The 57,671-nt window shown below is 34.9% G+C and carries 51 protein-coding genes and 1 tRNA gene; 27 read left to right on the top strand and 25 right to left on the bottom strand.

Annotated features, from left to right (window positions below; translation table 11 throughout):
• Nucleotides 1–208 precede the first annotated feature (208 nt).
• From ACVFVN_RS10340 to leuS, 10 genes are all read right to left on the bottom strand, one after another.
• A tRNA-His gene (locus ACVFVN_RS10340) sits at nt 209–285 on the bottom strand.
• Nucleotides 286–324: 39 nt separating this feature from the next.
• On the bottom strand, nt 325–1,041 hold the full coding sequence (gene bshB1 / locus ACVFVN_RS10335; protein WP_165136422.1) for a bacillithiol biosynthesis deacetylase BshB1: 717 nt from the start codon (nt 1,039–1,041) through the stop codon (nt 325–327).
• Between the two features lie 78 nt (nt 1,042–1,119).
• Entirely contained in the window at nt 1,120–2,772 is a 1,653-nt protein-coding gene (locus tag ACVFVN_RS10330; RefSeq protein WP_456235187.1) for a tetratricopeptide repeat protein, read from the bottom strand.
• 95 nt (nt 2,773–2,867) lie between these two features.
• Nucleotides 2,868–3,740, bottom strand: a complete 873-nt coding sequence (locus ACVFVN_RS10325) for a PstS family phosphate ABC transporter substrate-binding protein (RefSeq protein ID WP_456235186.1) — start codon at nt 3,738–3,740, stop codon at nt 2,868–2,870.
• A complete protein-coding gene (locus ACVFVN_RS10320; protein ID WP_228455864.1) occupies nt 3,730–3,927 on the bottom strand; it encodes a C4-dicarboxylate ABC transporter in 198 nt (65 codons plus the stop codon). The genes ACVFVN_RS10325 and ACVFVN_RS10320 overlap by 11 nt, the downstream gene beginning before the upstream one ends.
• 62 nt (nt 3,928–3,989) lie before the next feature.
• Complete coding sequence (locus ACVFVN_RS10315) at nt 3,990–4,835, bottom strand: energy transducer TonB (protein ID WP_456235185.1); 846 nt, start codon at nt 4,833–4,835, stop codon at nt 3,990–3,992.
• Nucleotides 4,836–4,871: 36 nt separating this feature from the next.
• Nucleotides 4,872–5,417 (bottom strand): ExbD/TolR family protein, encoded by a 546-nt coding sequence (locus ACVFVN_RS10310; protein ID WP_165136410.1) that lies wholly within the window; start codon nt 5,415–5,417, stop codon nt 4,872–4,874.
• 9 nt (nt 5,418–5,426) lie between these two features.
• Nucleotides 5,427–6,026, bottom strand: a complete 600-nt coding sequence (locus ACVFVN_RS10305; protein WP_165136407.1) for an ExbD/TolR family protein — start codon at nt 6,024–6,026, stop codon at nt 5,427–5,429.
• 75 nt (nt 6,027–6,101) lie between these two features.
• Complete coding sequence (locus ACVFVN_RS10300; RefSeq protein ID WP_456235184.1) at nt 6,102–6,965, bottom strand: MotA/TolQ/ExbB proton channel family protein; 864 nt, start codon at nt 6,963–6,965, stop codon at nt 6,102–6,104.
• Nucleotides 6,966–7,241: 276 nt separating this feature from the next.
• Entirely contained in the window at nt 7,242–10,064 is a 2,823-nt protein-coding gene (gene leuS, locus ACVFVN_RS10295) for a leucine--tRNA ligase (protein ID WP_456235183.1), read from the bottom strand.
• A 348-nt stretch (nt 10,065–10,412) separates the two neighbouring features.
• Here leuS and ACVFVN_RS10290 point away from each other — a divergent pair, with 348 nt between their 5' ends.
• Genes ACVFVN_RS10290 through ACVFVN_RS10280 form a run of 3 tightly spaced genes read left to right on the top strand, consistent with a single transcriptional unit; the run spans nt 10,413 to nt 12,522 of the window.
• Nucleotides 10,413–10,706 (top strand): hypothetical protein, encoded by a 294-nt coding sequence (locus tag ACVFVN_RS10290; RefSeq protein ID WP_456235182.1) that lies wholly within the window; start codon nt 10,413–10,415, stop codon nt 10,704–10,706.
• 43 nt (nt 10,707–10,749) lie between these two features.
• Complete coding sequence (locus ACVFVN_RS10285; protein WP_456235181.1) at nt 10,750–11,715, top strand: TQO small subunit DoxD; 966 nt, start codon at nt 10,750–10,752, stop codon at nt 11,713–11,715.
• Nucleotides 11,716–11,769: 54 nt separating this feature from the next.
• Nucleotides 11,770–12,522: a glycosyltransferase family 2 protein gene (locus ACVFVN_RS10280; protein ID WP_165136392.1), complete on the top strand. Its 753-nt coding sequence runs from the start codon at nt 11,770–11,772 to the stop codon at nt 12,520–12,522.
• Here the strand turns inward: ACVFVN_RS10280 and ACVFVN_RS10275 are convergent.
• The gene (locus tag ACVFVN_RS10275; RefSeq protein ID WP_456235180.1) at nt 12,515–13,786 is read right to left on the bottom strand and encodes a 3-deoxy-D-manno-octulosonic acid transferase; all 1,272 of its coding nucleotides are present in this window, start codon (nt 13,784–13,786) and stop codon (nt 12,515–12,517) included. The genes ACVFVN_RS10280 and ACVFVN_RS10275 overlap by 8 nt on opposite strands.
• Before the next feature lie 182 nt (nt 13,787–13,968).
• On the opposite strand from ACVFVN_RS10275, the gene rpmH reads away from it, so the two are divergent.
• Both rpmH and ACVFVN_RS10265 read left to right on the top strand, forming a co-directional pair.
• Nucleotides 13,969–14,127 (top strand): 50S ribosomal protein L34, encoded by a 159-nt coding sequence (gene rpmH, locus ACVFVN_RS10270; protein ID WP_002976260.1) that lies wholly within the window; start codon nt 13,969–13,971, stop codon nt 14,125–14,127.
• A 159-nt stretch (nt 14,128–14,286) separates the two neighbouring features.
• Nucleotides 14,287–14,997: a cell division ATP-binding protein FtsE gene (locus ACVFVN_RS10265; protein WP_165136386.1), complete on the top strand. Its 711-nt coding sequence runs from the start codon at nt 14,287–14,289 to the stop codon at nt 14,995–14,997.
• Between the two features lie 50 nt (nt 14,998–15,047).
• Here the strand turns inward: ACVFVN_RS10265 and ACVFVN_RS10260 are convergent, their stop codons facing one another.
• Genes ACVFVN_RS10260 through ACVFVN_RS10250 form a run of 3 tightly spaced genes read right to left on the bottom strand, consistent with a single transcriptional unit; the run spans nt 15,048 to nt 17,799 of the window.
• Nucleotides 15,048–15,746, bottom strand: coding sequence for a tRNA1(Val) (adenine(37)-N6)-methyltransferase (locus ACVFVN_RS10260; RefSeq protein WP_456235179.1), 699 nt, complete (start codon nt 15,744–15,746; stop codon nt 15,048–15,050).
• A 12-nt stretch (nt 15,747–15,758) separates the two neighbouring features.
• Nucleotides 15,759–17,213, bottom strand: a complete 1,455-nt coding sequence (locus tag ACVFVN_RS10255; RefSeq protein WP_456235178.1) for a sensor histidine kinase — start codon at nt 17,211–17,213, stop codon at nt 15,759–15,761.
• Entirely contained in the window at nt 17,200–17,799 is a 600-nt protein-coding gene (locus ACVFVN_RS10250) for a riboflavin synthase (RefSeq protein ID WP_456235177.1), read from the bottom strand. The genes ACVFVN_RS10255 and ACVFVN_RS10250 overlap by 14 nt, the downstream gene beginning before the upstream one ends.
• 112 nt (nt 17,800–17,911) lie before the next feature.
• Here ACVFVN_RS10250 and pdxA point away from each other — a divergent pair, with 112 nt between their 5' ends.
• From pdxA to ACVFVN_RS10205, 9 genes are all read left to right on the top strand, one after another.
• The gene (gene pdxA / locus ACVFVN_RS10245; protein WP_456235176.1) at nt 17,912–19,003 is read left to right on the top strand and encodes a 4-hydroxythreonine-4-phosphate dehydrogenase PdxA; all 1,092 of its coding nucleotides are present in this window, start codon (nt 17,912–17,914) and stop codon (nt 19,001–19,003) included.
• Between the two features lie 82 nt (nt 19,004–19,085).
• Nucleotides 19,086–19,622: a YceD family protein gene (locus tag ACVFVN_RS10240; protein WP_165136371.1), complete on the top strand. Its 537-nt coding sequence runs from the start codon at nt 19,086–19,088 to the stop codon at nt 19,620–19,622.
• 44 nt (nt 19,623–19,666) lie between these two features.
• On the top strand, nt 19,667–19,870 hold the full coding sequence (rpmF, locus tag ACVFVN_RS10235; protein WP_165136368.1) for a 50S ribosomal protein L32: 204 nt from the start codon (nt 19,667–19,669) through the stop codon (nt 19,868–19,870).
• Between the two features lie 105 nt (nt 19,871–19,975).
• A complete protein-coding gene (gene accB, locus ACVFVN_RS10230) occupies nt 19,976–20,449 on the top strand; it encodes an acetyl-CoA carboxylase biotin carboxyl carrier protein (RefSeq protein WP_456235175.1) in 474 nt (157 codons plus the stop codon).
• Nucleotides 20,450–20,553: 104 nt separating this feature from the next.
• On the top strand, nt 20,554–21,912 hold the full coding sequence (gene accC / locus ACVFVN_RS10225; RefSeq protein ID WP_456235174.1) for an acetyl-CoA carboxylase biotin carboxylase subunit: 1,359 nt from the start codon (nt 20,554–20,556) through the stop codon (nt 21,910–21,912).
• 79 nt (nt 21,913–21,991) lie between these two features.
• Entirely contained in the window at nt 21,992–23,227 is a 1,236-nt protein-coding gene (gene rocD, locus ACVFVN_RS10220) for an ornithine--oxo-acid transaminase (protein WP_456235173.1), read from the top strand.
• A 10-nt stretch (nt 23,228–23,237) separates the two neighbouring features.
• Nucleotides 23,238–24,035, top strand: a complete 798-nt coding sequence (locus ACVFVN_RS10215) for a glycosyltransferase family 2 protein (RefSeq protein WP_456235172.1) — start codon at nt 23,238–23,240, stop codon at nt 24,033–24,035.
• A gap of 3 nt (nt 24,036–24,038) precedes the next feature.
• On the top strand, nt 24,039–24,824 hold the full coding sequence (locus ACVFVN_RS10210; protein WP_456235171.1) for a glycosyltransferase family 2 protein: 786 nt from the start codon (nt 24,039–24,041) through the stop codon (nt 24,822–24,824).
• Nucleotides 24,802–25,827, top strand: coding sequence for a hypothetical protein (locus ACVFVN_RS10205; RefSeq protein WP_456235170.1), 1,026 nt, complete (start codon nt 24,802–24,804; stop codon nt 25,825–25,827). Before ACVFVN_RS10210 ends, ACVFVN_RS10205 begins: the two co-directional genes overlap by 23 nt.
• On the opposite strand, the gene ACVFVN_RS10200 is transcribed toward ACVFVN_RS10205, so the two are convergent.
• The 3 genes from ACVFVN_RS10200 to ACVFVN_RS10190 are packed head-to-tail and all read right to left on the bottom strand — an operon-like array spanning nt 25,824 to nt 29,212.
• On the bottom strand, nt 25,824–27,896 hold the full coding sequence (locus tag ACVFVN_RS10200) for a glycosyltransferase (protein WP_456235169.1): 2,073 nt from the start codon (nt 27,894–27,896) through the stop codon (nt 25,824–25,826). The two genes, ACVFVN_RS10205 and ACVFVN_RS10200, sit on opposite strands and share 4 nt — an antisense overlap.
• A gap of 14 nt (nt 27,897–27,910) precedes the next feature.
• Nucleotides 27,911–28,252: a phosphomannose isomerase type II C-terminal cupin domain gene (locus ACVFVN_RS10195; RefSeq protein ID WP_456235252.1), complete on the bottom strand. Its 342-nt coding sequence runs from the start codon at nt 28,250–28,252 to the stop codon at nt 27,911–27,913.
• A 21-nt stretch (nt 28,253–28,273) separates the two neighbouring features.
• Nucleotides 28,274–29,212 (bottom strand): glycosyl transferase family 90, encoded by a 939-nt coding sequence (locus ACVFVN_RS10190; RefSeq protein WP_456235168.1) that lies wholly within the window; start codon nt 29,210–29,212, stop codon nt 28,274–28,276.
• A gap of 69 nt (nt 29,213–29,281) precedes the next feature.
• Here ACVFVN_RS10190 and gltX point away from each other — a divergent pair, with 69 nt between their 5' ends.
• Together gltX and ACVFVN_RS10180 are read left to right on the top strand one after the other, a co-directional pair.
• On the top strand, nt 29,282–30,793 hold the full coding sequence (gene gltX, locus ACVFVN_RS10185; protein WP_456235167.1) for a glutamate--tRNA ligase: 1,512 nt from the start codon (nt 29,282–29,284) through the stop codon (nt 30,791–30,793).
• A 71-nt stretch (nt 30,794–30,864) separates the two neighbouring features.
• Nucleotides 30,865–31,821, top strand: a complete 957-nt coding sequence (locus tag ACVFVN_RS10180) for an acetyl-CoA carboxylase carboxyltransferase subunit alpha (RefSeq protein WP_165136341.1) — start codon at nt 30,865–30,867, stop codon at nt 31,819–31,821.
• Nucleotides 31,822–31,894: 73 nt separating this feature from the next.
• Here the strand turns inward: ACVFVN_RS10180 and ACVFVN_RS10175 are convergent, their stop codons facing one another.
• Entirely contained in the window at nt 31,895–32,458 is a 564-nt protein-coding gene (locus tag ACVFVN_RS10175) for a DUF6759 domain-containing protein (RefSeq protein WP_456235166.1), read from the bottom strand.
• Nucleotides 32,459–32,590: 132 nt separating this feature from the next.
• Here ACVFVN_RS10175 and tsf point away from each other — a divergent pair, with 132 nt between their 5' ends.
• The gene (gene tsf, locus ACVFVN_RS10170; protein WP_456235165.1) at nt 32,591–33,412 is read left to right on the top strand and encodes a translation elongation factor Ts; all 822 of its coding nucleotides are present in this window, start codon (nt 32,591–32,593) and stop codon (nt 33,410–33,412) included.
• Between the two features lie 56 nt (nt 33,413–33,468).
• Here the strand turns inward: tsf and ACVFVN_RS10165 are convergent, their stop codons facing one another.
• Nucleotides 33,469–33,927, bottom strand: coding sequence for an Lrp/AsnC family transcriptional regulator (locus ACVFVN_RS10165; protein ID WP_165136332.1), 459 nt, complete (start codon nt 33,925–33,927; stop codon nt 33,469–33,471).
• Nucleotides 33,928–34,075: 148 nt separating this feature from the next.
• On the opposite strand from ACVFVN_RS10165, the gene ACVFVN_RS10160 reads away from it, so the two are divergent.
• From ACVFVN_RS10160 to ACVFVN_RS10135, 6 genes are all read left to right on the top strand, one after another.
• A complete protein-coding gene (locus tag ACVFVN_RS10160) occupies nt 34,076–35,281 on the top strand; it encodes an aminotransferase class I/II-fold pyridoxal phosphate-dependent enzyme (protein WP_456235164.1) in 1,206 nt (401 codons plus the stop codon).
• A gap of 152 nt (nt 35,282–35,433) precedes the next feature.
• On the top strand, nt 35,434–37,812 hold the full coding sequence (locus ACVFVN_RS10155) for a choice-of-anchor L domain-containing protein (protein WP_456235163.1): 2,379 nt from the start codon (nt 35,434–35,436) through the stop codon (nt 37,810–37,812).
• Nucleotides 37,813–38,182: 370 nt separating this feature from the next.
• Entirely contained in the window at nt 38,183–42,406 is a 4,224-nt protein-coding gene (locus tag ACVFVN_RS10150) for a T9SS type B sorting domain-containing protein (RefSeq protein ID WP_456235162.1), read from the top strand.
• Nucleotides 42,407–42,535: 129 nt separating this feature from the next.
• A complete protein-coding gene (locus ACVFVN_RS10145) occupies nt 42,536–43,327 on the top strand; it encodes a hypothetical protein (RefSeq protein ID WP_456235161.1) in 792 nt (263 codons plus the stop codon).
• 64 nt (nt 43,328–43,391) lie between these two features.
• On the top strand, nt 43,392–44,069 hold the full coding sequence (gene trmB, locus ACVFVN_RS10140; RefSeq protein ID WP_456235160.1) for a tRNA (guanosine(46)-N7)-methyltransferase TrmB: 678 nt from the start codon (nt 43,392–43,394) through the stop codon (nt 44,067–44,069).
• A gap of 3 nt (nt 44,070–44,072) precedes the next feature.
• On the top strand, nt 44,073–44,699 hold the full coding sequence (locus ACVFVN_RS10135; protein ID WP_456235159.1) for a DUF6759 domain-containing protein: 627 nt from the start codon (nt 44,073–44,075) through the stop codon (nt 44,697–44,699).
• Nucleotides 44,700–44,781: 82 nt separating this feature from the next.
• Here the strand turns inward: ACVFVN_RS10135 and rpsB are convergent, their stop codons facing one another.
• The 3 genes from rpsB to rplM all read right to left on the bottom strand — a co-directional run bounded on the left by rpsB (nt 44,782) and on the right by rplM (nt 46,567).
• Nucleotides 44,782–45,537, bottom strand: a complete 756-nt coding sequence (gene rpsB, locus ACVFVN_RS10130) for a 30S ribosomal protein S2 (protein ID WP_456235158.1) — start codon at nt 45,535–45,537, stop codon at nt 44,782–44,784.
• 186 nt (nt 45,538–45,723) lie between these two features.
• Nucleotides 45,724–46,110, bottom strand: a complete 387-nt coding sequence (gene rpsI, locus ACVFVN_RS10125) for a 30S ribosomal protein S9 (protein ID WP_165136308.1) — start codon at nt 46,108–46,110, stop codon at nt 45,724–45,726.
• A gap of 1 nt (nt 46,111) precedes the next feature.
• Nucleotides 46,112–46,567, bottom strand: coding sequence for a 50S ribosomal protein L13 (gene rplM, locus ACVFVN_RS10120; protein ID WP_165136305.1), 456 nt, complete (start codon nt 46,565–46,567; stop codon nt 46,112–46,114).
• 237 nt (nt 46,568–46,804) lie between these two features.
• Here rplM and ACVFVN_RS10115 point away from each other — a divergent pair, with 237 nt between their 5' ends.
• Nucleotides 46,805–47,728: a DUF3667 domain-containing protein gene (locus ACVFVN_RS10115; RefSeq protein WP_456235157.1), complete on the top strand. Its 924-nt coding sequence runs from the start codon at nt 46,805–46,807 to the stop codon at nt 47,726–47,728.
• Between the two features lie 86 nt (nt 47,729–47,814).
• Nucleotides 47,815–48,936 carry a DUF3667 domain-containing protein gene (locus tag ACVFVN_RS10110; RefSeq protein WP_456235156.1) on the top strand — a complete coding sequence of 374 codons (1,122 nt, stop codon included), beginning with the start codon at nt 47,815–47,817 and terminating at the stop codon, nt 48,934–48,936.
• A 62-nt stretch (nt 48,937–48,998) separates the two neighbouring features.
• Here ACVFVN_RS10110 and ACVFVN_RS10105 read toward each other — a convergent pair whose 3' ends face one another.
• Complete coding sequence (locus tag ACVFVN_RS10105; RefSeq protein WP_456235155.1) at nt 48,999–49,331, bottom strand: hypothetical protein; 333 nt, start codon at nt 49,329–49,331, stop codon at nt 48,999–49,001.
• Between the two features lie 10 nt (nt 49,332–49,341).
• Nucleotides 49,342–50,871: a hypothetical protein gene (locus tag ACVFVN_RS10100; protein ID WP_456235154.1), complete on the bottom strand. Its 1,530-nt coding sequence runs from the start codon at nt 50,869–50,871 to the stop codon at nt 49,342–49,344.
• Between the two features lie 143 nt (nt 50,872–51,014).
• Between ACVFVN_RS10100 and ACVFVN_RS10095 the strand changes: the two genes are divergently transcribed.
• Both ACVFVN_RS10095 and ACVFVN_RS10090 read left to right on the top strand, forming a co-directional pair.
• Nucleotides 51,015–54,362 carry a methylmalonyl-CoA mutase family protein gene (locus ACVFVN_RS10095; protein WP_456235153.1) on the top strand — a complete coding sequence of 1,116 codons (3,348 nt, stop codon included), beginning with the start codon at nt 51,015–51,017 and terminating at the stop codon, nt 54,360–54,362.
• Between the two features lie 114 nt (nt 54,363–54,476).
• Nucleotides 54,477–57,416 (top strand): T9SS type A sorting domain-containing protein, encoded by a 2,940-nt coding sequence (locus tag ACVFVN_RS10090; protein ID WP_456235152.1) that lies wholly within the window; start codon nt 54,477–54,479, stop codon nt 57,414–57,416.
• Nucleotides 57,417–57,474: 58 nt separating this feature from the next.
• Here ACVFVN_RS10090 and ACVFVN_RS10085 read toward each other — a convergent pair.
• Nucleotides 57,475–57,671 (bottom strand): hypothetical protein (locus ACVFVN_RS10085; protein ID WP_456233938.1); only part of this gene is annotated, 197 nt, incomplete at its 5' end.

Below are 57,671 nucleotides of genomic sequence, written 5' to 3'. Positions count from 1 at the left end.
AAAAATTTATTGCCTTTGCTTCGCACTACTGCTTTTCTAAGGCGTTGTAAATGTATAACATATTATTTAATAAAAAAAACTTTAATTCATTATTTTCAACAAATAAATTATCTTAAAAATTAATTTATTACAAATGAGATATTTACATTTCAAATTTAACATTTGTAACATAAAATAAAAAAGCATCCTAGATTTAGGATGCTTTTTTTGGGGTGAATGATGGGTCTCGAACCCACGACCTTCGGAACCACAATCCGACGCTCTAACCAACTGAGCTACAATCACCGTTTTGCGTGTGCAAATATAGAACAATATTTTTAACTATCAAATAAAATTATCAAAATTTTTAACGGCTATTAATTTTTCACACGTAAACCCCTCAGCATAAGCAACTCCCGATAATCTTCCTAAATCTTGGGCACGATAAGTTAGGCTCTCCAGAAAGTCTTTTGTGGCAATTGGCGTCATTGGCTCGTTAGAAGTAGGATCATAAAATTGTGTTTTATAAGCCATACACGCTTCTATTTTCGTATCGAGATAATCTGATATATCAACAACGAAGTCTGGCGTTACATTTTTCCATTGGATATAGTGCAAAACCAAGCGTGGTCGCCACACTTCTTGAGATTGGCCATCAATTTCTGTTTCTATCTTTCTTAACCCCGAAAGAAAACAGGCATCAGAAGCTAGTTTTGCAGCTTTGGCATGATCTGGATGGCGATCATCGATAGCATTAGCTAAGAGAATATCTGGTTGATATTTTCTTATCATTTTTACAATTCGCAGTTGATATTCTTTAGAATTATTAAGAAATCCATCTTCCATTTTAAGATTTTCTCTTGCAGAAACTTTCAAAATTTCCGCAGCATTAGCAGCTTCACCGGCTCTAGTTTCATTAGTCCCGCGCGTCCCCAATTCACCTTGTGTAAGATCTATTATGGCTACTTTCTTGCCTTCTGCAATCAGCTTAGCTAAAGTCCCTCCACAACCTAACTCTACATCGTCCGGGTGCGCACCAATAGCAAGAATATCGACTTTCATTTAATTATTTTTTTCAAATTTAAACATAAATAAAAAAATCCCGCAAGAATTGGTTGCGGGATTTTTATGTTAAGTAAATTAATTACTTAAATATTTCACTAAGTTAACAGCATCTTGATAAGTTGGGTTAAGTACCACAGCTCTATCTGCATATTCTTTTGCTTTTACCTTATCAGAATCTCTATTAAAATAAGCGATTGCAAAGTAAGCGTAAGAAAGTGATTCTTTGTTAGCCTCGATGTCTGCAGGATTTTTAGAAGTCAAATCAATATATTTTTGATAAGCGCCTAAAGCTAAATCGGTATTACCTCCTTGCTGATAAGCATAAGCTAATGAATTATAAGCGGGTGCCCAATCTGGAAGCAACGAAGTTAGCTTATGCCAAGTTAACACAGCACCATTCCAGTTTTTAGCTTCTTGGTATGCTTGTGCCAAATGCGCTAAAGATGTTGTATCATCTGGGGTTGCAGCTACTTTTTGTTTAAGTGCTTCAATCTGTGGATTTGTTGGACCTTGGTCAGCTGCTGCTGCGCTGAAACCTCCTTTTATTTTTGCTAATTCTTCATCCCACTTCATTGTGTCGTCTTTCGCAGCTTTAGCGATAACAATTTTTGATTGAACCATCGCTTCCAATTCTGCTTTTTTAGCTTCGTCTTTTTCGTCTTTTGCTATACCTGCAGCAATTAAACCATAAAGGCCTTGATCCGCTGGTAAAACTCTTGCCTTATCAACAGAACTAACAAATTTGTCTAAATTCTCCTTAGCTGCAGCATATTCTCCAGAACCATATTGTATATAAGCGCGAAGTTTATACTTAATAGGATCATCAACTTTATCAAATACTTTATCTAAAGTCGTTTTAGCATTAGCATAATCATCATTGATGAAATATAATTTTGCAATTTCTAACTGTGTAGAAGGGTCTTCATCTGCATACTGAGAATATTTAACCAAACTTTGAGTAGCTTCTGCATTTCTTTGATACTTCATGTTAAATCCTGCCATCGCTTTGTAAGCTGGTGCGTATGAAGGATCAATTGCAATCGCTTTATCCAAATTGTCTTTTGCTTTTTGCCATTGTTGAGCCGCCATCCACAATGTCGCAATTCTTGTATACACCGAAGCTTTGTTCTTAGCTACTGGCAATGCATTTTCGTAGGCAGAAAGTGCATTTCCTGCTAATTTAGGATCATTGGTTGATTTTAGTCTATACGCGTCACCTAGCGTATAATAATAGTTAGCTGGTACGCCTGTTTTTTGAGATCTTTCAATAGCTTTATTAAGGAACTCAATTGCTAAATCAGGATTATTTGTTTTTTCATAAATTGTTAAAGCTTCTGCTGCACGGTACAAAACTTCAGCATCTTTTTCTCTAGAATCTTTTACAATTTGACGAAGATCATTTTCACCAGACTTGTCACCTTTCCCTATTTTGATAGACGCCAAACCTACTCTGTTTAAATAACTTTTAGGATCTTTAGCTAAACCTAAATCGAAATATTCTTTGGCTTTATCAAAATTTGGCTCGAATTGAGTTAAGTAAGTATTTCCTAAATAAAAATAATTATTAGCAGAGGGATCTTTCGTAATTAGATCATTAAAGTTTTGTCTTGCTTTTGCATATTTATGACTGTCTACATACACCACACCTTCTTGTACTGATTGTGCAAACGCAAACTGCGAGAAAAATCCAACAGCAGCTGTCAAAACAATTTTCTTAGAATAATTCATTATAAATTTATTTTTAGTTTATTTAAATATTGAACATGGAGTGAAACACAAGTTTCAGACCAAAAATAATTTTGAAATTGTAAATTTTGTTAATATTAACGCATCTGAACTTCGCGGCGATAAATGTTATAAGGTTGCAAACCTTCTTTCTCAACAACAATCTGTCCCAACTGCGTACATGCAAATCTTATGAAACCATTACCCAAGCCATAATAACCTTCGTTTGTAATAAAGTATAAAACCCTAGTAAAAGGATATTGCATATTTTGTAAATTGTCAACAGTTGGTGTATAAGACACGCCTTTATCAACTATAGGCAAAATATTAATCTTTTCTCGGAGTTTAATAGCTTCTTCACCATAAGGTCTGGAAATTGTATTAAGACTAATTACCCCTATTTTATCTGGATATTTGTCTAATTCTTTAACAATATTTTCATTGCTTTTAATAACAGAATATTTCAAAGCTGATGCTTTAACATTAAATTCTTGAGCAATAAAATTAATATTACTAGAATTGGCACCGTCAAAAATTAAAGTTTTTTCATCAGATGAAATTCGTTGTTTTATATCATCAACAGAAAGCTCTTTTAGTGATGTATTATTTTTAGAAACCACAAAGACCAATGCATCAGCCGCGAATTTCGCTGGTTGCCAAGGTAAATCAATCTTCTTATCATAAGCTTCTTTTTCAGATTTAGTCAAATTACGAGACATTACAACAAGCCTTGTATTTCGATCTAATAAATCTAGAAAGCCTAAATCTTCTTTTTTATAAGTAACATTAATCTTTGTACTCGGATTCAGCGCCATGTAACGTTCTGTTAGTGCTTCAACAACACTTTTGAAAGACTCGTCTGCCTCCATGGTAATTGTACCTTGAGCGGGCGTATCCAAAGGTTCAGATTTTGATTTATTACAAGAAAAAATAATAATGAAAACAAAAACTACTAAAAAACTATTCTTCATAACGGCTTTCTCTAATTTTTTTAATAGCACGAAAAATACGAAAGATTCCATAAGCCACTAAAAGTGCACCCAAAGGATAAGCTAAATTGGGTTCTATTGGGACAACAAAAAATTTATAAATAATTACCACAACACCTAAAACGGCATAAAAGAATCCGGTAACCACTGATAACCAATTAAACATCATAAAAACAAAGATACAAAAAAAGAGAAGCCGAAGCCTCTCTTTCTTATGTTAATAAATGCTAATTATTGAAAATCCATCGTAAAAGGAATTCCGTAATATGATCTTACGGCTTCCCCATCTTTCTTACCAGGCTTCCACTTTTTTAATTTTTTAACATTTCTTATCGCTTCGTTATCAAAATCATTGTTACCAGATTTCTGTATTATTTTAACATCAGAAACAGTACCATCTCTTTCTACTACAAAACGAAGTTTAGCGGTCAATTTACCTTCACCTCCATCAAATAAGGAAGTGTCGAAATTATTTGATAAGAAACTCCTAAGTGCATTCATTCCTCCAGGATATTCTGCTGATTGGTCAACTGAATCATATACCTCGGTTGTGCTGACAGCTGGTTTTGCCTCTATCGTAACACCTTTACCAGTAGATGGTGGTGGCGGTGGCGGTGTGAAATCTGGCTTCTTAACCCCTTCCTGATTAATAAGACCTGTAGTTGTCTCCAGCTGTTTTGTAATTGGCGGTGGAGGCGTTTCTACTTTTGGTTCTCTCTTAGGCTCAGGAACAACATTCTGAATGATTTCAATCTTCTCAGGCTCCTCTTTTGGTGGAGGTGGTGGAGGTGGTTCCTCTTCTTTAGGTTGTTCTAAGACTGGTTGATCTGGCAAAATCTCAATAAGATTCGCATCAACTTCAGTGGCTTCTTTAGCGTTCATCTGTTGAATTTTCAGATAAACAAAAGGTGTAACAACAGCAAGGAAGAAGAAAACAGTTCCTAAAATGAATGACTTAGTCAATAATTTCGGATAGTCTGTTCTTAATTCATAAGCACCATACTCCTTATTTCTATTCTGAAATACAATCTCATCTAATGATAGATTATCTGGATTGTAATTTGAATTGTCTGACATTTTCTTAATATTTAAGAATTAATTTGTAGCTGAAGATTATTGTTCTCCTACTTTCTTTTTATAAATAGCAACTTCCCAAGGTTTGATATCGGTAACCCCATATCTTTCGTTTTTAGTAATTGCCATTTCGTCAAGAATATCTACAAAGTTTTTATATACTGCATCATCTGTTGGCTTAATGATCACTGTAAACATATTTTGATCTGCCGCACCAGCTTTTGCTTGCTCTATTATCTTAGTAATCCCTTCTCTATCATAAGTTGTCTCTTTCAAAGTCTCGTCGTTAAGACCTGCTTGATCTTGTTGATGATAGAAAACTCTATTATCTTTCCCAATAATAATTGAGATCGAATTGCTCAATTTAATCTCAGTATCCGGTGGTGTCTGGTTTTTATCTTTCGGTTTTGCCGGAAGACCAAGATCCATCACATTAGGCTTACTGAATGTTGTGGTAAACATGAAGAAGGTAATCAATAGAAACCCTAAGTCCACCATCGGCGTCATATCGACTCTGGTATTCTGCTTTTTGGAGCGTACCTTACCGCCTTTTCCGCCTTTTTCTTGTACTTGTACTTCTGCCATTTCTATTTATTATTTCCCTTCTTGAGATGTTATTAACCAAAACTTAAGAAAATCTATATCTCTCAAGCCTTCAAATAAGTCTTTAACTTTTGGATATTTTGTTGTTACGTCTCCTTTGATAGCTAACTTGTAACTAGGATTAACAGCCAAACTTTGTTCTACCCAATCGATAACTTGCTTATTAACGCTATCCAAAGGCACTCCTTTATCTGCTTTAAAAGTTTTCATTTGATCATCACTCAGTTTCAAATAACCTTTCAGCTGATTCATCGGAACACCGACTGTTTGCACTTTTGCAAATGCCACCTTTTCTTTATCGTCGAAAGTCATTCCGTATTTAGCACCCATTTTTTCTAATAACTGTACTCTTTCTGAGCCGTTATCTACTGGTGTAAAATAGAATTTACCTTCTGGTGTTACGTTGATGGTCATAAGACTTGCATCAGGTAACAATTTTTCTGATATTGAGGATGGCGGTTTGATTTGCTCCACATCAGGTTTTTTGAACTGAGTGGTCAAGATAAAGAATGTAAGCAGTAAGAAGGCAACATCACACATTGCTGTCATGTCGGTTACTACTCCATGTCTTTTTGGTTTAATTTTCGCCATTTTATTATTATTTCTTTAACTAACTTCTTGAACTACAAATTGCATGCTAGCAATTTTTATTTAACTGAGTTTTTCTTAGTTATACTCAGCGAAAGATTGTTGGATACTCATAGAGATTTCGTCAATCTTATAAGTTAAACCATCAATTTTAGAAGTAAAGAAGTTGTAGAAAATAATCGCGATAGCTGAAGTACCAATACCTAAAGCCGTATTAATAAGTGCTTCAGAAATACCGATTGATAACGCAGCAGCATCAGGTGTACCACCACCAGAACCTAAAGCGTGGAACGCCTTAATCATCCCGATTACCGTACCTAAAAGTGCAATAAGGGTTGCAACTGTACCTAATGTAGAAAGAATGTTCATGTTTTTTTCTAACATTGGCATTTCAAGAGTTGTAGCCTCCTCGATTGACTTGTTAAGAGCGATCATTTTTTGCTCTTTGTTAAGCGTGTTGTCTTTTGCTAAAGCTTTGTAAGTCGTAAGACCTTCTTTAACAACATTACCAACAGAACCTTTTTGTCTGTCACACTCATCCATAGCCTCATCAATCTTGTTTTGGTTAAGTAAGCTTCTAACTTTCATTACGAAGTTATCTAAGTTACCATTACCTGCAGCTTTCCCTAATACTAAGAAACGCTCGATCGAGAACACAACTACTGTAAGCATGAAAAGGATAAGAACGTGTACTACTGGACCACCCATGTAGATAATACCCATAAATCCTTCTGGGTGTAATTCTTTAGATTCTACCTCCGAAAAAGCTACTGATGCACCCGTTACTTTTGGGTTAGCAGCAAAGTTAGACGGATTACCTAGTACTAATAAATAAATAGCTAAAGCAACTAAGTAAAGAATTGGTAAAATTATAGCCGGATTAAGGCCTCCCTTTTTTTTAGCAATCACTTGCTCATCTGTGTTCGAAACATTCATTTCCATATTAAACTAAATTATAATTGTTATAAATTTTAATTGTGTAAAATAAAGTCAAATAAATTAAAAATGCAATACTTAAACAATAATTAACAACTAATTTACATAAGACATATGCACTTCCTAATTATTAAATTAATATTTTTTCTTTTTTTTTTTATTACATCTTCATCTATTTATTTTCCTCTATGATTTATATCGTAATATTTTAAATATATTTTTTTAAAATCGAAACACTTCAAATACTTAAACAGGTATTTAATTTGCATCAATATTCTATTTTTAAAGCACTATATTAATGATTTTTTTAGGAACAATAATCAATTTTTTAGGACTTTGCCCTCCCAAAATGTTAAGCACGCGCTCTTCTTTCATAATAATCGCTTCAATTTCTTGCGTATTTAAGTTTGCCGAAAGCGCTAATTTAAATTTCATTTTTCCATTAAAACTTACTGGATATTCGATTTCATCTTCCACCAAATAAGCTTCGTTCAATTTTGGAAACTTCACATATTCAATACTTTCATTATGTCCTAAGAGCTTCCACAATTCTTCACAGATATGTGGCGCATAAGGTGAAATAATCACCGCCAAAGGTTCTAGAATTGCACGTTTGTTACATTTCAGTTTCTGCAACTCGTTAACTGCAATCATAAAAGATGACACCGACGTGTTAAATGAAAAATTCTCAATATCGTAAACAACTTTTTTTATCAAAGTATGCAAGACTTTATACTCGGCCTTGGTTGGCTCTTCATCTGTTACTTCGAAATCATCGCCTGCAAAATAAAGATTCCAGAATTTTTTCAAAAATCCATAAACACCACTTAAACCTTGTGTGTTCCATGGTTTTGATTGCTCCAACGGGCCTAAAAACATTTCATAAAGACGAAGACAATCGGCTCCATATTCTTCGGAAATATCATCGGGGTTCACCACATTAAACTTCGATTTGGACATCTTTTCCACTTCGCGCTCGGTGATATATTTGCCATCTTCTAAGATGAATTCAGCATCAGCAAATTCTGGTCGCCAAGTCTTAAACGCCTCTGTATCCAGCTCATCCGACGTTCCTTTTAACAATGCAACATCAACGTGGATTTTTTGAGTTTGATGCTCTTTTGCTAAACTTTTAGAAACAAACGTATTAGTTCCATCAATTCTAAACACATAAGCACTCATTCCCAAAATCATCCCTTGATTAATCAACTTTTGGAAAGGTTCATTTTGTTCAATATAACCTCTGTCTTTTAAGAACATATTCCAGAAACGAGAATACAACAAATGTCCTGTTGCGTGCTCGCTTCCACCGATATACAAATCGACTTGCCCCCAATAATCTGATAATTCTTTTTTGCAGAACACCTCATCATCATGCGGATCCATATATCTTAAAAAATACCAAGAACTGCCCGCCCAACCTGGCATTGTTGACAATTCGATTGGGAAAACTTTTTCGTTGTCAATCAAGTCCACAGAAACAACTTTTTGATTGGCTTCGTCCCAAGCAAAATCTTTTGCATTTCCTAATGGCGGATCGCCATCTTCTGTTGGCAAATACTTTTCAACCTCTGGAAGCTCCAACGGAAGTGCAGATTCTGGCAATGTATATGGCAAATCGTTTTTAAAATAAATAGGAACTGGCTCGCCCCAATAACGTTGACGAGAAAAAATCGCGTCACGCTGACGATAATTAATCGTTCCTTCACCTATGCCTTTCTCCTGAATAACTTCAATGATTTTTGTTTTAGCTTCATCAAAGTTTAATCCATTTAAGAAATCGGAATTAATACATTTTCCGTCTTTTCCAACGAAGGCGTCTTGCTGGATATTTTCACCACCTTCAACCACTTCAATAATTTCTAAACCGAATTTCTTTGCAAAACGGTGATCGCGCTCATCATGCGCCGGAACCGCCATTACAGCACCTGTACCATAACCCATCAACACATAATCCGAGATATAAATCGGCATTTTCTTCCCCGAAAAAGGATTAAAAACATAAGCTCCCGTAAACGCTCCCGAAACAGATTTAACATCTGTCATACGGTCACGCTCCGTTTTCTTAGAAGTTTCAGTAATATAATTTTCTACTTCTGCCTTTTGAGCTTCCGTTGTAATTGTTTCCAACAAAGGATTTTCTGGTGCCAACACCATAAATGTCGAACCAAAAATTGTATCAGGACGCGTTGTGAAAACCTCGATGTAGTTGTTGTCAGCATCTTGGTTTTCAATTTCAAATTTAACTCTTGCACCTTGAGATTTCCCAATCCAATATTCCTGAGAATCTTTCAAAGGTTGTGGCCAATCCAAAGTTGAAAGACCTTGCAATAATCGTTCAGAATAAGCTGAAATACGCATGCTCCATTGCATCATTTTTTTTTGATACACTGGAAATCCGCCACGCTCTGACTTACCACCAATAACCTCATCATTCGCTAAAACTGTTCCCAATGCAGGACACCAGTTAACGGTTGTTTCCGCACGAAACGCCAAACGATAATTTAATAATATATCTTGTTTATCTTCTTCCGAAGCTGCACTCCATTCTTCAGCTGTAAAATCTAAAACTTCGTTTTGATTAGCATTAAGCCCCGAAGTTCCATTCTTTTCAAAATGTTGAATTAATGTGGAAATAGGCTCTGCTTTATCGGTTGATTTATTATACCATGAATGAAACAACTGAATAAAAATCCACTGCGTCCATTTATAATAAGACGAATCAGACGTCCGAATCTCGCGACTCCAGTCAAACGAAAAACCTATTTTTTTAAGTTGCTGCTCATATCTATTGATATTCTGCTCCGTTGTTAAAGCTGGATGTTGCCCCGTCTGTATCGCGTACTGCTCAGCTGGCAATCCAAAACTATCGTAACCAGCAGGGTGCAACACGTTAAAACCTTGATGCCTTTTGAATCTCGCATAAATATCTGACGCGATATACCCGAGTGGATGCCCCACGTGAAGCCCCGCTCCCGACGGATACGGAAACATATCTAGTACATAAAATTTAGGCTTTGAAGTTGCGTCTGATGTTTTGAAAGTTTGGTCTACTTCCCAAAACTTTTGCCACTTCTGCTCAATCTGCTGATGATCGTAAAACACTGTTAAAATAATATTTGGTAGTTAATAATTCTATCAATCCTGACTTTACCAAACATTAACATCTTTAAAAACCACTTTGCAAAGATATAAATTTTTAAACAAATCGGTTTTAAAAAATATTTTTTCTGATAAAATCCAAAATTTCAGATAATATTTAGAATCACATTTGATTTATGAAATTCTAAAAAGACCTCCAAAGATAACCAATTTGCTGCATATTTAACTAATTTTATAATATTAAGAAAGCATGAAAACTTTATAACAGCGTTATAAAAGCCTACTTTTGCACGGATGAGAAATTTCTTGCGTATTTTATTTTTAATTGGAATTTTGTTTTCGCCTTGTAATATGAAAGCAAGCATATTGCATTTTGCAACACAGCAAGATTTCAATTTTGATAAAACATCGCCGAATAAATCTCAAGTTTTTGAATATTCTAATTGTGACAAAACCGAAAATGAGCAAATTGTTAAAAGCTTAAAAACCTTATCAAAATTCACTCAGCCAGATTTTCCGACGGTCAACAATTTTGTAAAACACATACACTCCAAAGAAAATACGAAATTTTTCAGCGAAACTCAAAAACTCGCAAAACCACGTCTTTTCTTACTTTATTCCCAACTCAAAATCGCCATGTTTTAATTTAATTATTCTGAAAAAAAATCATTTAATTAAATAAAACATTATGAACAAAACTCTTACAAATGCTTTTCCCAATGCAGGACTAGCACTTCGTCTGGTAATTGGCTGGACTTATTTTTCCGCATTTTGGCGCCGCCTAATTTTAGAAAACAAACTCGACCCTGAAGTTCCTGGATATATTGGCGAAAAATTCAATCACTTTCTACCAAATGCCCTTTTTATAAAACCTTTAATAGAATACCTTGTCAGCAATCCTGAAATTCTTCTTACAAAAATGTGGATTTTCACCATTGTGGAAGGCATCGTAGGATTATTATTAATGCTCGGCTACAAAACCCGACTCAACAGCCTTGTTGTAATGTCTTTAGCTCTGGGCATTTTACTCGGTTCTGGATGGATTGGGACAACTTGCTTAGACGAATGGCAAATTGGCGTTTTAGGAATCGCTGGAGGATTTACCTTATTTCAATTGGGTGGTGGCAAATTTTCGATTGATGGACTTTCCAAAAATTTTATTCTAAACGAAGAAACATGGAATGAAAAATTAAATCTAAAATTCTACACAGCATTTTTAGCCATCAGTTTTTTAATATTCGGACTAACACTTTACACAAACCAAGTTTTCCATGGTGGTGTTTACGGAAAACTTCACAACAAATCTGTAAAGCCAAAATTGGAAATCACGAATTTAAAACAAATTGGAAACAAAGTCAGTTTTGAAGTTATGAGAATTGAAGGCGCGGATGTTTACGGATCTTTTTTAATAAAAATCGATTTTGTAGATCGATTGGGAAACACCGTTAAATCCTTAAACATGGAAGATCTCAGCAATCTAAAAAAGGAACAAATACACAATTATTATGTTGCGAAAATAAAACCACACCAACACAGTTTGCTATTTCCACTTGGCGCAAAAGCGAATATAAACTTTGAAATCAACCAACCTGTTCATCAAATTATATTAACCGACATCAGCGGCATCACATGGAAAGCTGAGATTTCAAAATAAACTCAAGAGCCGAAAGGCTCTTTTCTTTTTTATTAAATTTGCAAAAAACACAGAATGCCCGAAGTTTCGATTATCACACCGAGTTACAATTCTGAAAAATACATCACAGAAACGATACAATCCGTTCTATCTCAAACCTTAACGGATTGGGAATGGATAATTACCGATGACAAATCGTCGGATAAAACCGTGGAAATCATCGAACAATACAAGGATCCAAGAATTATCCTGATAAAATCCAAAGAAAATGCTGGCGCTGGACATGCCCGAAATCTTTCTCTAGAAAAAGCCACTGGACGATTCATCACCTTTTTGGATGCTGATGACTTTTGGGAACCAAGTTTCCTTGAAGAAATGACCAGCTTTATGAAACAAGAAAAAGCAGAACTTGCGTATTCCAATTATGCGCGCTGTAACGAAAATATGATTCCGCAGATTGATGATTTTAAAGCGGATATTGTTGTTACTTTTGAGAATTTGTTGAAAACGTGCCGCCTTTCTTTACTCTCCTCAATGTACGATTCGTCAAGAGTTGGTAAAGAATATTTCCCAAAAGGAAGCAAACGCGAAGATCATGTCATGTGGCTTAATCTTCTCAAAAAAATTAAAAAAGGCCAACCACTTCCTAAAACGATGGCAAAATACAGAATGCATCCCACCAGCGTTTCTAGAAATAAAAAAAACATCATCAAAGACCAATATTTGGTTTACAAAGAACACATGAATTTTTCGACGATTAAATCTTTGTATTACACCGCAAACTGGGCTATGAACGGCTTTATGAAATATTCCAAACTATTTAATTAGTTGACTTTTCTGGAAAGTAAGAAAGAATTTTTGACATTATTTTTTTGGTAGCATCTGGCTGCGATTCTACAAAGAATCTAGCATTTTCTGCCATTTCGTGCAATGTTGAGATTTCTCCTATTAGCGTTCTATTGTCACTTTTAATTAATTCTTCAACAAAACCCGCTAAAGCAAATTCATCGGAAAAACTTTTTCCGCCATTCGTTTTTATTAAAGCATCCGCCTCTGGATTTTTTTTGTATTGATCACCAAAAAACACCGGAATCCCAAATGCCGCCGCTTCCAAAATATTATGAAGACCTGCATTATGAAAACCTCCTCCAACAACTGCAACATCTGCATAAGAATAGAGTTTTGATAACAAGCCAATACTATCAATAATCAAAACATTAGCATCTAATTTTGTTTGCTTGGTAATATTGCTGTACAACAAAGCTTCTGGAAATATTGTTTTGAGATGATGAACGCGTTTCAAATCGTGGGGCGCAATAATCAACTTTGTCTTGGGTAATTTTTTATGCAAAACCTGCGCAATCTTTTCTTCGGCTTCCCAAGAACTCCCTACAACAACACATCTACGATCAAAAATATACTCCGATATCAGCGGAATATGATTATCTCTTTTTTCGAGTTGCTTCACCCTATCAAATCGTGTATCGCCCGTAACCGAAGATTGATCCAAACCTACACTTTTTGCTAGCGCGGAACTGGCAACTGTTTGATGAAAAATCCAAGCAACACAAGCCTTAAGCTGTCGCACGAACCAATTACCATACATTTTAAAAAAAACCTGACCTTCATAAAACAAAGCCGACACAACAAATATTTTGGTGTTTTTTGATTTTAAAACCCTTAGCAAATGATACCAATAATCATATTTAACCGTGAAGAATATTTCAACATCCATTTGATCCACCAATCGCTTCATCGTCATTCGTCTATCGAAAGGCAAATAGATCAGCAAGTCTGCTGGGTTATCTTTTTTAATCACATTTTCATAACCTGATGGCGAAAAAAAGCTTACAAGAATTTTAGAATCAGGAAACTCTGTTTTAAGTTGCTGCAAAACAGGCAAACCCTGCTCGTATTCTCCAAGACTAGCGGCATGCATCCAAATAACTGATTGATTTTTTAAATTACATTCTACCAATCCCAAAGCAGCGCGACGCCCTAACAAGCCCTTTCTAGCTTTTGCGTTGAACAGTGCAAGCAACTTAAAAACAAGTATAAATAATTCAATAAAGACAGAATATAGTACAGCCATTTTTTTTTAAATATATGAGTTTTCAAAATTACACATTTTACGAAAAGCCTTTTGAAATAGACTTTATAAAAAGTATTAATATTTTTTGAAATAATTTTTAAAAATGATTTGCGCTAATAAATAAAAGTCCTATATTTGCAATCTGAAAATCAAAAGATAATTACGAACTAAATATATTAGTGATGAGTAAAAGAACATTCCAACCATCGGAGAGAAAGAGAAGAAACAAACACGGTTTCAGAGAAAGAATGTCTACACCTAACGGTAGAAGAGTATTAGCTGCTAGAAGAGCGAAAGGCAGAAAGAGATTAACTGTAAGTGCGGCACGCGCTAAGAGATAATTTTCTTTAATTATCATATACAAAAACATGCTTGAAAGCAAATCTTTCAAGCATTTTTTGTTGTTAAAAAGTTATAAAAGTTAAACTTAGGCCAAAAGTTTTCCTTATTTTTGGGATATTATTCGATTTTATCGAAGTTTAATACACAAGATTTTAACTATGCCACATAGAAACGAAAGCGGAGAAAACATTATCAATCTTAATAATGCCAAAATTGTACAGAAGAATTTTACAGTTCTTAACAATGTCAACCTCCATATCCAGAAAGGAAAATTCTGTTACCTTATCGGAAAAACAGGTGCCGGAAAAAGTTCTTTACTAAAGGTTCTTTACGGACATCTTCCGTTGCAAGGCGGCAATGGTGAAGTTGCTGGTTTCAACCTTGCCAAACTTCGCCAATCAGACATCCCAAATCTAAGAAGAAAACTAGGAATTGTGTTCCAAGATTTTCAACTTTTAACAGACCGAAATATTGAAAAAAACCTTCTATTTGTTCTACAAGCAACAGGTTGGACTGATAAAATTAAAATGGAAGATCGCATTAACGAGGTGCTTTCCAGCGTTGGGATGAAAACCAAAAAACACAAAATGCCACACCAACTTTCTGGTGGCGAACAACAACGTGTGGCAATTGCAAGAGCTTTATTAAACCATCCTCAGCTTATTCTCGCTGATGAACCAACCGGAAACCTTGATCCTGAAACATCTAACGACATTATGACGTTGCTTAAAAATGTCGCAACAGAAAACAACTGTGCCGTAGTCATGGCAACACACGATTACCACATGATACAAAATTTCCCTGGCGAAGCTATCCGTTGCGAAAATGGACAAGTTAGCGTCCTAGACACATCGGAATTATTCGAATAAAATTTGAGAGATTAAAAAAAATAAAAAAGCACCTAAAATTGGTGCTTTTTTTATGATTTGAAAAGATGAAAATCTTTAGTCAATTCTAAATATTGATCCGAATATTGACGGGGTGATTTTTCAATGACAAATTCTTCTTTTATAATACGATCTGCTTTCAATTTTGAAAATTCTAAAACAGAACGTCGTACTTCTCCTCCAACAATTCCTCTTATCGAAACATTTCGTTGTAAAAACAAATTTTCCTTTTCACACAAGGAAATAAAGACTTCTTCATCTTGTCTAGGAATGATAACAATTAAGCTTCCAAAATCATTCAATAATTTAGAAGATGATTGAATTAATGTTTTAAAATCTAGTTCAATTTTTTGACGAGCAACAACATCTTTGGAAGAAGAGTTAACTTGAAAGTAAGGCGGATTGGAAAATATGGCATCAAATTTCATTTCAGAATCAAAAGTTTTAATATCCTTTAATTCTGCTGTTAAACGATTTGCAAATGGTGAGGCTTTAAAATTTGAAGAAGCTAATTCTACAGCTATCCGATTAACATCAACACCTAAAATATTAGTTTGAGGAAAACGCTGCGCCAACATCATCGCAATAACACCCGTCCCCGTACCAATTTCTAAAACGTTTTTTGCATGTTCTAAATCCGCCAAAACACCTAACAATACAGCATCTGTACCGACACGAAAAACCTCAGAATCTTGTTTTATATCAAATTGCTGAAAACGAAAAACATTCATTTCTTATATTATTTACATATTCGTTGGCAACATAATCGTAAATTTCGATCCTTTGCCAAGTTCGGATTTCACAGTAATTTCGCCGCCATAATCTTCAACCATCTTTCGGACCATCGTAAGTCCAAGTCCCATCCCGGAGCTTTTTGTTGTAAAATTAGGCTCAAAAATTTTCACTAATTTTTCCTCAGGAATCCCTACTCCATTATCTTCAACATTGATTTTTAATTTTTTATGAATATTTTCTATGTCAACATTTACAATCATTTTACGATTTGAATCTTGAGCCTGAATGGAGTTTGATATTAGATTCGTTAAAATCCTTGTCAAATAAATCTTATCCATCGAAACCATGATACTTTCTTTGTTAGAATGAACATAAATACGATTGGAAGAAAACACATTTGTCACATTTTTAATTTCGCTAACCACATCAAACTCCACATCGTTACGTTGTGGAAGTTTTGCAAACTCGGAAAACGCTGATGCCACCTCGGAAATAAGGTCAATCTGCTCAACGATAACTTTCGACATTCGCTTCACTTTAGTTTCTACTTCAGGATCTTCTGCGTCAAATTTGCGCTCGAAATTCTGAATCGTCAACTTCATCGGTGTCAGCGGATTTTTCACCTCATGCGCCACTTGTTTTGCCATCTCGCGCCACGCTTCTTCTGAGGCTTTGTACTGAAGTTTTTCTCGTTGATCCTGGATTTCCGCAATTAATTTATTGTAAGCCTTCACAAGACCATTGAGTTCATCATTTCGGTAATAACGGATTGGACGAATATTGTCATCAAAAAGATTTACAGAGTTTATAATATTCGAGAAACGCGTTATTTTTTTTGTTAAATTATTAGAAGTCACCCAACTGATCCATGCGCCGACCAAAATGATAATAACATTAATCAAAATAATGAATCCTAAATAGCGGTTGAATACTTGCAAATAAACATCTTCATTATGATACAATGGAAAATATACATAACCAATGCTTTCCAACATATTGTTTTTGAGAACCATATAAGAAGAGGTCACATCAGCTTTTAACTTCTTATCATACTCCGTTTTATCATATTGAAGGCCGTCTTTTTTAAGCTTTGCAAGAATATCATTGGGAATCTTTTTTTGTGGAATAAGCTGAGCATCTTTATTGGAAAGCAAATAGTCACCATTAAGGTCATAAACAATAATATCATGTTTGTTAATATCTGCAATTTCAAAAATTTTGTTACCTAAAACTTTTGGCAAATCATTCGCTTTAACCTCGGTATGACTCAGTGCATAATCCAAAGATGCCATAAGAGCCTCGGACTTACTTTGCTTATCGATTTTACTTTGTGTCATCGCATTATCACGCAATACCATGTACGACAAAAATGCTGAGCCAACTGTACTCAACAGACAGACAATTAAAAATCCGATAAAAATCCTATTCCGGAGACTATAGCCTTTATAATTACTTAATGACATTCTGTTTTTGCATCAATTTCGAAATATATTTTCCAATGATATCAAATTCTAGATTAACAACATCACCAACTTTAATATGTTTCATATTTGTAAACTCCCATGTATATGGAATTATCGCAACCGAAAACTGATTCGGCTGACTATCTGCCACTGTCAAACTTATACCATTAACAGTAATAGAACCTTGCGGAACTGTTGTATAGTTAACCTCTTCCTCATAAGAAATTGTCACAAAATAACTTCCATCCAAGTCTTCAATCTTAGCAACTTTTCCTGTTTTATCAACATGACCTTGCACAAGATGACCATCCAGACGACCTTCAAACTTCAAACAACGTTCGAGATTGACTTCTGTACCTACAGTCCATTTTCCGAGATTCGTTTTCTCTAAAGTTTCGTCGATGGCTGTTACTTTATATTGAGGCGCAGCAATTTCTACCACTGTCAAACAACAGCCGTTATGCGCAAGACTTTGGTCAATTTTCAACTCATTTGCAAAATCACATTCTAACGTGAAATCAACATTTGTTCCATTTTTTTCCACTTTCTGCACCTTTCCAGTTGCCTCTACAATTCCTGTAAACATTTTATTTTTTCAATCTAAATTAAACTTAAACTAATTCTTTATTCGATAACAACAGCGCTTAATTCTAAAAAATGTAAATTTGCTGTTCAAAATAATATTCAAAGATAATAAAATGAGTGCTAAGCATCATAAAGTAAGAGTGGGCATTTCGATAGGTGATTTCAATGGGATTGGTCCAGAAATCATTATGAAATCTTTAAAAGACAAGGCGATTACCGATTTTTTCACCCCTATCATTTTTGGTTCTGGTAAATTGTTTACTTATCAAAAAAATATTTTCAAATTACAGCATCTTAATTTTAATTACATCCAAAATGTAAAAGAAGCCGTTAATGGCAAAATCAATATGCTTAATCTTACTAAAGATAATTCTAATATTGAGTTTGGCGTTCCTACAGAAGAATCAACCAAATTTGCCATTCAGTCATTAGAAGCTGCAACCGAAGCTTTGCTAAATCGTGAAATTGATGTTTTGGTAACCGCGCCTATCAACAAAGACGAAATGTTGAAATATGGTTTCCAACACGCAGGGCATACTGGATATTTTGAAGAAAAGGCTGGCCGAAAAGGTGTTATGTTTTTAATAACCAACGATCTAAAAGTTGCCGTATCAACGCATCATATACCTTTGAAAGATGTTGCAGAAAATATTTCTAAAGAGAAAATTGTAAAGCAAGTACAACAACTTAATAAAACTTTAATTGAAGATTTCCAGATTGAAAAGCCAAAAATTGCAGTTTTGGGACTCAATCCTCACGCGGGTGATGGTGGCGTAATCGGGAAAGAAGAAATCGAAATTATCCAACCAGCCATCGAAGAACTTTTCAACAGAGGAACTTTGGCCTTTGGGCCTTATCCTGCTGACAGCTTTTTCCAACCAGAAAAATATAAAAAATTCGACGCTGTTTTAGCAATGTATCACGACCAAGGTTTAGCACCATTCAAAACCATTGCTTACGAAGAAGGCGTTAATTACACTGCTGGATTACCGATAATAAGAACATCGCCAGATCATGGTGTTGCCTATGATATTGCAGGGAAAAATCTTGCAGACGAACAGAGTTTTACAGAAGCTATATTTGCCGCAATCGAGATCTATAGAAACAGAATGGATTATATTGAGCTTCAGAAAGGCAAGTTGAAGCCAAGAGCTGTGAATGCGAAAGACAACTTTGATGAAGACCTTCCCTTTGAAGAAAACTAATCAATAAACTGAAACAGAAAAACTTTGATCCAATTTATTTTGTTATTTAAAAAAATTAAATTATTTTTGCAAACCGAATTTTATGGACAAATTCAAAAACTATAATATTGCATTCACTGGTTTAAAGACTGGAAAGCATGAGTTTAAATTTGAAGTAAATCAGGCGTTCTTTGATTTATTCGGGACTGAACAGGAGTTTACAAATCCTAAAATTGTAGTCGATGTTTTGCTAGACAAACACACAACATTTTTAGAATTCTGGTTTGATATACATGGTACAATAGAACTTACTTGCGACATTAGCAATGACGAGTTTGACTACCCTATCGAACACAAAATGAAAATTCTTGTTAAACAAGGGGAAGAGTATGATGACAGTAATGAAGAGGTCATTACAATTCCGCAAGGAGACAGCGATTTTAATATTGCGCAGTTGGTTTACGAAGGCGTTATCCTAAGTGTACCTATGAAAAAACTTTCTCCCAATCTAAAAGACGAAGATGATTATCATAAGCTTTTAGAAAAATACAGTCTCAAAGAAGAACCAGAAGAAGAAGAGTCACCAAATGATATAGATCCACGTTGGGAAGCTCTTAGAAAATTAAAAGATAATAATTAAGTATAACAATAATTCATAATAGAATTTAAAAAAAATCACTAGTAATGGCACATCCTAAGAGAAGACAATCGTCTACAAGAAGAGATAAAAGAAGAACACATTACAAAGCTGTTGCTCCACAATTAGCTAAAGACGCTACAACTGGAGAATTACACCTTTTCCACAGAGCACACTGGCATGAAGGAAAACTATACTACAGAGGAAAAGTAGTATTAGAAAAAACAGTAGAAGTTACTGAAGAAAACTAAGATATTTTTTATAAAAAATCTTATTCAACACATAAAAAACCACTCAATTTACTCAAAATAGAGTGGTTTTTTATTATCTTTGACTCTTAAATCAATTTACCGTATATGGATATTAAAGACATTCAAAATCTAATTAGATTTGTTGCAAAAGCAGGCGTATCTGAAGTAAAATATAAAAATAAAGACTTCGAAATCCTAATCAAGACTCCTCTAGGAGGCGAGCCAGTTAGTTATGTATCGCAGCCACTAGCTTACCAAGCACCTGTTGCTCAAGCGGCTCCTGCTGTTGCTCAAGCTGCCTCTACAGCAGAAGCAGCTCCAGCAGCAGATGACAGCAACCTTATCACAATAAAATCTCCCATGATTGGAACATTTTACAGAAAGCCATCTCCAGACAAAGACGTTTTTGTTAATGTTGGAGACTCTATAACTTCTGATAAAGTAGTTTGTGTCATCGAGGCGATGAAATTATTCAACCAGATCGAAGCGGAAGTTAGCGGAAAAATTGTTAAAATTTTAGTTGACGATGCAACACCAGTAGAATATGACCAACCCTTATTCTTGGTAGATCCATCATAAATTTAGTTAGAAGTTAGAAGTTAGAAGTTAGAAGTTAGATTACTAGCTTTTATGTTTCCTACTCATTATCTAATTAACTAATCATCTAATTAACTAATTAAATTATGTTCAAAAAAATATTAATTGCAAACCGTGGTGAAATCGCAATGAGAATTTTGCGTACAGCCAAAGAAATGGGCATAAAAACGGTTGCAGTATACAGTACCGCTGATAAAGATAGTTTACATGTAAGATTTGCTGACGAGGCTGTTTGTATCGGCCCAGCAATGAGCAAAGATTCTTATCTTAAAATCCCAAATATTATCTCAGCTGCAGAAATTACTAATGCTGATGCGATACATCCAGGTTATGGATTCTTATCAGAAAATGCTAATTTCTCAAGAATCTGTGCTAACAATAATATCAAATTTATTGGAGCAACACCTGAGCAAATCGAAAAAATGGGCGACAAAGCTACGGCTAAAGCAACTATGAAAGAAGCAGGAATCCCATGTGTACCTGGTTCTGACGGGTTGATTGATTCTTATGAAGATGCCCTACGAATTGCTAAAGAAACTGGCTATCCAGTAATGATAAAAGCTACAGCAGGTGGTGGTGGTAAAGGTATGCGTGCGGTGTGGAAAGAAGAAGACCTAAAAGAACATTGGGAATCTGCAATCCAAGAAGCAGTCGCAGCCTTCGGAAATGGCGGTATGTACATGGAAAAGCTTATTGAAGAACCTCGTCATATCGAAATTCAAATCGCAGGTGACCAATACGGAAAAGCTTGCCATCTTTCAGAAAGAGATTGCTCTATCCAAAGAAGAAATCAAAAACTGATTGAAGAAACACCATCTCCTTTTATGACGGATGAACTTCGTGAAAAAATGGGCGCAGCCGCTGTAAAAGCTGCCGAATATATTGGTTATGAAGGGGTCGGAACTATCGAATTCTTGGTTGACAAACACCGTAATTTCTATTTCATGGAAATGAACACACGTATCCAGGTAGAACACCCAATTACAGAACAAGTTATCGACTATGATTTGATTCGTGAACAGATTTTATTAGCAGCAGGAACACCAATTTCCGGTATTAATTATTATCCAAAATTACACGCTATAGAATGTCGTATCAATGCGGAAGACCCTTATGCAGACTTCCGTCCGTCTCCTGGAAAAATCACTGGATTAAATATTCCTGGTGGACATGGTGTAAGAGTTGACACGCACGTATATTCGGGTTATACAATTCCACCTAACTACGATTCTATGATTGCTAAATTGATTACAACAGCGCAAACAAGAGAAGAAGCGATTGCAAAAATGAAACGTGCTTTGGAAGAATTTTATATTGAGGGTGTAAAAACCACAATCCCTTTCCACAGACAATTACTAGACGACGAAGACTTCTTATCTGGAAATTATACAACTAAGTTTATGGAATCTTTCGTAATGGACAGAAAATACGAATACAATATTTAAAATTTCATAAATTATTAAATAAATTGCCCAGCTTAGGTTGGGCATTTTTTTTTAACTTGCAAAACCAAATATTATTAATATGAAACAAGATACCAATTATTATATTGAATTAGAAAACAAATATGGCGCTCACAATTACCACCCACTTCCAGTAGTTTTGGAAAAAGGGGAAGGTGTTTATGTTTGGGATGTTGAAGGTAAAAAATACTATGACTTCTTATCTGCTTATTCCGCTGTTAACCAAGGACATTCGCATCCTAAAATTGTAAAAGCTTTAACAGACCAAGCACAAACTTTGGCTTTAACTTCTCGTGCATTTTACAATAACAAATTAGGAGAATACGAGAAAAAAATTACTTCACTCTTCAAGTTTGATAAAGTTCTTCCTATGAATTCTGGTGCTGAAGCAGTGGAAACAGCTGTAAAATTAGCCAGAAAATGGAGTTATGAAGTAAAAGGAATTACAGAAAACGCTGCGAAAATCATCGTTTGCGAAAACAACTTTCATGGAAGAACAACTACTATTGTTTCGTTCTCAAATGATCCTGATGCCAACCAAAATTATGGTCCGTTTACACCTGGATTTATCAAAATTCCTTATAATGATTTAGCGGCTTTAGAAGAAGTTTTAAAATCTGAAGCTCAAAATATCGCAGGATTTTTAGTAGAACCTATTCAAGGGGAAGCTGGCGTTTATGTTCCTGACGCAGGTTTCTTAAAAGGAGCATCTGAGCTTTGTAAAAAATACAATGTTCTTTTTATTGCAGACGAAGTTCAAACGGGTATCGCAAGAACAGGTAAGCTTATTGCGTGTTACCACGAAGAGGTTCAACCTGATATTTTAATTTTAGGAAAGGCACTTTCTGGAGGAATGTATCCAGTTTCAGCGGTTTTAGCAAATGATACTATCATGAATGTTATTAAACCTGGACAACACGGTTCTACTTTCGGTGGAAATCCTATTGCGTGTGCGGTTGCCGTTGCAGCTTTAGATGTGGTTGAAGAAGAAAAATTATCTGAACGTTCACAAGAATTGGGTGAACTTTTCCGTTCTGAAATTGAAAAGCTTATTCAAAAGACAGATTTAATAACCCATGTTCGTGGTAAAGGTTTGCTAAATGCAATTTTAATTAACGATACTCCCGTAAGTTCCACAGCTTGGAATCTTTGTGTTGCCTTGAAAGAAAATGGCTTATTAGCAAAGCCAACCCATGGAAATATCATCCGTCTTGCACCTCCATTGGTAATTACCAAGGAGCAACTTTTGGACTGCGTAAGTATTATTGAAAAAACAATTGTAGATTTTAAGAAATAAGTATTTAAATTTGAAAACTTCATTAATAATTTCTACCTATAATTGGCCTGAAGCATTAGATATATGCTTAAAAAGTATTTTTGAACAGAAGGAATTTCCTGATGAAATTCTCATTGCAGATGACGGCTCCACAGATAGCACAAAATTTGTTGTTGAAAAATATAAGAAATTAAATAAAATACCCATCAAACATATTTGGCATGAAGACAATGGTTTTGAACTGGCAAAAATCAGGAATAAAGCCATAGCTGCTGCAGAAGGTGATTATATTGTACAAATTGACGGCGACCTTATTCTTCATCCTTATTTTATTGCGGACCACAAAAAATTCGCAAAACCTAATTCTTTTGTGAGAGCTAGCAGAATTTATATTGATGAAAAGCTGTCTAAAGAAAAATTAAAAACACTAAACACCAGTATTAATCCATTCTCCAAAGGAATAACTAATTTTTTTAGTTCTTTTAGACTCCCTTTTCTCTGGAAAAAATTTGAAACCAATTATAAAAATGAAGGCGAAGAAAGATGGGAAATTCATGGATGTAATATGGCTTTTTGGAGAAAAGATGCCATTGAAGTAAATGGATATAACGAAGATTTTAAAGGATGGGGACCAGAAGATAAAGAGTTTGTAGCTCGCCTTCTAAATGCGGGTAAAGAAAAAAGATTTATAAAAATGGGCGGTTTGGTTTTTCATATTTACCATAAGATCAACACTAAGGAAAACCTTAAAAAAAATGAAGAAATTTTTGAATTAACCAAAAAAAATGGAGTTAAATTCTGCGAACACGGAATTAATCAATATTTATAATCAATGAAAACAGCATTGCTTATTTCTACTTATAATTGGCCTTCTGCATTGGATAAGGTTCTTGAATCTGTACAAGCGCAAATTGTTTTACCGAATGAAATTTTAATTGCTGATGACGGGTCTACACAAGAAACCAAGGGTTTAATAGAGCAATGGAAACTAAAAAGCAAAGTTAAAATAAGCCATTTTTGGCAGGAAGATGATGGCTTTCGTAAAACAATAATTATGAACAAAGCCATTGCTGGAACTACAGCAGATTATATTATACAAATAGACGGAGACATCATTTTGAGTAGAAATTTTGTGAAAGACCACATCCACGAAAGTAAAAAAAGTTTTTTCTTAAACGGAAGCAGGGCTTTAATCCCCGAAGTTGAAACTAAAAAAATATTAGAAACTAAGAATTTGGACATGAAATTGGTACTCAGCAATCTTAAAAACAAAATTAATGCTACAAGATTCCCAATAGTTGCTAATTTTTTTAGAAAAGACCATTATAAATCCGACAACGTAAAAGGCTGTAATTTTTCGTTTTGGCGAAAAGATTTTATTGCAGTTAACGGTTATAATAATGATATGTCGGGTTGGGGACATGAAGATATCGAACTTGCTGCACGCCTCAATAATTACGGCATAAAACAAAGAAGACTTAAAATGAGAGCTATTTGCTATCATCTTCACCATGAATATTTTGATCGTAAAGATGAAAAAAACAACTTCTCTACCTATCAGAAGGTTGTAGATGATAAAATTATAAAGTGTGCAAATGGCTATCAGCAAAGTATTTGAGGGTAAAACCATACTATTTGGGATGCCAAAACGTTATGGTATCTATAAACTTGTCGTTAAAAACCTTGAATTGATGGGTTTTAAAGTAATTGACATCAGTTTTGATGACGAAGTTTTCAATTACAAAAATTCTTCCGAGAAAATAGAAAACTTTGTTAGAAAGACTTTTTTGCGAGACAAAAATTTTAAACAGGAACTGAAATTTAAGCATCAAAAATCTGAAATTGATGATCGCATCAATTCTGTTCACAAGGCTGATTATGCACTGTTAATACGCCCAGATTTATATCCTGAAAAAATTATAAAAACAATAAAATCAAAGACAGATTCACTTATTGGGTATCAATGGGATGGGCTAAGCGTTTTTCCTAAGGTTTTAGATTTAATTCCGTTGTTTGATAGGTTTTTTGTTTTTGATCCAAAAGATATTGGCATCCGAGGCGCCGAAGGAATTAGTAATTTTTATTTTGATGATTGCATTTTTGAGCCTTCAACCCAAAATCATTATGACTTCGACTTATATTTTATTGGCACATATATAGAGTCTAGAATGGACTTTATTGCGTGTTTTTTAGAAAAATGTAATGAAAGTCCTTTCAAAATTTTGTTTGAAATTTACGTCAACAATATGGCTAACATTCCAGAAAATTACAGAAATCTTAAAAATGTAAATTTTTTTTCAGAAAAAGTTTCTTTTGAAACGGTATATCAACGTGGTAAAAATGCAAAAACTTTAGTAGATTTTGTCAACCTAAGACATAATGGATTATCCTTACGCGTTTTTGAAGCTTTGGGAACTCATAAAAAATTGATAACTACTAATGCCCAAATTATAAATTACGATTTGTATAATCCTAAAAATATTCTTGTATACACCGAACAAACCTCATCACAGGAAATCATTGATTTTTTGGCTACCGACTATGAAATGCCACCGATACACATTCTCAAAAAATATAGTTTTGAAAATTGGATAAAAACCATATTTGTAGAAAGAAATTAACTCAAAAAATCAAACATTTTTGTAATGTTCTCCTTTTGTTTTTTAACTGAAAAATAATCTAGCCCACTTTCTGAATTAGAATGCAAAAGTGTCCACAAATTTTCATCTGTGTATAGCGATATTATGTGATTGGCAAAACTTTGTGGATCATCAATATCACTTACCAGAGCATTCATATTTGGTGTTAATTTCATACCTTCCACACCAATAGTTGTAGAAACGATGGGAAGTTTATATTCTAAAGCTTGTCCTATTTTTCCCTTTACACCAGCACCATAACGCAATGGTGCCACAAATAATTTTGATTCTAAGAAATAAGAATCAATTTCTTTTTGATAGCCTAATATCTGAAATCTATCATCTTTTAACTTTAATAATGACTCAGGAAGTGACCCGCCAATTATGTAAACAGAAATTTCTGGACATTGCTTCCAAACTAATGGCATAATTTCAGAATGCAGGTATTGTACGGCGTCTACATTTGGTTTGTGATTAAATCCGCCTATGAAAACAATACCTTTTCGTTCATCAAAACTAAGATTTGCCTTCTCCTCTTTGGCATAATGTATATTACTGACTATAAATATTTTATCTTTTGAAACACCTAATTTTTCAACAATACTTTTTTCATTGTCACTGATTGCTACAACTGCGTTTGCTTTTAATAGTGCATTATTTTCTAGGCTTATTATTGCCTTTTCTCGTTTAAGCTGCTTGTTCGTTTTGATTAAAAAATCTGTCTCTCTTTGAAACCTTAGATAGTGTAAATCTACCATGTCATAAATAAGCTTTGCATCAAATCCTAATTTGGAAAGATAAGGTACAAAAAACTCATAACCCTCTGGCCTGAAGATCCACACAAAATCTATTGCATCTTTTATTTGTAAAAGTTGTTTTTTTACCCTAACAATTCTTTTTTTAGGCGTTAGATACTCTCTTATAACTTCCACTCCCATATCTTGAAACATTTGCAAATATGCAGTGTCTAAAGGATGATAGATATTTTTGATAAGAAGATATATTTTGTGATTTTGTTCTATAAGGATTTTAACAATTTCAGTAAAACGATTTGATCCAGAATCCTGATCAAATTTCGGCATATATTCTTCTACAATTAAGATTGTTTTTTCATACATAGAATTATCATTAATCCTATAGAACTCATCTCCTTCTTTCCAAATATTGTTAAGTGAATCTCCCCATTTTTCATAAAAAACGTCAGTATTCTTTTGTATAAGTTTCTTCTTATCTAAACTGACATTTGTATAGCTTATATTTTCAAAATGAACAATCTCCGATTTTGGTTGATAATAAACATCTAATCCCTGAAGATGCTTAAGTCTCATGCACAAATCTGTTTCTTCAAAATATGCAGGTGTATAAATTTCGTTGAGCAAATTCAATTTACCATTCGCATCATTTTTTTTAAAAAGCAAGCTACAGCCAGAAGCGTAATCTACTTTTCTAAGAAAATTAAATTGTGGGGCATCAATTGATTGACTCGCACCGCGATTAACAATAACTTGATTTTTGAAAACTAAACAACCCGCTTCTTGAAGTGAATTATCTTTGAAAATTAGTTTAGAACCCACAGCTCCAACATTTGAGCGGATTTGAAAAACTTCTAATAAAGAAGTTAAATAATTCTTTTGAACCAATGTATCATTATTCAAAAGATAAATATATTCTCCCTGGGCTTGATGTATAGCTTTATTAACACCTTTTATAAAACCTAAATTTTCATCATTACTAATAAGTCTTACGCCTTTTATTTTTGAGATAATATTTTGAGTTTCGTCTGTGCTACAATCATTTACTATAATTATTTCTTTCGAAATATAATCATTTTGCTCAAAAATGGAATAAAGACAATTTAACGTAAAATGAATTTGATTGTAAACTGGAATAATAATGCTAATCTGCGGTTGTTGCTCTTCTTTAAATTCAAAAGAATGCTTTTCGAAAAAAGAAAAATCTTTTAATTGAGCATTAAGAGTTCTTGCAGATTTTTTAAAAAGAATATCTTTTTTAATTTGTTTTATATTTTTTTTAAAACTCCAAAACTTCATAATAATGTGATTTTTTACTTTCTATCATATTCATCCTCCAATCTCACAATATCATCTTCACCAAAGTAAGTTCCTGTTTGCACTTCTATAAAAATAACAGGTTTATCGGTAAGATTCATTATTCTATGTTTGGCTCCTAATGGTATAGAAACACTTTCTCCATAAGACAAATTAATTTCTTTATCATCGAGAATTACAATGGCATTGCCTTCTATAATCGTCCATTGTTCTTTTCGTTTATGATGGTATTGGTAAGATAATTTTTGACCAGGATTAACCTCGATCCGTTTCAGTTTATAATGTGGTTCGTCTGCCAATACATAGTATTTTCCCCAAGGTCTTTCTCCAATTTCCAACATAAAATAAAGTATTTTTAATTAACTGACTAAGTCAAAATATTTTTTAAGAACCAACAAAGATATTAAATCTTCTAATTTTTTGTTATTAAAATTTGATCGATATTTCTTCGCTTCTTCTATTATAGACAAAGCTTCAGAACTATTTTCAGTAAAATATTCTAACCGTTCTTCTAAATCTGAATAATCTTCGGCGATTTGTATATAATGTTGATTCGGAACCAAAGTTCCTTCCATATACCAAGTTTCCATCTTCAAAGATGGCGCAACAGCAATAGAATTCGATGACATAATCCATTTGAGATTTGTTGCCACATCATTACCTTCAAGACTTAAAATAAACTTGTATTTCAAATGCTCATCAATCGAAATTTTCGGTTTAATCCATTTGGGATCACCTCCATGTTTATTAACTTGTCCCAGCTCGCATAATGGATTATCAAAATATTGATTGAAAAAATCAGCACGATGCTGCTGATGTACTGCAGCTCTCCCTATCAGCCTATTTCTCTTATCTTCAAATCTTTTATTATCCTCAACTGATACAAAATGTCTGGCTTTATCCAGATTAAGAAGAATATTATTTTGATTATCACCATATATAGGGCGACTTTTTGTAATCATCGGAAAAGGCAAAATTGTATTGACATCCCCAAACTCATAATCGATTAATAAGTCTTTATCAAAATATTTTGCATATTCATAGGTATCAAAATAATAAGATTTAGGCGTTTTGGGATGGAGCAAATCTTTGATTTTTGTTCCAAAATGATCAACTTTTTGAGACTGATTCAACTTATTATAGTAGTCAACACGATATTCCGCTGCATCCAAATCTTGTTTCGATAAAGATTTTCTCAGACTATTAATCTTTTTCTCAAGATTTTGTTTTGGCGAAAACCTATGGGAATAGCCTTTAATATAAAATAATAATTTATTTTGCTTATCTACTTTTGTCATCAATACAAACTTAATCAAATTTAAGAAAATCACTTCAAATTTCTTAAATTTGCACTCTAAATTTGGAATATGGAAAAAGTACGTGTTCGTTTTGCACCAAGTCCGACAGGAGCTTTACACCTTGGTGGCGTAAGAACAGCATTATATGACTATCTTTTTGCAAAACATCATGGTGGTGATTTTGTATTAAGAATCGAAGATACCGACACCGCAAGATACGTGGAAGGTGCCGAAGATTACATCATGAAATCTTTGGAATGGTGCGGTCTTATTCCAGACGAAAGCCCCATTCATGGAGGACCTTACGGACCTTACAGACAATCTGAAAGACGCGATATTTACGATAAATATACCGAGCAAATTTTAAAAACGGATTATGCCTACATCGCTTTTGACACACCAGAAGAACTGGATGCTATTCGCAGTGAATTTGAAACTAAAGGAGAAGTTTTCGCATACAACAATTTCACCAGAAATCGTATGAAGAATAGTTTGACACTTTCTCCAGAAGAAGTGGAAAAACTAAAAGCAGACGGCACGCCTTATGTGGTGAGATTCAAAATGCCAGTTGGTCGCCAGATGAACATGCAAGACATCATCCGTGGTAATTTTAGCGTTAACACAGATACTTTAGACGATAAAGTTTTAGTAAAAAATGACGGAATGCCAACCTACCATTTCGCGAATATTATTGATGACCATGAGATGAAAATTTCCCATGTTATCCGTGGTGAAGAGTGGCTGCCATCTATGGCTTTGCACGTTTTACTATACGAAGCAATGGGCTGGGAAGCGCCAGAATTTGCGCACCTTTCATTAATTTTAAAACCAGAAGGTAAAGGAAAATTAAGTAAAAGAGATGGTGCTAAATTTGGATTCCCTGTTTTCCCAATGGATTTCAAAGATCCTGAAAGTGGCGATGTTTGGAAAGGCTACAAAGAGTCTGGTTATTTCCCAGATGCATTTATCAATATGGTGGCACTTCTTGGTTGGTCACCTGCCAATGATAGAGAAATCATCTCAATGGAAGATATGATTTCTGAATTTGATTTAAATAAAGTTCATAAAGCGGGCGCAAGATTTAATCCAGAAAAAGCAGTTTGGTTTAATCATGAATATTTATTAAAGAAATCTGATGAAGAGGTTTTAAGCTTATTCAAAGAATTAGAAGAAGTTAAAAACTCAAATTTGAATGATGATACTTTATTAAAAATCGTTTCTCTAATGAAAGAAAGAGCAAGTTTTATTAAAGACATTTACAACGACAGCAAGTTTTTCTTTGAAGCGCCAACAGCTTATGATGAAAAAGCCAGCAAAAAAGCTTGGAATGACCAAACAGCGGAGCTTATGTCGGCTTTTGCAGAGCAACTTCAAAACTCAGATTTCAATCCAGAAGCTTTAAAGCAAGCCATTCATGATTTTGCTGAAACTAAAGAATTAGGAATGGGTAAAGTGATGATGCCTTTGCGATTATCTTTGGTTGGAGAACTTAAAGGTCCAGATGTTCCGGACATCCTTTCAATCCTTGGAAAAGAAGAAAGTATTAACCGAATTAAACATGCTATTTCTAGCATAAAATAATAAATTTCGATTCTTAAAAAATTAGATGTTGTAAAAAAACATTATTTTTGAAGCTTGAATCCTTACGAACAATGGAATATTTAGATTTTGAACAGCCTATTAAAGATCTTATGGAGCAATATGACAAATGCGCTCTAGTAGGTGAAGAAAGTGGCGTAGATGTTAAAGAATCTTGTAAAAAGATTGAAGATAAAATTCTTGATACTAAGAAAAAAATATACGGCAACCTAAGCCCTTGGCAACGTGTACAGTTATCCCGTCATCCTGACAGACCTTACACATTAGACTACATCAAAGGTTTGGCAGACGAAGATAGCTTTGTAGAGTTACACGGCGACCGTAATTTTGGTGATGACCCAGCGATGATTGGCGGACTTATCAAAATAAACGGCGAAAGTGTCATGATTATCGGAACTCAAAAAGGTAGAACAACCAAAGAAAGACAACATCGTCGTTTTGGGATGTCTAACCCTGAAGGTTACCGCAAAGCTTTACGTTTAATGAAACTAGCAGAGAAATTCAACATTCCTATTGTAACCTTAGTGGATACGCCAGGTGCATATCCTGGACTGGAAGCTGAAGAACGCGGACAAGGCCAAGCTATTGCCCAAAACATTTTGGAAATGTGCCAAATGAAAACACCTATTATCACCATTATCATCGGTGAAGGAGCTTCTGGTGGCGCACTAGGAATTGGTGTTGGCAACAAAGTTTATATGTTAGAAAACACTTGGTATTCTGTAATTTCGCCTGAAAACTGTTCGGCCATCTTGTGGAGAAGTTGGGAATACAAAGAAACTGCTGCTGCAACGATGAAACTAACAGCGCAGGATATGTTAAAGGAAAAATTAATTGACGCCATTATCCCAGAACCATTGGGAGGTGCACATTATGATCCAAAAGAAACTTATAAAAACGTAAAAGAAACCATCTTAAAAGATATTAAAGCTTTGTCAAAACAATCTGGAGAACGTCTAATGAAAGATCGCCAAGAGAAGTTTATCGACATGGGACAATATAAAGGATAACTTTCTTTATGATTTAAAAATAATAAAGGGCGACATCTACGATGTCGCCCTTGTTATTTCTATAAAATATTTTTTATTTGTTTCCTAAAGTAATAATGGTACTGGCATTTATACTTTTATTAGAGGTATAAGAAGCACCGCAAATAGAGGTTGTCAAATTATAAGTTCCTTTTTCGATTAATATGTAATTCTGATTTTTGGAAGGCACACTGAGGTTATAGAATTTTTTCTTACCACTTACTTTTATCACCAACTCACAAGCGGAACGATTGACAATTTGTAAGACCGCTTCTTTAGAATTTCTATTATCATTAAAAAGGTTAGTTAATATGGCTGCAGTTTTTTCAGCATTTTCCGAAGTTTTAGATTTATTAATATTTTTTTCAACTTTACTAGCCGTTAGTTTAGACACTTTCGGTTTGGCCTCGGCATCATTTCCACTTCCAGAAGTTGTAACAGTATAACTCATCGTTGATAGTTTCTTTTTAAGCTCTGGCACTTTCGGATGTTTGGGATTGGCAGCAATAAAAGCTTGCACAACTTTAGGATCGTTAGAACTCTGTGCTGCAAAAACACTTACTTGTGCAGCATATAATCCCGATATCAGTAGCATAGTTAGTAAAACTAAATTCTTCATAAGTCACAAAATTACATTTACAATTATTTAACGTAGAATCTATCTTTTTAGTTTGTGTATAATTTATTATCTTTGCCAAGCTAAAAAACGATCTAATATATCACTTTTTTTTAAATAAAAATCATTACAAATATGTACACACCAGTAGCAGCAGACGTAGCAAAGCTAAGAAACACAACAGGAGCAGGTATGATGGACTGCAAAAAAGCATTAGTAGAAGCAGAAGGTGACTTCGAAAAAGCCATCGAAATCTTAAGAAAAAAAGGACAAAAAGTTGCAGCTAACAGAGCTGACAGAGAGTCGACTGAAGGTGCTGTTATCGCAAGAGTTAACGAAGATAACACATTAGGTGCTATTATTTCTCTTAACTGTGAGACTGACTTTGTTGCTAAAAACGAAGCTTTCGTAGAGCTAGCTTACGAATTAGCTGAAATGGCTATCACAGCTGGTTCTAAAGAAGAATTATTAGCTTCTGATTTCCACGGTATTACAGTTGCTGATAAACTAATCGAACAAACTGGTGTTATCGGTGAAAAAATTGAGATCGGTGCTTTCGAAAGAATCGAAGGACCTTTCGTAGGAGCTTACATCCACGCTGGTAACAAAATCGCTGCTATCACTGCGCTTTCTAATAAAGTAGATGGTGCTGAAGAAGCTGCTAAAGCTGTTTCTATGCAAGTTGCTGCGATGAACCCTATCGCTCTTGACGAAACTCAAGTGTCTCAAGAAACCATCGATAAAGAATTGGAAATCGAAAGAGATATCTTAACTAAAGAAGGTAAACCTGCTAACATTATCGATAATATCCTTAAAGGTAAAATGCAGAAATTCTACAAAGACAACACTTTGGTACACCAAGCTTTCATTAAAGACGGTGGAATGTCAGTTTCAGATTATGTAAAATCTGTGAATGCTGACCTTAAAGTTGCAGGATTTGCAAGAGTTAGCTTATAATTTTTATAAAAATTATACATCATAAAAAAACCAGTCATGCGACTGGTTTTTTTTATTTAAATAGAAACCGCCGTCGTGGATTTGACTTCACCAATTACAAAAGCACTATGCGAGCTTCCGATATGTTTTAGCGATGTTAACTTGTTGACCACAAAACTTCGGTAGTCTTTAATATTAGCCACACCGATTTTCAAAATATAATCATAATCGCCACTCACATGGAAACAATCCATAACTTCTGGCAAATCCATAATTTCTTTTTCAAAATCCTGTACATATTCTTTTTTATGCTGAATCAGTTTGATATGACAAAGCACCACAAAATCACGGTTCACTTTTTCTTTATCAATCAAAGCAACATATTTGCGGATAATTTTGTTTTTCTCCAACTTACGAATTCTCTCATATACGGCTGTTGCAGATAAATTCAGTTGGTTAGCAATTTCTTTAGTAGTCATTTTTGCATCTTCTTGCAGTAGCATCAACAACTTTTTATCAGTATCATCTAGGTTCATAAAATATTCAACTTAAAACTTGATTTTAAATCAAATCTAAACAAAATTTTCTATAATTAAACCTAAACTATTTAATATTATCTAAATATAAGTTTCATTCTTGTAATAAATAAGACTTTCTGCAATATTTGTAAATAAAAACAATTACATGAAACAATTTGATCCAGCCAACAATATTCAGGATTTACAATATTTCGGAGAATTCGGAGGTGTTAACCCTTCCATATCGGACAGTTCTACCTACACCTTTTTATCAGCCAAAACAATGTTCGACACTTTTGAGGGCAATACCGATGGCTGTTATCTATACTCGCGACACTCCTCTCCTAGCAATTTGTATCTTGGAGAAGCCCTTGCACAGATGGAAGCTACCGAAGCCGCCAATGTTACCGCATCGGGCATGGGCGCAATTACCTCAACATTAATGCAGCTTTGTAAAAGTGGCGACCACATCGTTTCCAGCAGAACCATCTACGGTGGAACTTATGCATTTTTAAAAAATTTCCTTCCCGACTATAACATTAAAACCAGTTTTGTAGATATTACAAATCTAGAGCTAGTCGAAGCGTCGATTTCTGAAAACACCAAAGTTTTGTATTGCGAATCTGTTAGCAATCCACTTTTGGAAGTTGCCGATATTGCTGCTCTATCGAAGATTGCAAAAAAACACAATATTAAACTCATCGTTGATAATACATTTTCACCACTTTGTATTTCACCAATAGCTTTGGGTGCAGATGTTGTTATCCACAGTTTAACAAAATTTATAAACGGAAGCAGCGACACTGTGGGCGGCGTTGTCTGTGCAAGTCAGGAATTTATTAATGATCTTAAAAACGTGAATTCTGGTGCCTGCATGCTACTTGGCCCAACAATGGACAGCCTTCGCGCAGCTAATATTCTTAAAAACCTAAGAACGCTGCACATCCGAATGAAGCAACACAGCCATAATGCTAAATACTTGGCCGAAATGTTCGAAAAAGATGATCTTACAGTAAAATATCCAGGTCTTGCATCTCATAAAGACCATGCACTTTACAAAAGTATGATGCGCGAAGAATATGGCTATGGCGGACTATTAACACTGGATGTTGGTACAGTCGAAAAAGCCAATGAAGTCATGGAAACAATGCAAAACGAAAATCTTGGTTACCTAGCTGTGAGTCTTGGCTTTTATAAAACATTATTCTCGGCATCGGGATCTTCAACATCATCAGAAATACCAGAAGATGAAAGAAAAAGCATGGGATTATCAGATGGACTCATTCGTTTTTCTATTGGATTGGACAACGATATCCAACGCACTTACGAAAAAATGCGCGCCTGTCTTATCCAAGCCAAAGTGATCAATTAATCATTCTCATATATTTTTTTATTGGAATCTCAAGTTTTTTTAAAGCTTGGGGTTTTTTTGTCTTAGGCTTATTTTAATTCTAAAACTTAATTAACGATTTTAAAATTGTAATTTTGTAGCCCTTATTTTACAGACCAAAATTCTGAGAAAAAATGTGTAACAATCTAGTATTCAAATTTATTTTCATTTTAAGTTTTGTGTTTACCAATTCTTTAGGAAAAGCTCAGTACATAAGCGTTGACACCAATTACAATGCACAACAATTGGTCGATAAATTTTTGGGAGCCAATAACACTTGTATCAGCATTAGCAACATTAACGTAACTGGACATAACTTCGGAGGAAATGACCTTAGCTATGGGGTTTTTAATAAAGCTACGAGCAATTTTGCAATAGACGAAGGCATCATTCTTTCTACTGGAAAAGCAAAATCTGCTATGGGCCCCAACAACAGCTTACAAAGCAATACAGACGCTGGCTGGAGTGGCGACCCAGACCTAGAACATGCTTTAAGCATTGGTAACACATCATACAACGCAACGGTTTTAGAATTTGATTTTGTGTCTAGTAATAGCTCTAAGATTTTTTTTGAATACATGTTCTTATCCGAACAATATTTAAGAACAATAGACAGTGGAAGCTGTAATTATACGGATGGATTTGCTTTTTTAATAAAGAAAGTCGGCGATACAGATTACAAAAATCTGGCTGTAATCCCAGGCACAAACATCCCCATAAAATCGAATACCGTACGGGGTGGCGGAGAAAGCTGCCCTGCCATTAACGATCAATATTTTGGACAATACAACTATGGAAACAGCCCAAACAACTTCAATGGGGAAACCAAAATATTAACCGCCACAACCGATGTAATACCTGGCGCAACTTATCGCATCAAACTGGTTATTGCAGACCAAGGCAACGGCCTTTACGACTCGGCTGTTTTCTTAAAAGCTGGAAGTTTTGTAGGCAACAAAGACCTTGGCCCTGATTTAAGCTTAGAAAATGGTACCGCACTTTGTACCAACGCTAGCCATACAATAGACGCTACCCCAACTGTTGCACAAGGTACGGCAGTGGCTTATACTTGGAAAAAAGATGGCGTTATCATAGCGTCCGCACAAAATCAACCAACATATATTGTTAACTACAACCAACCGGGATACTACGAAGTAGAAGTGGAACTCGCTAGTGGATGCAAGCTGATGGGCAACATTACAATAGAACAACAAATTTTACCTACAATAGGAAACACTACTTTTAATAATATTTGTGATGATGATTTGGATGGTATGGCAGAAGTTTATTTCGCGGCATACTCTCAACAGATTATAACCAATATGTCCGAAAGCTATAATGTCAAATATTTCAAAAACCCACCGTCAAATATTAATAATCCCGATTTTTCACAAGCAATTAACAGCATTAAATTCAATACAGCCGCGCAAGATGTTTATATATGGATAAAACCAGGAAGCTGTACGCCAACTTTGCAAAAGATTACTTTTAACCAAAACAGTAAAAGCAACTATCAGACTCTTCCGCCTATTGAGATATGCGACAATGACCTTGACGGAAAAACCAAAATTGACCTTACCGACTATCTTAACATTTTGATTCCCGGATACACGGGTCAGCCAACTTATTATAAAAATTTTGCTGATGCTGGTAAAAGGCAGAATGCAATAGCTTCGGTGGTGGAAGTGGATATTACACAACCAAGCCAGACATATTATGTAAGATTTCATCAATCTGGACTTTGTGACAACGTAGCGCCCATTAGCTTTAATCTTAAACAACCCAAAGCCTCTACCACACTTCCAAAAGAAGTCACGGTTTGCAAAAACGCAACCTATCCAGAGTTAGATGCTGGTACAGGAAAAGATCCCATTACTGGCCTAGGCGCTTTCACCTCGTATGAGTGGAGTTTTAATAATGCCACTACGCAAAGCATTCAAAATGTTCCAGCGGGCCAATACACCGTAAAACTAGGCTATAACGGTTGCTACTACACCCAAACTGTAGAAGTTAAAGAAGCGCCAACAGCCAGTATCGATGCCATTGATATTTCTGGTTCCACGGTGACGGTGACGGCAATCGGCGGCACTGCGCCTTATCAATATGCTTTGGATGACGACGCAGCTTCGGCCTTCCAGTCGTCTCATGTTTTCAAAAATGTAACACTTGGCAATCACACTATTTATGTAAAATCCAACGACAATTGTGATGCGGTTTCTAGAGATTTTAGCCTTATTAATATCCCAAATGTTATTAGCCCAAATGCCGATGGCATCAACGATGTTATTAACCTTTCCGAATTGTTAAACAAAACGGATAGCCGTCTCAAAATCTACGACCGTCTGGGAAAACTTGTCTTTGAAGGCAACACAGGCAACAGCTTCATCTGGGATGGTAAGCTCAATGGGCGCGTTCTCTCTACAGGAAGCTATTGGTACGTTGCCGAGTGGATCGAACCGACTTCTGGAAAAATGCAGCAAATAAAAAGCTGGATTCTTCTGAAAAATTATTAGAAACGGTCTATTATTTAATTTAATTTTAAATCCATCTTAAAAAAACAGAAGGACTGGGACATTACAAAACACCGGTAAAAAACATCTTTTTTTTTTCGAAAAGCCGTCCTCTGCAACGCCCTTCTAGAGCGACTTCCCAAAGGCTAAAAAATAGCAAGCTTGCTATCACCCGACGACAAGCTTGCTATCACCCGATGACAAGCTTGCTATTAGCTCATAACAAGCTTGTTATTTTGACCTATTTGCTTTCCTTAGTTTTAAAATAAGGAATCATGGGATAACAAAAGCCTGCCGGATTGTTAAACTATGCCTTTGTTCAAAATACTTTTGCGAATTAATCGTTACATTTGTTAACCTAAGTAATTTATTAATGAAAAGAATTTTATCAGCGTTTATATTTTTGTTTTTCTTTAGCCAATATTTTTCGCAACTAGATACAGAACACTGGTTTGCACCAATGTATGACGGGCAAGGCAATAAGGGAGCAGAACAACAATACTTACATCTTTCAACTAATGTTACAACACCATTTGTCGTTAGCGTATACAATAATAACAGAGTAATCTATCAGGCTACAATTAGAAAAGGAAGCCCTGCCAAAATCCGTATTACCAACAGAGATTATATAATTGTAAATGAAGAAGACATAGAAAAAATTTTTACAGTAGGAACTATGGGACTATTTGTAAAAGGTGATTATCCTTTTTTTGCTAATCTTCGTTTTGGTGTTACTAACCATGCTGAGATTATCACGTCAAAAGGTTCCGCAGGTCTTGGGACAGAATTCTATACCGCAATGGCACCCAACACCTATACAAGTCTGAATATTGGTTTTATGACAAGCTTCATTGCCACAGAGAATAATACTACGGTAACAGTAGACGGTTATGACAAAAATCTGATATTTACGGATGGTAATAAACACAGCTCCTTCACAGTTAATCTTAATAAAGGAGAGTCATATATTATCGATGGTAGAGCTTTTAACCCCACCAATCGTAGCGGTTTTATAGGGGCACACATTGTATCTGACAAACCTATTTCTGTGACCAACGGTAACTTTAACGGACAACACTCGGACAATGCAGTTCTCCTCGATGGCTCGGACATATTAATGGATCAATCTGTCCCTGTAGATAAACTAGGAAACGAATTTATACTTGTAAAAGGTTTTGGTAAAATAGGTAACCAAATGGAACGTGCATTAGTAGTCGCCACCAAACCTAATACATCCATATACGTGAATGGAGCATCTTCACCTATCAAAACACTTGTGAATCCAGGTGAATATTTTTTAGTTCCTGAAAGTCATTACCAACATCAAGGCAACGGCCATTACAACCTTCACATCAAAACAACAGAAAATGCCTACGTCTACCAACTTATGGGTGGTGTGGAAGAGAATGCTGGTAGTACATCTGCTTTAGCAACAGGAGGAATGAATTATATACCGCCGTTAAGCTGCTATCTCCCTACAAAAATTGATGAAATATCCGACATTAACCAAATTGGTAACACATCTTATTTGACCAAACTCAATATCATTACAGAAAAAGGTGCTATTGTTAAAGTTAATGGTGCCACACCCAACGCTCTATATGGGCCATATGACAATGCTACTCCTGAAAAAAAGTGGGTAACCTATTCTATTCCCAATATTACAGGCAATGTTACAATCGAGTCCGACAAAGCTGTAACTGCTGGGTTATCAGGCGGTAGTAATGCTGTAGGTTATGGAGGATACTTTGCTGGATTTTCTAAAATCCCTTTAATTGTACCGAAAAATGGGGATTGCCTTCCTGGTGTTGTATTAGAAATTACAGAAGGCTTTGCAAGTTACGAGTGGCTTATAAAAACGGGCAATACATATGTACCTGCTCCTGGCGTTAATAACACAAATACCTATGAACCGCAACAAGCGGGTATCTATGCTGTTAGAATAAAACAAGGAAACTGTGCACCAGAACAAACACAAGACTTAAAATTTTATAATTGTACAACACTTACAAATTATAATTATGACATTTGCGATGATCTAACCGTGACGCCAAAATTTGTACTCAGCACACAAAACCTTCTCCCTCCTATTAAGATAGACGAAGAGCCAACACAAGGCTCAGCTACTGTTGCTGCTGATGGAAAAAGTATAATATACAAGCCCAACCCAGGTGCAACTGGAATAGATACCTTCAAATATTCTTTTTCTGGAGATGGCAGTATCCCCGATCGTGAATCGGCGAGAGCTACAATTAGCATCAATCGAGTTATTGCAAATGACGAAAGCATCAACGAGTGTTCTACAGGCTCTACAGCAACATTTGACTTAACACAGACAAATTATACGTCTATAGCGAATTTTAGAAGTGTAACCTATTACAAAACACAACTAGGAGCAGAAACCCAAGATACGGCAGAGCAAATCCCAACGTCTTATGCTGCGCCTACAGGGACAATCGTCTATGCAAGAATTGAAAACACCTTAAACTGTCATACCATTAAAAAAGTGACTTTAAACATTCTAAACGCGCCAGACGTAAAACCTGAAAACTATACCAAACAACATTGTGACGAGGAAGACGGAAAAATCGATAACAACTACCAAGCCGACCTTAACGATGTAACAACAGGCATTAACGTAGCTGGTTTTACCGTTACTTATTTTAAAACACAGGCTGATGCCAACGCGCCAACTCCTGCGAATACAATTCCTAAGAACACTCCTTATATATTTACAACAAGTACTAACAAAATTTGGGTGCGTGTAGAATCTGGAAGCTGTCCTATTGTCATCAAAGAAGTTGAACTAAAAATTGGCGCTGTAATACCTGACAGAACAGGAACAGCTAGCTATACCGAAAATGTATGTAACGATGTCAATCTATTCGATTATTTAGGAAAATTCACTAATGAAACAAATCTTGTTGCAACGTATTATAAATCGCTTACAGATGCCCAAAATGGAACCAATGGCACAACAATCACCAATCCTAGCAATGTGAGTATCAACAATGGAAATAATACATTCTACCTCCGAATTTCAAATACCGCTTATTGCGCTAGAATATTCAAACTGGAATTAAACAAACTAAGTCCACCAGCGCCTACTTTCCCAAATTCGCCTTACACTATTTGTGATGATGGTGTTGCCACACAACGTCTAGACGCAGGAAGTGCATACACCTCTTGGGAATGGTATAATGATAATGACCACACAACACCAATTATCAACAGCCGATACATCGATGTAAAACCAGGAAAATATTTTGTTATCGTAAAATCTTCGGCTTCGCCATGTACAACGACATCGTCCATTGTCGAAGTTAAAGGAGAACCAGCACCAGTTATAGATCCTACCGCATTAACAACTACATTTTGCGATAACAACCTCGATGGAAAGGCAGAAGTCAAATTCTCAACAGATGTTACCCCTATAATATTACAAAACAGCGCTTTGTATTCTGCAGCAAAATATTATAAAAATGCTGCCATGACGGATTTAATAACAACGGACAATTGGTCATTTGCAGTAGATACGCCTGTTTGGGTAAAAGTAACACCAAATTATTGCGCACCAATTTCAGCGATGATAACTTTAAAAGTTGGTCATAAAGTGCAGGTATTAAAAGAAAAAGTAACACTTGCAGAATGCGGTGACTTAGGAGGGAAATTCACGGTTCAAAATCTTGACAATTACCGCAATAATTTCACGAATGACGCTGGCCTAAACATTACATATCACAATTCTAAATCGGGTGCACAAAATGGCAACGATGTGGTTACCAACGCTGATTTAACATTTACAAATTCAAAAACCTACTATCTGCGAATTTCTGGTGTTGGACTTTGCCCAAGTCTAGCTGAACTAAAACTTAACATCAATATTCCGGCTGCTTCTCTGATTTTAGAAGATAAAGAAACCTGTAATGGCACAACAGCAAGACTGGAAGTTGAAGCAGAATTTACAGGAAAAGTGGTTTGGTATAACGAAAACGACCCAACCAAAGCTATAAGTACCGACATAGCTTATGATACGCCAATAGGCAATTATTTTGTTATACTAACCGCTCAAAATGGCTGCACTCATAAACAATTCGTGAAAGTAACAGAAGTCGAATCGGCAAAAATCACAGCTATTATTGTTGAAGGTTCAACCGTTACTATAAAAGCCGAAGGTGGAAAACAACCTTATCAATACGCATTGGACAATGGATCATTCGGTCCCAACTTTATCTTTACAGATGTTAAACCAGGACTTCATACCGCACGTGTTATGACTGATAGCAATTGTAAGCCAACGGAGATGCAATTCAGTATCATCAAAATTCTTAACACGATTACCCCGAATAATGATGGCAAAAATGATGTTGTGGATTATTCGGATTTACAATCAAAAATTGATGCTAAATTCATTGTCATAGATAGATTCGGCAAGAAAGTTTATGACGCGGCAGATAAGAAAGATTTTATCTGGGATGGTAAGCTTAACGGAAAACCTTTACCAAGTGACACCTATTGGTACATTATGGAATGGAAAGAATTGGGCGCCGAAATCCCTTCGCAACAAAAAGGTTGGATCTTGTTAAAAAACAATTAAAATCTATCACTAAATATTTAATTATAATTAATTAACAAATTGGGGTTAAAGTTTATAAAAATTTTAACCCTTTTTCTTTATCTTAAAAGTATTAACTCGCGAAAATTCTCAATACTTTTGCTTCACGAAATGAAACAACTATTTACACTTTTTATTGTGCTCTTTGGCTTTATGGTACAAGCACAAAACTACAATGGCGAAATCTATTTGAGAGACCGTTCCAACTTGTTTCTCAATCAGTTTTATGTGACCAATCTTACTACCCAAAAAACGGTATTGGCAGATTATAACGGAAATTTTAGTATTCCTGCCAAAAGTGGTGATGTTATCAGATTTACCTCGATTATTACGGATCGTAAGGATATTAAGTTAACAAATGAAATTCTGTCACTGAGTAAAAATTTCGTTGAATTGAGTATTGCCTATTACGAAATCCAGGAAGTGGTTGTTTCGGCTTTCAAAGCCAGTGGAAATCTTCGCAAAGATGTTACCAGCCTGAAAAGCACTGACAAATCTTATGAGCTAAGAAAAGTAATCGGCCTGCCAGCGCCGAAAGGTGACGGCACCTCGCCACAAGATCAACTTTTGGGCTTCCGCGATGGTGGCTACAGCCTAAGCATTTCTAGTCTTTATGATATGTTATCGGGCGAAGCCAAAAAGAAAAAAAGACTTTACGACTACGAAAAGATGCAAACAAGTATTGGAGGCATTCAGAAATATTTTGGTGACGAGTATTTTGTACGTTTAAAAATTCCAAAAGAATTCATCCCCAACTTTCTCCAATTCATCTATAGTTCGGACAATATTTCTTACTTGACAGAGGCCGGAAATTACGAAGCTGTAAAACCTTATATCGAGCGTTATCTTCCTGTTTATCAAAAACGTTTAAGAAATTCGCATTTAGCCGATGCCACACCATAACAAGAAAATTTTAACATAATATTTGTGATTAAAATTTGTATTTTTGCACTCATTAAATAGAATAATGGGGAAGAATAAAATTGCAAGATTCGAAGAAAACAAACTATTACCAAACGTTTTTCAGCCAACCCGTGAAGAGGCGCTTAATAATTATCCACTAAAAGGGAATTGGAGAAAAGATGTTTTTAAAAATGAAAAACCAATTGTATTAGAACTTGGTTGCGGAAAAGGAGAATACAGCGTTGGACTGGCCAAAGCTTTTCCAGAAAAAAACTTTATCGGTATTGATATCAAAGGCGCACGTTTTTGGTTTGGTGCTAAAGAAGCCCATACTTTGGGAATGGATAATGTGGCCTTCCTTAGAACACAAATCGAGCTAATAGAGCATTTTTTTGCGGAAAATGAAGTGGATGAAATTTGGATTACTTTTCCAGATCCACAGATTAAATACAAAAGAACAAAACACCGCCTGACACATCCAGACTTCCTAGCGCGTTATAAAAAAATCATGAAAAAAGATGGCATGGTGCATCTAAAAACAGATTCCGAGTTTTTACACGGCTATACCTTAGGCTATCTGCAAGGCGCGGGACACAACATCATTACCGCACACCACGACATTTATGGTGCACCAGAATACGATCCCGAAACCCCTCTTTTAAGAGAAATACAAACTTATTACGAACAACTGTTCTCAGCAAAAGGAAAAACAATTACTTATATAAGATTTCAGATTAAATAATTTATGAAAAGACTATTTTATGCTGTTGGCATTTTAATATTGGCATCTTGTAGCACGGCAAACAACACAACTCCAAAAAAGAAACAACATATTACACAAAGCACCAATATTAAAGAGATTGAAGCTTATCTGAGTACTGCACACAAAGACGATCAGTACCGTTTGTTTTTAAAGAAAAAATTGGTAAGTTTGAAAAACGCATCTTGGATGAAAAACGACAAGGCTTCTCCCATTGCTACACCAACTTTAAACGCTGACAAAGCATACCATATTCAATCCGACAAAGTAGATCGCGCACTCTTCAACAAACTCATGGACGAGGATAAATCTAGCGAAAAGCAGACTACAGCAAAGATTCTTAATGACTTATTTAATGAAGCTGATCCCAACAGTCCTACTTCGGTGGTATTAATTCAGAACAAATCGCTTTGCGATATGATTCTTAATATGGAAGGTCCACAATTGTATAATCTTGCGGTACCTGCTAACTCTGATAAATCGATTATTGTAAAAAAGGGAAGTTATACGCTTCGTTCTAATATTTGTGATGCGGCATACGAGTCTTCGAAATCGATTAATAAAAATATTGTTATTTCCCTTAATATCGAAAAAGATAAAACTAAGAGTTAATATTTAAATATTATTTTAAACTTAAAATAAAAAAAAGCTTCAGAATAAATCTGAAGCTTTTCTATGTTGATAAATCTATTGATTAAGCATCAAAGTCAGCATCTTTTTCAGCTGTTACTTTTTCGTCTTCTTTAGATTTTTCTTTCTCAGCTTTTCTTTGAGATTGACCTTCTTTCACAGCTTCTCCAACTACAGAAAGAATCATGTCGATAGACTTAGAAGCATCATCGTTTCCTGGGATAACGAAGTCAACTTTTCTAGGATCAGAGTTCGTATCAACAATACCGAAAACAGGAATACCTAATTTTTTAGCTTCTGTAACGGCAATGTGTTCTCTCATAATATCTACTACGAAAATAGCAGAAGGAAGACGCACCATGTCAGAAATAGAGCCTAAGTTCTTTTCTAGGTTAGCTCTTTGACGATCAACTTGTAATCTTTCTTTTTTAGATAAAGTTTCGAAAGTACCATCTTTCTTCATTTTATCAATGTGGTTCATTTTCTTAACCGCTTTTCTGATTGTAACAAAGTTGGTAAGCATACCACCTGGCCATCTTTCAGTAATATAAGGCATATTAAGTTCTGCAGCGTGTTTTGCTACAACTTCTTTCGCTTGCTTTTTAGTCGCTACGAAAAGAACTTTTTTGCCTGCAGATGTAATTTTTTCTAAAGCGCTACAAGCTTCGTCTAATTTTACAGCTGTTTTATGTAAATCTACGATGTGAATACCGTTTTTCTCCATGAAAATGTATGGAGCCATATTTGGGTTCCACTTTCTCGTCATGTGACCGAAGTGTACGCCAGCCTCTAATAGGTCTTTTACATTTGCTTTTGCCATGTTTTCTGTTTTTGTTAGTTTACTTTCCGTTTTTTAAACAATCAACAACTTCTTTAGATGGGAGAAGCGTTTGGATGCTAAACGTAACGGGCAATTTTTTGTTTTAGATAATAGAACCAAGAACCGAGAACCAAGATGAAACATAACAGTTTTGAATCTTGTGTCTGATATCTTGAATCTTGAAAATTAACGTTTTGAGAATTGGAATCTCTTTCTCGCTTTTTTCTGACCTGGTTTCTTTCTTTCTACCATTCTTGCGTCTCTTGTAAGAAGACCGTGAGGTTTTAAAAACCCTCTGAATTCTTCGTTGATTTCGCAAAGTGCTCTAGAAATACCTAATCTAATAGCTTCAGCTTGACCTGTAATACCACCACCAAAAACATTAACTGTTACATCATATTGACCTACAGTTTCTGTTAATAAAAATGGTTGGTTTGTTTTGTATACTAAAACGTCTGTCCCGAAGTAAGTTTTAACGTCTTTACCATTGATAGTGATGTTACCAGCACCTGGTTTTACGTATACTCTAGCTACAGAAGTTTTTCTTCTTCCGATTTTGTGTACTGTAGACATATTATTTGAATTCGTTTAGGTTAATAACTTTTGGCTGTTGTGCCTCATGCTTATGCTCTGTACCTTCATATACGTGAAGATTTTTAAGAATTGCACTACCTAATCTGTTTTTAGGCAACATTCCTTTTACAGCTTTTTGTACAACTCTTAGATTGTCTTTTTTCATAAGCTCAGCAGCAGTCATTGACTTTTGTCCACCTGGATAACCAGTATGCCAAATGTAAGTTTTATCATCCCACTTGTTTCCAGAAAGTGCTACTTTCTCTGCATTCAAAACGATTACATAATCTCCACAGTCTGCGTGTGGTGTAAAGTTCGTTTTGTGCTTACCTCTCAAAATCTTTGCAACTTTAGAAGCTAATCTTCCCAACGGTTGCTCAGCCGCGTCTACTACAACCCATTCTTTATTTGCAGTAGCTTTGTTAGCCGATACGGTTTTGTAACTTAATGTATTCACAATTTATCGTTTACGATTAAACATAATTTTTCCCTATAAAAGGTGTGCAAAGGTAAGAATTATTTTCGGAATAAAAAATCCTTTTCAATATTTCTACTAAATAATCAGACATTCAATAAATTAAATAAAACGCAAATTTTTATTCATTTTAAATTTTAAATAAACCTTTCTACAAAAAAGATAAACCTCCAACTGGCAATTCGAATATGAATAAATATATTTGTCAAAACTAATCTCATGAATCCAAAGCAATTAAGAGAGGATCGCAATTGCCTCAACTGTGGAAAGACAGTCGAAGTGCGTTATTGCACCTATTGTGGACAAGAAAACACCAAGACAGAACAAGCTTTCTATTTTGCCTTTCTCTCCTATTTTCAAAACAAAGCAAAGTATGACAAAAGCTTAATTAGTAGTATAAAAATTCTTATTTCAAGACCTGGATTTTTAAGCTCTGAATTCCTTAAAGGAAAACGCGCCACCCATATAGAACCTGTACGATTTTACATTGCTATTAGTTTTTTGGTATTTTTCTTAACGTCTATATTGTTTGGATTTCACCAAAAACAAAGCTTTAGGTTTTATTACGAGCCCGATGATGATGTTATAAGCTTAACCGAAGAAAGCATTGCTAAGATGGATCAAAAAGCCTTAAACGAACATCCTAACATCTATTTCCTATACCATCCTTTCTATGAAAAACTAAAAAGCCTGAAAAAAAGTGGCTGGAGCGACGAGCAGATCAGTGAAAAACTAATCTCAAAATTCGTTATCAATATTCCAACTGCCTTGTTCCTGTATTTGCCAATTTTCACGTTAAGTCTTTGGATCGCTTATAATCGAAAACCTTGGACTTATTACAGACACAGTATTTTTTCCATACACTTTTTCACCTTATTGGTTATTGCTTTTTTTGTGTGGTATGTTTTGGAAACGACACAAATCTTGATGGGTACCGACCTCATCAGCAAAATTGTTGATATTTTACAAAACGGAATTATCCTCTTTTGTCTTTATTATTTTATAAGAGCTTCTTTTAAATTCTACAAATCCAATATCGCTCTCACGCTCTTCAAAAGCATTTTTCTTTTAATTATAAATATTAGTTTTTTTGGCTGTTTGTTAGCTGCAATTTTATACTACACATTCGTGACTATTGACTAAGCAATAAGAAACACATGTAGCATTTATCATTTTTAAAACATTTTCGCTGAGAAAATTTATATTTGTGATAACAAAACAACATAATTATGAGCCACGGTAAACTGCGTGCAGACAAGACTTGCCTTAATTGCGGACATGAGGTTGACATCAAATATTGCCCACATTGCGGACAAGAAAACATTGAAACCAGACAGCCATTTTATTCTTTGTTTACGCATTTTGTTGAAGACTTCACACATTATGACGGACAATTTTGGGGCACGATAAAAAATCTACTTTTCAAACCGGGGCAATTGACAAGCATTTACCTCGAAGGCAAACGACAAAAATTTGTCCCACCAGTTAAGCTTTATATTTTTGTCAGTTTTGTCACCTTCTTTATGTTTGCTATGTTTCCACCAATTAGTCTAAACACGAAGGATTTGCAAGTCAGTCAAAACGAAAGCCTTGCGGACCATCAAGTTAAAGAAGCGAAACGCCAAGTACTTCTTGAGGTGGTTAAAGAAATACAAGTCAAAAAAGACACAACTATAAATGCAGCATCTAGTAAAAAAATAGACTCTTTGCAAAACATCATCAAAAACTTAGATACAGAATCGAAGACGGATCTCGACTGGGAAGATATTGTTGATGCAGACAGCAAGATTGCAGATAGCTCGACATTTAATAATTATAAAACTTGGGAAGAATACAAAAAAGGTCAGACATCGTCAGACTGGCTAATAGATCCTATTGCACACAAGTTTTTTGAACTGAAAGAAAAAGGGATAAAAAAAGGCGACATCTACAAAAACCTTGCAACAACATCTTTCCACAATCTTCCGAAAGCACTTTTTTTCTACCTTCCTATTTTCGCATTTCTGTTGTGGCTCTTCCATTCCAAGAAAAAATGGTGGTATTTTGAACATGGTATTTTCACATTACATTATTTCTCGTTCTTATTAATAAGTGTTCTTATCACAGGATTGCTACTCAAAATCGATATATCTTTCGAACTTGGAAACGCAATAACGTCGATTATATATTTAGTGATGAGTATTATTACCATTTACATATTCGCTTACTTTTTCATCGCACATCATCGTGTGTACAAATCGCATGGTTTAATAAGCATTCTTATCGGCTGGATTATGATGTTTTTAAACTTGGTTATTTTCACATTCTTATTAATAGGATTGGCCATTGTGAGTTTTTTAACGATGCATTAATACAAAGAAAAAGCGTTCCTATTGAAACGCTTTTTTACTATAGTTTAAAATTTAATTAAATATTATTGTCTTAAAGATTTGCTGTCGCGGAAACTTGCTATCAAATAATAAACTACAAAAACCGTAGAAAATCTTATAATAGATGGAATGGCAATTTCAAAATTGAAAAATGCAAAACCAATAATTACTAACACGATTACACCAATTAGAGAAAAACCCATTTTCTTCGGCAACGCCCAGTCTGGTCGATCTACAAAATACGCCATTCCCCAGCCTAATCCAAAAGCGAAAGCATAATATAAATCAATCTTCGCATTTCCCGTTCCTGACAAAAAATATTGAAATAAAAAACTAACCAGTGTTCCTAAAACTAAAAATATAAGCGCTCTTATCATAGCTGCAAAATTAGTAAACGCTTAATAAAGTTTCTTCATAAATATTAGAAGTCGGGCGATAATACTCTTCTGAATCAATTTTTATCAATTCTTTTGTTTCCATATACATAATATTATCTTGAGTAAATTTCCTTATAAATAGCCAGTTGCCCTTAGCTTCCTGCTCTACTTCTCCAAGATAATCTTGGTATCTAATTTTGCCATCTACCAAAATACCGTCATTCACAACTGCTTTGCTGATTTGTTTTCCATTTTTGAATTGTAAAATCTCGGCACTAAATGTGTAATCATCGCTTTCAAACTTTTTATAACTAAATCTTAGTTTTTCGTTTTGGTCATAAATTTTGGTGTTATGAACTTTAAGCATTGGATCGAATTTCGTTTCATAGATAAGCTTTCCAGTCGATTGATCCAGAGATCTTGATTCCTGCAAAATCCCATCTTTATATTTAGAAATCACGTTTTCCGAGTAAAAATCGCCATCATACGCTGCGCCATCTTTGTACATCAACTTTCCTTTTACCGAACCATCTGGATTGTAATAAGTCGAATCTTTTAACAAATCGTCTTCAAAATTGGAGAATTCCACCAATTGACCTTCGTTGTTAAAACTTTTTAAAGATTCTATTTTATAATTGCTATATTTAGTAACCGATGATATTGTCATATCGGTATAACTAAAGCTATAATCTTCTCCACTATACTCTCGCATATACTCCGAATCATCCCCAATTTTAGAAATCAATTTTCCAATCTGCTTACCCATCAAGTCGTAAGTGATTTTGGTAGCTTCTTTATTTTTTTTGATGTATTCTTGTGCTTTTGCGCCATTGCTATAATACGACTCATAGCTTTCTACTTCTCCATTTTTACCAAAGCGATCGATACGACTGATATGGAAATCTGTATAATCGAAAGTAACCTCAACCCCTGTCGTTTTCCAATCTTTATCAATTTTTAAACTTCCGATATGTTTTCCTTTTTCGTTGTAATATTTCGTTTCATGGGTGCCATCTTCTTTATAAAAAGTTTCGTAGCCTAAAGGATTATCATTGCTTTTAAAAGCTTTTACATAACGAAGCTCACCATTTTTGGTTTCAGAAATACTGTTATAAGAAACCCCGTTTTCTATGTCTCTGTAAAGAAAAGATTTCCCTGTCATATTTTCGGAACTTTGATAGACAAAATCCTCAACAACACGACCTTTCTCGTCATAAGACTTCACTTCTCCAGAGATTTCACCATTTTTATAAGAAACAACACTTTGTGGTTTTCCATCTGGAAAATACCACGTTACTTTTCCATCAAAAACTTCTTTTCCTGGTGTTGCATCGATAGCCTTTCCTTCCATTTGCAAAACTCCATTTTTATAGAAATCTTTTACCAAAGTCGCATGATCTTGTTTATAGCTTTCACGATAATAAGACATGTTCTCCTTCGTTGTCGGCTGCCAATTTTCATCGAAATAACTCAACTGTTGACCAAATACAGAAATACCAAAACTAAAGGCAAAAAATGCCGACATTAATAACTTTTTCATTGTTTATTTTTTTCGCGCTTAAAAATAATGAATAAACATCGATAATTAAAGCGATTGTAAGATTTTAACAGATCATATCCATCCATTTGGGGCTTTGACGAAATCGTCTTAAATGTTTATATTTGGAAATTGAGTTAAACTTTATGGAAAACCAAAAATATACCCCTAACAACAAGGTTAGAATAGTTACTGCAGCGGCTTTATTCGATGGTCATGATGCAGCTATTAATATTATGCGACGTGTCATCCAAGGTTCTGGATGCGAAGTTATCCACTTAGGACACGACAAATCTGCAGAAGAAGTGGTGAATACTGCCATTCAGGAAGATGCCAATGCCATTGCGCTAACCTCTTACCAAGGTGGTCACAACGAGTATTTTAAATACATCTACGATCTTTTAAGACAAAAAAATGCGTCACAAATCAAGATTTTTGGTGGAGGTGGCGGTGTAATCCTTCCTGAAGAAATTAAGGATTTAATGGATTACGGAATCGATAGAATTTATTCTCCAGACGACGGTCGTGAGCTGGGTTTACAAGGAATGATTGATGATTTGGTGAAGCAATCTGACTTTGCAACAGGCGCAAATATTAATGTTTCAGATTTAAATGATATTAAATTTGAAGATTCTTCAAAACTGGCGCAAATTATCTCTGCCGTAGAAAATTTCTCAGATGAAAAACCTGAATTAGCAGCTACAATCAACGAAAAAGCTAAAGATTTAAATATTCCAATCATCGGAATTACAGGAACCGGAGGTGCCGGAAAATCTTCGCTTACTGACGAATTGGTAAGACGTTTTCTTCGTTCAAATCCTGATAAAAAAATCGCAATTATCTCCATAGATCCTTCTAAAAAGAAAACGGGAGGAGCGCTTCTAGGTGACAGAATTCGTATGAATTCCATTAACGATTCTCGTGTATTTATGCGTTCTATGGCGACTCGTGAGAACAATGCTTCGGTTTCGCCTTTCGTTCACACGGCTTTGAATGTTTTAAAATTAGCACATCCTGATATTATTATTTTGGAAACTTCGGGTATCGGACAATCGGGTTCGGAAGTTTCGGATATTGCAGATGTTTCGATGTATGTGATGACGCCTGAATACGGTGCTTCTACACAGTTGGAGAAAATCGACATGTTGGATTATGCGGATTTAATCGCTTTGAATAAATCTGATAAACGTGGTGCTTTAGATGCTCTGCAAGCCGTGAGAAAGCAATTCCAAAGAAATCATTTGCTTTGGGAAAATCAATTGGATGAAATGCCAGTTTATGCTACAAAAGCTTCTCAGTTCAACGATCACGGAACAACAGAATTGTTCAATACTTTGGTTAAAAAAGTAAACGAAAAATTTAGTTCAACTAATCTTCAAGAGTTTTTGGAACAAGAAATTACGAGCGATACCACCATTATTCCTGGGAAAAGAGTTCGTTATCTTTCTGAAATTGTAGAAAACAACAAACAATACGACGAATCTGTTTTGAAACAAGCAGAATTAGCCCGTAAAATGTACCATATTGAGGGTGTAAAATCCATTATTTCCAACGAAACTTTGGATGCTGAATATCAAAAAGCAGAAAAAGAACTTCAACAGGAAAATATTGATTTCCTAAGAACTTGGGACCACACGAAAAAGGCTTTCCATGAGGAAACTTACTCTTATTTTGTAAGAGGAAAAGAAATTAAAGTGGAAACGTCATCAGAATCGCTTTCTCATCTTAGAATTCCGAAAATTGCTCTTCCAAAATACAACGATTGGGGCGACTTAATCGCTTGGAAAGGTCAGGAAAATCTTCCGGGAAGCTTCCCTTATACGGCGGGAATTTATCCTTTCAAAAGAACGGGTGAAGATCCAACGAGAATGTTCGCCGGAGAAGGCGGTCCAGAAAGAACCAACAGAAGATTCCATTATGTTTCTGCGGAAATGGACGCTAAGCGTCTTTCTACTGCCTTTGATAGTGTAACCTTATATGGTCAGGATCCAGCTTTACCACCCGATATTTATGGTAAAATTGGGAACGCGGGAGTTTCTATTGCGACTTTAGATGATGCTAAAAAATTATATTCCGGTTTTGATTTAATTAATGCATTGACTTCAGTTTCGATGACGATTAACGGACCAGCTCCAATGATTTTGGCGTTCTTTATGAATGCAGCTATCGACCAAAATGTTGAAAAATATTTAGAAGAAAACGGTCTTGAAGGCAAAATTGAAACCGCTTTAAAAGCGAAATTCGATGCCAAAGGATTGAAACGTCCAGAATACAACGGCGAATTGCCACCTTCTAACAACGGTTTAGGTCTAAAATTATTAGGTTTAACAGGTGATGAAGTGGTTCCTGCGGATATTTATGCAAAAATTAAAGCGGAAACCATCGCAACAGTTCGTGGAACGGTTCAGGCGGATATTCTAAAAGAAGATCAGGCTCAAAATACGTGTATTTTCTCTACAGAATTTGCTTTGAGATTAATGGGCGACGTTCAGGAATATTTCATTCAAAATAAAGTAAGAAACTTCTATTCGGTTTCTATTTCTGGTTACCATATTGCGGAAGCGGGTGCAAATCCTATTTCTCAGTTAGCCTTTACGTTGGCAAATGGTTTCACTTATGTGGAATATTATTTGTCGAGAGGAATGGACATCAACGATTTTGCGCCTAACCTTTCTTTCTTCTTCTCCAATGGTATCGATCCTGAATACTCAGTAATCGGTCGTGTAGCAAGAAGACTTTGGGCAAAAGCAATGAAGACAAAATACGGTGCAGACGAGCGTTCTCAGATGTTGAAATACCACATTCAAACTTCGGGAAGATCGCTTCACGCACAAGAAATCGATTTCAACGACATCAGAACAACGCTTCAGGCTTTGTATGCGATTTACGATAACTGTAACTCACTTCACACCAATGCTTACGACGAGGCGATTACAACGCCTACTGAAGAATCGGTGCGACGAGCAATGGCAATTCAGTTAATCATCAACAAAGAATTAGGTCTAGCGAAAAACGAAAATCCGTTGCAAGGTTCTTTCATTATTGAAGAATTAACCGATCTTGTTGAGGAAGCAGTTTACCAAGAATTCGACAGAATTACCGAAAGAGGCGGCGTTCTTGGTGCAATGGAAACCATGTACCAACGTTCGAAAATTCAAGAAGAATCGATGCATTACGAATGGTTGAAACACACTGGTGAATATCCAATTATCGGCGTGAATACTTTCCTTGGAAAAGATGGTTCGCCAACGGTTCGTCCAGGTGAAGTGATCCGTTCTACCGAGGAAGAAAAACAAGCTCAAATTGAATTCCTGCACAATTATCAGAAAGCCAACGAAGATAAATCTGGAGAGGCTTTAGCGAAACTTCAACATGCTGCCATCAATCAACAAAACTTATTTGATGTGATGATGGATGCTGTAAAATATTGTTCTCTAGGTCAAATTACCAACGCTTTATTCGAAGTGGGTGGAAAATACCGCCGAAACATGTAGTGCGTGTCGCACAGACAAATATTACTACTAACTGCTTTAGGCTTTTAGATAAACGAAAAACCTCACCGAAATTGGTGAGGTTTTTTTTATTAAATTCGCAAAACAATAAAAATTATGAAAAAATTATACTTCGTATTTACAATTTTCTTGGTTTCATTGCTATATGGACAAGAAAATCCTCTATCATTACAAAGTCTTCATCAAGTCAATACATATAATGGTGGCTCTATCTTTAATACGGTTTTTGATGATAGTGGAAACTCTATTACTGTTGGTCAAGCTAATGGTCCGTCCAAGATAGGCGATATTGACATTTCAACAGCTAAGACGGATGATCTTTTTATTTTAAAAACAGACAACCAACTGGGAGACAAAATTTGGTTAAAGACAATCTCTCCCAAAAATACAGGAAGTCTAAAAGCCTTTCACACCATCTCAAAAAACAACAATACTTATATACTATGCTACCTATATGGCGAAATAGAGATTAACGGAAATACATATAACTCTAATAATAAAAATACGTTAATCATTAAGCTAGACATTCTTGGAAATATTATTTGGGCAAATAATATTGAATATTTTCGGGCTGCTGATAAGTTTAATGATATCAGTATTGATAACGACAAGCTTTTTGTTCTCGTGAAAAATCAAGTTTTCAAGCTTGATGATAATACAGGAGAACTAATTTCAAAATTTTATAATAAGAATTTGCTTGTTACAGCCATCGAATACAAAAACCAATATTTGTATCTTTCTGGACAAGCTATGAACGAAGAAACAATTGGAAGTGAAACACTTACTAAAGATTCAGGCTATATTCTTAAAGCAAATGCCAATTTCGAAGCTATAGCATCTTTACAACTTGTTTCTGAAGAAGCTGATCAAATCAAAAACAGTATAATACATGATTTGGAGTTTTTATCAGATGGAAGTTTAGCTTTTGCGAGTACCAATACGGTAAAAGTCAAAATATTAGGCGAAAATAACCTTATTGCAAATTGCAATTATAATATGACGCAAAACGCCAATAACTTAGCAGTAGGCCGTATCAATGCAGACTTAACAAATGTATTTTGGTTTTCTGGCAATAAAATACTTTTTGGAAGACATGTGTTTAATACCATAAAACTCTTTCAATCCATAAACGCTGGTTTCAAACTATCGTATAATCCACAACCTTCATCTGAAATAATTTTTTTTCATTCTTCAAGTACCTTTAATATGTCTAGAGCATTGCTCTTATCAATTGATGCTAATGGTAATGCAGACAACGCGTCAATTGAACATGACTTTGAAAAAAGCAACAACATCGATTTTAAAATTCTTAATAACACCTCATTTTTTAGTGAAGTATCTCCGGTAAAAACAAGTGTTCATAATTCTCCACTAGCCAACTACTATTATTCTCTCAATTTTGATAAATCCATAACTGGAAAAAAAGCAAGCATACTAGCAGATAATTTTAAAGTTGTCGATGATGGAAACTATGTAAGCTCATCTGTTGTGAAAGGATCAATACCTAATTTTTTTGGACAAAGCATTACAGCTTTTAATGAGGCATATACTTCACAAATTTTTTCTAAAATTGATACCAATGGCAACTTAATTTGGAAATCGGGTATTACTGGAGTTTATCCATCGAGTGTACCAAGAGCTACAATTAGTAAAAATGGAAGTATTGCCACCATTAGTACTTGTGAATATTTAAACTCTTGTTATCTGTACACTGACAACTACTACACACTTTTGGATGATTATAGAGCGACAACATTTATGACCGTGCTCAATAATAATGGTAAGCTGAAGTGGTTAAAAAAATTCAAAAACGGACTAAGTAATTATTCTATTTTTGAGCATAAAGGAGAATATTATATCATAGGTTCTACTGATTCCAGCTTTGTGTTAGACGATGTCACCTATCCCAATTCTTCTTACAGGACAGTCTTTATTAAAATTGCAGATGATGGCACTATAAAAATGGTGAAATTTTATGATCTCGATTTAATTTATGATAATGTATTTTTTGTTTTCGATCAGCACGATAATTACTATTTGTTTCTCGAGACCAGACCACTTGATGAAAACAAACCTTTTGAGTTTGGGGCAGTAACAATACCACAAATCCCCGGACAAATTAGTCAAATCATGGTTAAATATTCCGCAGATGGGACAGAAGTTTTTGGCAAGAATTTCAATATCGATTTACCAGAGCCTTATTCAACAACATTATGGTTTGAAAATGTAAAGTCCAATGGAGATGATATTTTCGTAAATGGAGTTCAAGGACATGACGCGGCCAATAAAGTTTATGCAGATCTTAACGGCCAAATCTTTCCAATACCAGAGGCTGTTACACACCTTCCTGGATACAATTCTTTTGTAGCCAGAATTGACAATATGGGAAATTTGAAATGGTATCAGCCTATATTTGCAGATGCTATTTTAAATGGGATTGCAAACCTTTATCCTGACGAACATTCTAATTTGTACGTATCACATTCTTGGCTTAATCAGATTACTGTAGGCAACGCAACGCTTACTAGTACCCCTAAAGACAATCTAACCTATAACATTATAAAATTTAATACCAGTGGAGGTGTAGAATATAATCAACCTATTTTTAAAACGAAACGCACAATAGATACAATGTATTACTCCGATTATTATGGTTTTCCAAATCTGCAAAAATTAAATGGGGACAAGCTGATTATCTCTGGAAATTTAATTTCGGACAACATTTTGACTGGTAGCATCAATAACCTTAACGGTGACAATTATTATATTGCAATTTTAGAAGAAAAAGAATTGGAAACCGCAGAAACTTATAAGAAAACCCCAATTATTATCTATCCTAATCCAACGAAAGATGTTATCAACATCAAAGACAATAAGGATTTTACAGAGGTTAAAATTTATGATGCTTCAGCTAAATTGGTTTTAAATCAAGTCCTAAAAAACAATCAAATCAATGTTAGTGAACTACCAAAAGGTGTCTATTATCTGGAACTTATCGGTAAAGAGAAAGCCGTTGTTAAATTTATTAAAGATTAATCTATTACTTGTAACGTCCTGAAAAACTGATACAGGATTAGACCAATAAAATTTTATTTTAAACAGTACATATATTCGTATTTGTACTGTTTTTCTTTTTGTAAGATTTTGGTATTAATTCTTGTTGTTGGTGCATTTGCATCGGTGTTAAATAATAGTTTGACAAATGCGGTCTTAACTCATTATAGACCTTTACGGTTTGTTTGACCAAAATCTTTCTTGTATTCAAATCTACATTAAATTTATCAATATCAT

Source organism: Soonwooa purpurea, from assembly GCF_053891095.1.
The sequence above is the reverse complement of the archived record's forward strand: the minus strand, read 5'-3'. Positions and strand labels throughout refer to the sequence as shown.

What these genes read in the sequence shown, in the direction of transcription:
- bshB1 (WP_165136422.1), bottom strand. Translation starts at nt 1,041, where the DNA reads ATGAAAGTCGATATTCTTGCTATTGGTGCGCACCCGGACGATGTAGAG.
- ACVFVN_RS10330 (WP_456235187.1), bottom strand. Translation starts at nt 2,772, where the DNA reads ATGAATTATTCTAAGAAAATTGTTTTGACAGCTGCTGTTGGATTTTTC.
- ACVFVN_RS10325 (WP_456235186.1), bottom strand. Translation starts at nt 3,740, where the DNA reads ATGAAGAATAGTTTTTTAGTAGTTTTTGTTTTCATTATTATTTTTTCT.
- ACVFVN_RS10320 (WP_228455864.1), bottom strand. Translation starts at nt 3,927, where the DNA reads ATGATGTTTAATTGGTTATCAGTGGTTACCGGATTCTTTTATGCCGTT.
- ACVFVN_RS10315 (WP_456235185.1), bottom strand. Translation starts at nt 4,835, where the DNA reads ATGTCAGACAATTCAAATTACAATCCAGATAATCTATCATTAGATGAG.
- ACVFVN_RS10310 (WP_165136410.1), bottom strand. Translation starts at nt 5,417, where the DNA reads ATGGCAGAAGTACAAGTACAAGAAAAAGGCGGAAAAGGCGGTAAGGTA.
- ACVFVN_RS10305 (WP_165136407.1), bottom strand. Translation starts at nt 6,026, where the DNA reads ATGGCGAAAATTAAACCAAAAAGACATGGAGTAGTAACCGACATGACA.
- ACVFVN_RS10300 (WP_456235184.1), bottom strand. Translation starts at nt 6,965, where the DNA reads ATGGAAATGAATGTTTCGAACACAGATGAGCAAGTGATTGCTAAAAAA.
- ACVFVN_RS10290 (WP_456235182.1), top strand. Translation starts at nt 10,413, where the DNA reads ATGAAAGCAAGCATATTGCATTTTGCAACACAGCAAGATTTCAATTTT.
- ACVFVN_RS10285 (WP_456235181.1), top strand. Translation starts at nt 10,750, where the DNA reads ATGAACAAAACTCTTACAAATGCTTTTCCCAATGCAGGACTAGCACTT.
- ACVFVN_RS10280 (WP_165136392.1), top strand. Translation starts at nt 11,770, where the DNA reads ATGCCCGAAGTTTCGATTATCACACCGAGTTACAATTCTGAAAAATAC.
- ACVFVN_RS10275 (WP_456235180.1), bottom strand. Translation starts at nt 13,786, where the DNA reads ATGGCTGTACTATATTCTGTCTTTATTGAATTATTTATACTTGTTTTT.
- rpmH (WP_002976260.1), top strand. Translation starts at nt 13,969, where the DNA reads ATGAGTAAAAGAACATTCCAACCATCGGAGAGAAAGAGAAGAAACAAA.
- ACVFVN_RS10265 (WP_165136386.1), top strand. Translation starts at nt 14,287, where the DNA reads ATGCCACATAGAAACGAAAGCGGAGAAAACATTATCAATCTTAATAAT.
- ACVFVN_RS10260 (WP_456235179.1), bottom strand. Translation starts at nt 15,746, where the DNA reads ATGAATGTTTTTCGTTTTCAGCAATTTGATATAAAACAAGATTCTGAG.
- ACVFVN_RS10255 (WP_456235178.1), bottom strand. Translation starts at nt 17,213, where the DNA reads ATGTCATTAAGTAATTATAAAGGCTATAGTCTCCGGAATAGGATTTTT.
- ACVFVN_RS10250 (WP_456235177.1), bottom strand. Translation starts at nt 17,799, where the DNA reads ATGTTTACAGGAATTGTAGAGGCAACTGGAAAGGTGCAGAAAGTGGAA.
- pdxA (WP_456235176.1), top strand. Translation starts at nt 17,912, where the DNA reads ATGAGTGCTAAGCATCATAAAGTAAGAGTGGGCATTTCGATAGGTGAT.
- ACVFVN_RS10240 (WP_165136371.1), top strand. Translation starts at nt 19,086, where the DNA reads ATGGACAAATTCAAAAACTATAATATTGCATTCACTGGTTTAAAGACT.
- rpmF (WP_165136368.1), top strand. Translation starts at nt 19,667, where the DNA reads ATGGCACATCCTAAGAGAAGACAATCGTCTACAAGAAGAGATAAAAGA.
- accB (WP_456235175.1), top strand. Translation starts at nt 19,976, where the DNA reads ATGGATATTAAAGACATTCAAAATCTAATTAGATTTGTTGCAAAAGCA.
- accC (WP_456235174.1), top strand. Translation starts at nt 20,554, where the DNA reads ATGTTCAAAAAAATATTAATTGCAAACCGTGGTGAAATCGCAATGAGA.
- rocD (WP_456235173.1), top strand. Translation starts at nt 21,992, where the DNA reads ATGAAACAAGATACCAATTATTATATTGAATTAGAAAACAAATATGGC.
- ACVFVN_RS10210 (WP_456235171.1), top strand. Translation starts at nt 24,039, where the DNA reads ATGAAAACAGCATTGCTTATTTCTACTTATAATTGGCCTTCTGCATTG.
- ACVFVN_RS10205 (WP_456235170.1), top strand. Translation starts at nt 24,802, where the DNA reads ATGGCTATCAGCAAAGTATTTGAGGGTAAAACCATACTATTTGGGATG.
- ACVFVN_RS10200 (WP_456235169.1), bottom strand. Translation starts at nt 27,896, where the DNA reads ATGAAGTTTTGGAGTTTTAAAAAAAATATAAAACAAATTAAAAAAGAT.
- ACVFVN_RS10190 (WP_456235168.1), bottom strand. Translation starts at nt 29,212, where the DNA reads ATGACAAAAGTAGATAAGCAAAATAAATTATTATTTTATATTAAAGGC.
- gltX (WP_456235167.1), top strand. Translation starts at nt 29,282, where the DNA reads ATGGAAAAAGTACGTGTTCGTTTTGCACCAAGTCCGACAGGAGCTTTA.
- ACVFVN_RS10180 (WP_165136341.1), top strand. Translation starts at nt 30,865, where the DNA reads ATGGAATATTTAGATTTTGAACAGCCTATTAAAGATCTTATGGAGCAA.
- ACVFVN_RS10175 (WP_456235166.1), bottom strand. Translation starts at nt 32,458, where the DNA reads ATGAAGAATTTAGTTTTACTAACTATGCTACTGATATCGGGATTATAT.
- tsf (WP_456235165.1), top strand. Translation starts at nt 32,591, where the DNA reads ATGTACACACCAGTAGCAGCAGACGTAGCAAAGCTAAGAAACACAACA.
- ACVFVN_RS10165 (WP_165136332.1), bottom strand. Translation starts at nt 33,927, where the DNA reads ATGAACCTAGATGATACTGATAAAAAGTTGTTGATGCTACTGCAAGAA.
- ACVFVN_RS10160 (WP_456235164.1), top strand. Translation starts at nt 34,076, where the DNA reads ATGAAACAATTTGATCCAGCCAACAATATTCAGGATTTACAATATTTC.
- ACVFVN_RS10155 (WP_456235163.1), top strand. Translation starts at nt 35,434, where the DNA reads ATGTGTAACAATCTAGTATTCAAATTTATTTTCATTTTAAGTTTTGTG.
- ACVFVN_RS10150 (WP_456235162.1), top strand. Translation starts at nt 38,183, where the DNA reads ATGAAAAGAATTTTATCAGCGTTTATATTTTTGTTTTTCTTTAGCCAA.
- ACVFVN_RS10145 (WP_456235161.1), top strand. Translation starts at nt 42,536, where the DNA reads ATGAAACAACTATTTACACTTTTTATTGTGCTCTTTGGCTTTATGGTA.
- trmB (WP_456235160.1), top strand. Translation starts at nt 43,392, where the DNA reads ATGGGGAAGAATAAAATTGCAAGATTCGAAGAAAACAAACTATTACCA.
- ACVFVN_RS10135 (WP_456235159.1), top strand. Translation starts at nt 44,073, where the DNA reads ATGAAAAGACTATTTTATGCTGTTGGCATTTTAATATTGGCATCTTGT.
- rpsB (WP_456235158.1), bottom strand. Translation starts at nt 45,537, where the DNA reads ATGGCAAAAGCAAATGTAAAAGACCTATTAGAGGCTGGCGTACACTTC.
- rpsI (WP_165136308.1), bottom strand. Translation starts at nt 46,110, where the DNA reads ATGTCTACAGTACACAAAATCGGAAGAAGAAAAACTTCTGTAGCTAGA.
- ACVFVN_RS10115 (WP_456235157.1), top strand. Translation starts at nt 46,805, where the DNA reads ATGAATCCAAAGCAATTAAGAGAGGATCGCAATTGCCTCAACTGTGGA.
- ACVFVN_RS10110 (WP_456235156.1), top strand. Translation starts at nt 47,815, where the DNA reads ATGAGCCACGGTAAACTGCGTGCAGACAAGACTTGCCTTAATTGCGGA.
- ACVFVN_RS10105 (WP_456235155.1), bottom strand. Translation starts at nt 49,331, where the DNA reads ATGATAAGAGCGCTTATATTTTTAGTTTTAGGAACACTGGTTAGTTTT.
- ACVFVN_RS10100 (WP_456235154.1), bottom strand. Translation starts at nt 50,871, where the DNA reads ATGAAAAAGTTATTAATGTCGGCATTTTTTGCCTTTAGTTTTGGTATT.
- ACVFVN_RS10095 (WP_456235153.1), top strand. Translation starts at nt 51,015, where the DNA reads ATGGAAAACCAAAAATATACCCCTAACAACAAGGTTAGAATAGTTACT.
- ACVFVN_RS10090 (WP_456235152.1), top strand. Translation starts at nt 54,477, where the DNA reads ATGAAAAAATTATACTTCGTATTTACAATTTTCTTGGTTTCATTGCTA.